The organism is Raoultella sp. T31, from assembly GCF_002806725.1.
GTDB classification, from domain to species: domain Bacteria; phylum Pseudomonadota; class Gammaproteobacteria; order Enterobacterales; family Enterobacteriaceae; genus Klebsiella; species Klebsiella electrica.
The window spans coordinates 1-57,671 of record NZ_PIBO01000013.1 but is presented as its reverse complement, the minus strand read 5'-3'; the positions used below and the strand labels follow the sequence as shown (position 1 = coordinate 57,671).

At 51.1% G+C, this 57,671-nt stretch carries 47 protein-coding genes, 2 pseudogenes and 1 riboswitch (1 of these 50 running past the window's edge); of the genes and pseudogenes, 27 read left to right on the top strand and 22 right to left on the bottom strand.

From position 1 onward, the window contains the following. Positions 1-1,403, top strand: partial view of a penicillin-binding protein 2 gene (gene mrdA / locus CWM52_RS11505; RefSeq protein ID WP_165785382.1) — the 3' portion only. It extends 520 nt beyond the left edge of the window; only the last 1,403 of its 1,923 coding nucleotides appear in the window; its start codon lies off the left edge, out of view; its stop codon occupies positions 1,401-1,403. A gap of 166 nt (positions 1,404-1,569) precedes the next feature. After that, on the top strand, positions 1,570-2,310 hold the full coding sequence (locus CWM52_RS11500; protein WP_100684229.1) for a glutamine amidotransferase: 741 nt from the start codon (positions 1,570-1,572) through the stop codon (positions 2,308-2,310). Between the two features lie 163 nt (positions 2,311-2,473). Here the strand turns inward: CWM52_RS11500 and CWM52_RS11495 are convergent, their stop codons facing one another. The 6 genes from CWM52_RS11495 to CWM52_RS11470 form a co-directional block, all read right to left on the bottom strand. Then, entirely contained in the window at positions 2,474-3,955 is a 1,482-nt protein-coding gene (locus CWM52_RS11495; RefSeq protein WP_165785381.1) for a pyridoxal phosphate-dependent decarboxylase family protein, read from the bottom strand. Between the two features lie 9 nt (positions 3,956-3,964). After that, on the bottom strand, positions 3,965-5,350 hold the full coding sequence (locus CWM52_RS11490) for a diaminobutyrate--2-oxoglutarate transaminase (RefSeq protein WP_100684227.1): 1,386 nt from the start codon (positions 5,348-5,350) through the stop codon (positions 3,965-3,967). A 306-nt stretch (positions 5,351-5,656) separates the two neighbouring features. Beyond that, positions 5,657-6,592: an ABC transporter substrate-binding protein gene (locus tag CWM52_RS11485; RefSeq protein WP_100684226.1), complete on the bottom strand. Its 936-nt coding sequence runs from the start codon at positions 6,590-6,592 to the stop codon at positions 5,657-5,659. A gap of 9 nt (positions 6,593-6,601) precedes the next feature. Continuing rightward, entirely contained in the window at positions 6,602-7,342 is a 741-nt protein-coding gene (locus CWM52_RS11480; protein ID WP_100684225.1) for an ABC transporter permease, read from the bottom strand. Beyond that, a complete protein-coding gene (locus CWM52_RS11475; protein WP_165457169.1) occupies positions 7,339-8,067 on the bottom strand; it encodes an ABC transporter ATP-binding protein in 729 nt (242 codons plus the stop codon). The genes CWM52_RS11480 and CWM52_RS11475 overlap by 4 nt, the downstream gene beginning before the upstream one ends. After that, the gene (locus tag CWM52_RS11470; RefSeq protein WP_100684223.1) at positions 8,064-8,756 is read right to left on the bottom strand and encodes a TenA family protein; all 693 of its coding nucleotides are present in this window, start codon (positions 8,754-8,756) and stop codon (positions 8,064-8,066) included. The genes CWM52_RS11475 and CWM52_RS11470 overlap by 4 nt, the downstream gene beginning before the upstream one ends. Positions 8,757-8,821: 65 nt before the next feature. Beyond that, positions 8,822-8,923, bottom strand: a riboswitch (TPP riboswitch). Between the two features lie 383 nt (positions 8,924-9,306). On the opposite strand from CWM52_RS11470, the gene CWM52_RS11465 reads away from it, so the two are divergent. From CWM52_RS11465 to CWM52_RS11445, 5 genes are all read left to right on the top strand, one after another. Next, positions 9,307-10,548, top strand: coding sequence for a sensor domain-containing diguanylate cyclase (locus CWM52_RS11465; RefSeq protein WP_100684222.1), 1,242 nt, complete (start codon positions 9,307-9,309; stop codon positions 10,546-10,548). A 128-nt stretch (positions 10,549-10,676) separates the two neighbouring features. After that, positions 10,677-11,093 (top strand): hypothetical protein, encoded by a 417-nt coding sequence (locus CWM52_RS11460; RefSeq protein ID WP_100684221.1) that lies wholly within the window; start codon positions 10,677-10,679, stop codon positions 11,091-11,093. A 5-nt stretch (positions 11,094-11,098) separates the two neighbouring features. Next, positions 11,099-11,653 carry an RNA polymerase sigma factor gene (locus tag CWM52_RS11455; protein ID WP_100684220.1) on the top strand — a complete coding sequence of 185 codons (555 nt, stop codon included), beginning with the start codon at positions 11,099-11,101 and terminating at the stop codon, positions 11,651-11,653. 205 nt (positions 11,654-11,858) lie between these two features. Next, positions 11,859-12,131, top strand: a complete 273-nt coding sequence (gene hipB, locus CWM52_RS11450; protein ID WP_100684219.1) for a type II toxin-antitoxin system antitoxin HipB — start codon at positions 11,859-11,861, stop codon at positions 12,129-12,131. Continuing rightward, a complete protein-coding gene (locus tag CWM52_RS11445) occupies positions 12,131-13,462 on the top strand; it encodes a type II toxin-antitoxin system HipA family toxin (RefSeq protein WP_100684218.1) in 1,332 nt (443 codons plus the stop codon). Before hipB ends, CWM52_RS11445 begins: the two co-directional genes overlap by 1 nt. Here the strand turns inward: CWM52_RS11445 and CWM52_RS11440 are convergent. Then, positions 13,395-14,801 (bottom strand): glycoside hydrolase family 10 protein, encoded by a 1,407-nt coding sequence (locus CWM52_RS11440; RefSeq protein WP_100684217.1) that lies wholly within the window; start codon positions 14,799-14,801, stop codon positions 13,395-13,397. The genes CWM52_RS11445 and CWM52_RS11440 overlap by 68 nt on opposite strands. Before the next feature lie 704 nt (positions 14,802-15,505). Here CWM52_RS11440 and CWM52_RS11435 point away from each other — a divergent pair. The 6 genes from CWM52_RS11435 to CWM52_RS11410 all read left to right on the top strand — a co-directional run bounded on the left by CWM52_RS11435 (position 15,506) and on the right by CWM52_RS11410 (position 21,573). Next, complete coding sequence (locus tag CWM52_RS11435; RefSeq protein WP_206057711.1) at positions 15,506-16,564, top strand: branched-chain amino acid ABC transporter substrate-binding protein; 1,059 nt, start codon at positions 15,506-15,508, stop codon at positions 16,562-16,564. A 90-nt stretch (positions 16,565-16,654) separates the two neighbouring features. Continuing rightward, complete coding sequence (locus CWM52_RS11430) at positions 16,655-17,569, top strand: ABC transporter permease subunit (RefSeq protein WP_100684215.1); 915 nt, start codon at positions 16,655-16,657, stop codon at positions 17,567-17,569. Positions 17,570-17,579: 10 nt separating this feature from the next. After that, positions 17,580-18,866, top strand: a complete 1,287-nt coding sequence (livM, locus tag CWM52_RS11425; RefSeq protein ID WP_100684214.1) for a high-affinity branched-chain amino acid ABC transporter permease LivM — start codon at positions 17,580-17,582, stop codon at positions 18,864-18,866. Further along, the gene (locus tag CWM52_RS11420) at positions 18,863-19,738 is read left to right on the top strand and encodes an ABC transporter ATP-binding protein (protein WP_100684213.1); all 876 of its coding nucleotides are present in this window, start codon (positions 18,863-18,865) and stop codon (positions 19,736-19,738) included. Before livM ends, CWM52_RS11420 begins: the two co-directional genes overlap by 4 nt. Further along, positions 19,735-20,451, top strand: coding sequence for an ABC transporter ATP-binding protein (locus tag CWM52_RS11415; RefSeq protein WP_100684212.1), 717 nt, complete (start codon positions 19,735-19,737; stop codon positions 20,449-20,451). The genes CWM52_RS11420 and CWM52_RS11415 overlap by 4 nt, the downstream gene beginning before the upstream one ends. A 210-nt stretch (positions 20,452-20,661) precedes the next feature. After that, positions 20,662-21,573 (top strand): NAD(P)-dependent oxidoreductase, encoded by a 912-nt coding sequence (locus CWM52_RS11410; protein WP_165785384.1) that lies wholly within the window; start codon positions 20,662-20,664, stop codon positions 21,571-21,573. 254 nt (positions 21,574-21,827) lie between these two features. Here the strand turns inward: CWM52_RS11410 and CWM52_RS11405 are convergent, their stop codons facing one another. Further along, positions 21,828-24,554, bottom strand: coding sequence for a glycoside hydrolase family 3 protein (locus CWM52_RS11405; RefSeq protein WP_100684210.1), 2,727 nt, complete (start codon positions 24,552-24,554; stop codon positions 21,828-21,830). Between the two features lie 534 nt (positions 24,555-25,088). On the opposite strand from CWM52_RS11405, the gene CWM52_RS11400 reads away from it, so the two are divergent. Further along, positions 25,089-27,428: a glycoside hydrolase family 9 protein gene (locus CWM52_RS11400; protein ID WP_100684209.1), complete on the top strand. Its 2,340-nt coding sequence runs from the start codon at positions 25,089-25,091 to the stop codon at positions 27,426-27,428. Between the two features lie 678 nt (positions 27,429-28,106). Here CWM52_RS11400 and CWM52_RS11395 read toward each other — a convergent pair. From CWM52_RS11395 to CWM52_RS11385, 3 genes are all read right to left on the bottom strand, one after another. Further along, the gene (locus tag CWM52_RS11395; protein WP_227521288.1) at positions 28,107-29,120 is read right to left on the bottom strand and encodes a LacI family DNA-binding transcriptional regulator; all 1,014 of its coding nucleotides are present in this window, start codon (positions 29,118-29,120) and stop codon (positions 28,107-28,109) included. A 109-nt stretch (positions 29,121-29,229) separates the two neighbouring features. Next, positions 29,230-30,129 (bottom strand): MalM family protein, encoded by a 900-nt coding sequence (locus CWM52_RS11390; protein WP_227521287.1) that lies wholly within the window; start codon positions 30,127-30,129, stop codon positions 29,230-29,232. Positions 30,130-30,280: 151 nt separating this feature from the next. After that, positions 30,281-31,570: a carbohydrate porin gene (locus tag CWM52_RS11385; protein ID WP_100684207.1), complete on the bottom strand. Its 1,290-nt coding sequence runs from the start codon at positions 31,568-31,570 to the stop codon at positions 30,281-30,283. A gap of 1,206 nt (positions 31,571-32,776) precedes the next feature. Here CWM52_RS11385 and CWM52_RS11380 point away from each other — a divergent pair. The 5 genes from CWM52_RS11380 to CWM52_RS11360 all read left to right on the top strand — a co-directional run bounded on the left by CWM52_RS11380 (position 32,777) and on the right by CWM52_RS11360 (position 37,421). Further along, a complete protein-coding gene (locus CWM52_RS11380) occupies positions 32,777-33,082 on the top strand; it encodes a PTS sugar transporter subunit IIB (RefSeq protein ID WP_100684206.1) in 306 nt (101 codons plus the stop codon). Positions 33,083-33,101: 19 nt separating this feature from the next. After that, the gene (locus tag CWM52_RS11375) at positions 33,102-34,436 is read left to right on the top strand and encodes a PTS sugar transporter subunit IIC (RefSeq protein ID WP_100684205.1); all 1,335 of its coding nucleotides are present in this window, start codon (positions 33,102-33,104) and stop codon (positions 34,434-34,436) included. A 38-nt stretch (positions 34,437-34,474) separates the two neighbouring features. Next, on the top strand, positions 34,475-35,854 hold the full coding sequence (locus CWM52_RS11370; RefSeq protein ID WP_100684204.1) for a glycoside hydrolase family 1 protein: 1,380 nt from the start codon (positions 34,475-34,477) through the stop codon (positions 35,852-35,854). A gap of 10 nt (positions 35,855-35,864) precedes the next feature. After that, positions 35,865-36,176, top strand: coding sequence for a PTS lactose/cellobiose transporter subunit IIA (locus CWM52_RS11365; RefSeq protein WP_142255891.1), 312 nt, complete (start codon positions 35,865-35,867; stop codon positions 36,174-36,176). Between the two features lie 354 nt (positions 36,177-36,530). Further along, complete coding sequence (locus tag CWM52_RS11360) at positions 36,531-37,421, top strand: GNAT family N-acetyltransferase (RefSeq protein WP_100684202.1); 891 nt, start codon at positions 36,531-36,533, stop codon at positions 37,419-37,421. A 54-nt stretch (positions 37,422-37,475) separates the two neighbouring features. On the opposite strand, the gene CWM52_RS27120 is transcribed toward CWM52_RS11360, so the two are convergent. Then, positions 37,476-37,970, bottom strand: a complete 495-nt coding sequence (locus tag CWM52_RS27120) for an EAL domain-containing protein (protein ID WP_416308805.1) — start codon at positions 37,968-37,970, stop codon at positions 37,476-37,478. Beyond that, positions 37,855-38,925, bottom strand: coding sequence for a CSS-motif domain-containing protein (locus CWM52_RS11355; RefSeq protein WP_416308804.1), 1,071 nt, complete (start codon positions 38,923-38,925; stop codon positions 37,855-37,857). Before CWM52_RS11355 ends, CWM52_RS27120 begins: the two co-directional genes overlap by 116 nt. Positions 38,926-39,620: 695 nt before the next feature. Here CWM52_RS11355 and CWM52_RS11350 point away from each other — a divergent pair. Beyond that, positions 39,621-40,277 carry a TetR/AcrR family transcriptional regulator gene (locus tag CWM52_RS11350; RefSeq protein WP_100684201.1) on the top strand — a complete coding sequence of 219 codons (657 nt, stop codon included), beginning with the start codon at positions 39,621-39,623 and terminating at the stop codon, positions 40,275-40,277. 58 nt (positions 40,278-40,335) lie between these two features. On the opposite strand, the gene CWM52_RS11345 is transcribed toward CWM52_RS11350, so the two are convergent. The 3 genes from CWM52_RS11345 to CWM52_RS11335 all read right to left on the bottom strand — a co-directional run bounded on the left by CWM52_RS11345 (position 40,336) and on the right by CWM52_RS11335 (position 43,287). Continuing rightward, on the bottom strand, positions 40,336-41,319 hold the full coding sequence (locus CWM52_RS11345) for an MDR family oxidoreductase (RefSeq protein WP_100684200.1): 984 nt from the start codon (positions 41,317-41,319) through the stop codon (positions 40,336-40,338). Between the two features lie 386 nt (positions 41,320-41,705). Next, the gene (locus CWM52_RS11340) at positions 41,706-42,662 is read right to left on the bottom strand and encodes an alpha/beta hydrolase (protein ID WP_100684199.1); all 957 of its coding nucleotides are present in this window, start codon (positions 42,660-42,662) and stop codon (positions 41,706-41,708) included. A 190-nt stretch (positions 42,663-42,852) separates the two neighbouring features. Then, positions 42,853-43,287, bottom strand: coding sequence for a winged helix-turn-helix transcriptional regulator (locus tag CWM52_RS11335; protein ID WP_206057710.1), 435 nt, complete (start codon positions 43,285-43,287; stop codon positions 42,853-42,855). 69 nt (positions 43,288-43,356) lie between these two features. Between CWM52_RS11335 and CWM52_RS11330 the strand changes: the two genes are divergently transcribed. After that, positions 43,357-44,310, top strand: coding sequence for an aromatic alcohol reductase (locus tag CWM52_RS11330; protein ID WP_100684198.1), 954 nt, complete (start codon positions 43,357-43,359; stop codon positions 44,308-44,310). 138 nt (positions 44,311-44,448) lie between these two features. Here CWM52_RS11330 and CWM52_RS11325 read toward each other — a convergent pair whose 3' ends face one another. The 3 genes from CWM52_RS11325 to CWM52_RS11315 form a co-directional block, all read right to left on the bottom strand. Further along, positions 44,449-45,309: an SMP-30/gluconolactonase/LRE family protein gene (locus tag CWM52_RS11325; RefSeq protein ID WP_100684197.1), complete on the bottom strand. Its 861-nt coding sequence runs from the start codon at positions 45,307-45,309 to the stop codon at positions 44,449-44,451. A 98-nt stretch (positions 45,310-45,407) separates the two neighbouring features. Beyond that, the gene (locus CWM52_RS11320; protein WP_100684196.1) at positions 45,408-45,881 is read right to left on the bottom strand and encodes a DMT family transporter; all 474 of its coding nucleotides are present in this window, start codon (positions 45,879-45,881) and stop codon (positions 45,408-45,410) included. A 14-nt stretch (positions 45,882-45,895) separates the two neighbouring features. Then, positions 45,896-47,293, bottom strand: coding sequence for an amidohydrolase family protein (locus CWM52_RS11315; protein WP_100684195.1), 1,398 nt, complete (start codon positions 47,291-47,293; stop codon positions 45,896-45,898). A gap of 147 nt (positions 47,294-47,440) precedes the next feature. On the opposite strand from CWM52_RS11315, the gene CWM52_RS11310 reads away from it, so the two are divergent. Continuing rightward, entirely contained in the window at positions 47,441-48,331 is an 891-nt protein-coding gene (locus CWM52_RS11310) for a LysR family transcriptional regulator (RefSeq protein ID WP_100684194.1), read from the top strand. Between the two features lie 127 nt (positions 48,332-48,458). Here CWM52_RS11310 and CWM52_RS11305 read toward each other — a convergent pair whose 3' ends face one another. Together CWM52_RS11305 and CWM52_RS11300 are read right to left on the bottom strand one after the other, a co-directional pair. Then, positions 48,459-49,040 (bottom strand): NAD(P)H-dependent oxidoreductase, encoded by a 582-nt coding sequence (locus tag CWM52_RS11305; protein ID WP_100684193.1) that lies wholly within the window; start codon positions 49,038-49,040, stop codon positions 48,459-48,461. A gap of 74 nt (positions 49,041-49,114) precedes the next feature. Then, positions 49,115-50,305, bottom strand: coding sequence for a CynX/NimT family MFS transporter (locus CWM52_RS11300; RefSeq protein ID WP_100684192.1), 1,191 nt, complete (start codon positions 50,303-50,305; stop codon positions 49,115-49,117). Between the two features lie 86 nt (positions 50,306-50,391). Between CWM52_RS11300 and CWM52_RS27115 the strand changes: the two genes are divergently transcribed. The 4 genes and pseudogenes from CWM52_RS27115 (at position 50,392) to CWM52_RS11280 (ending at position 56,800) form a co-directional block, all read left to right on the top strand. Continuing rightward, positions 50,392-51,186 (top strand): AraC family transcriptional regulator, encoded by a 795-nt coding sequence (locus CWM52_RS27115; protein WP_100684191.1) that lies wholly within the window; start codon positions 50,392-50,394, stop codon positions 51,184-51,186. Next, positions 51,187-51,304: pseudogene (locus tag CWM52_RS11290) on the top strand (transposase); the annotation flags it as partial. It lies immediately after the preceding gene. A gap of 90 nt (positions 51,305-51,394) precedes the next feature. Continuing rightward, on the top strand, positions 51,395-55,522 hold the full coding sequence (locus CWM52_RS11285; RefSeq protein ID WP_100684190.1) for an ATP-binding protein: 4,128 nt from the start codon (positions 51,395-51,397) through the stop codon (positions 55,520-55,522). 135 nt (positions 55,523-55,657) lie between these two features. Further along, positions 55,658-56,800, top strand: a complete 1,143-nt coding sequence (locus CWM52_RS11280; RefSeq protein WP_100684189.1) for a helix-turn-helix domain-containing protein — start codon at positions 55,658-55,660, stop codon at positions 56,798-56,800. Positions 56,801-57,299: 499 nt separating this feature from the next. On the opposite strand, the gene CWM52_RS26485 is transcribed toward CWM52_RS11280, so the two are convergent. Next, positions 57,300-57,497: an SEC-C metal-binding domain-containing protein gene (locus tag CWM52_RS26485; RefSeq protein WP_225851917.1), complete on the bottom strand. Its 198-nt coding sequence runs from the start codon at positions 57,495-57,497 to the stop codon at positions 57,300-57,302. 50 nt (positions 57,498-57,547) lie between these two features. On the opposite strand from CWM52_RS26485, the pseudogene CWM52_RS11270 reads away from it, so the two are divergent. After that, positions 57,548-57,671, top strand: a pseudogene (locus CWM52_RS11270) (IS3 family transposase); the annotation flags it as partial.

Here is a 57,671-nt window from a genome sequence, read left to right as displayed (position 1 = left end):
CGCACGTGGTCGGCTATGTGTCGAAAATCAACGATAGCGATCTGCAACGACTGGCTAAAAACGGCGAGTCGGAGAACTATGCCGCGGACCATAATATCGGCAAGCAGGGTATCGAAGGCTATTACGAAAAAGAGCTCCACGGCATGACCGGTTATCAGGAGGTGGAAGTCGATAACCACGGGCGCGTGGTGCGTCTGCTCAAAGAGGTGCCGCCGGTCGCCGGGAAGAATATCTACCTGACGCTGGATCTGCATTTACAGCAGTATATTGAAGGGGTACTGAAGGGCCAGCGGGCGGCGGTGGTGGTGGTTGATCCGCGCGACGGTGGCGTGCTGGCGATGGTTTCCAGTCCCAGCTATGACCCGAATCCCTTCGTGAAGGGAATTGGCTATAAGGCCTACCGTTCTCTGCTTGATAATCCGGACCGCCCGCTGATTAACCGCGTGACCCAGGGGCTCTATCCGCCGGCATCGACGGTAAAACCCTATATGGCGCTGTCGGCGCTTTCCGCTGGCGTGATTACGCCTACCACCACCTTTTTCGGCGCGCCGACCTGGACGCTGCCCGGTACCCAGCGCCGCTACCGCGACTGGCTGAAAACCGGTCACGGGATGTTGAATGTGACCAAGGCGATTGAGGAGTCGGCGGATACCTTCTTCTATCAGGTGGCCTTTGAAATGGGCATTGACCGCATTCACAGCTGGCTGAGCAAGTTTGGCTACGGGCAGTTGACGGGGATTGATTTGAATGAAGAGTATGCCGGAGTGTTGCCGAGCCGCGAGTGGAAGCAGAAGGTGCACAAAAAACCGTGGTATCAGGGGGATACGATTTCGGTCGGCATCGGCCAGGGCTACTGGATCGCCACACCGGTCCAGATGGTCAAGGCCCTGACGACGCTTATCAACAACGGCAAGGTAAAAAATCCTCATCTGCTCTATTCCATGAAGCGCGGCAATAAAGTTGAACGCTATCAGCCGCCGGATAATACGCCGCAGGTGGGCGACCCGAAATCGCCGTACTGGGGCATCGTGCGCAACGGGATGTATGGTATGGCTAATTTGCCAAACGGCACCGGTTATAAACTGTTCCATACCGCGCCGTATCAGATTGCCGCAAAATCCGGTACCTCACAGGTCTTCAGCCTGAAAGAGAATCAGACCTACAATGCGAAGATGATCCCGGTCAGATTACGCGACCATATTTTCTATACCTTGTTTGCCCCGTATCAGCATCCAAAGGTGGCGATGGCGCTGATTCTGGAAAACGGCGGCGGCGATGGCGTTGTCGCCGGGCCGACGGCGCGTGCTATTCTTGACCACATCTTTGATCCAGCCAACGCCCCGGATGTGGCGCAAGGGGCTGAAACCGGCGTTCCGCAGATAGACAGCGCCGACGCGCAGTAGCGGCGAGTCGTGGCGGAGAGTATCGCCCGGCGCGGGCATGGCTTCACCTTGCCGGCGCCGCGCTTATTCCCGCACGGCGGTCATTCATAGAGATTGGTTATTTGTCGAAACAGCCGCTTTTCTCCATAGTGAAAGAACTGAGGAAAGCATCGAAGGGTAATGGGGTATGGCGTTGAGAAACAAACTTCTTATTGTGCAGACCGGCGCGCCGCCGGCGGAAATTGAGGCTGAACAAGGCGATCTTCCACTGTGGTTTGGTCGGCTGCTTGCGCCCTGGCAGCGGCAGATAGCTACCGTGCGTGTCTATGCGGGGGAAGCGCTGCCGGCTCCGGATAGTCAGACCGTGGCGGTGTTGACCGGCTCATGGGCGATGGTCACCGATCGGCTGGCGTGGAGCGAGAAAACCGCGGCATGGATCCGTTCAGCGATGGCGGTGGAGATGCCATTATTTGGCATCTGCTATGGTCATCAGCTGATGGCCGACGCGCTGGGCGGCGAGGTGGCGTATCATCCGGCAGGGCGCGAAACGGGATGCAAGGCGATTACGCTTTCCGCCGCCGGACGAACGGACCCGCTGTTAAGCGACCGTCCGGCACATTTCCCTGCGCACCTCAGCCATCTGCAAACGGTCGTCAGGCTGCCGCCGGAGGCGACGGTGCTGGGCGCTTCTGAGCACGATCCCCACCAGATAGTGCGCTATGCCCGCCATGCGTTGTCAACGCAGTTCCATCCGGAATTTACCCCTGAGATTGCGCGTTCATTAATCCGCTATCGCGACGACGTGCTGCGGACAGAGGGGATCGACCCGCAGCAACTGCTGGATAAGGTGGAGCCATGTCCGGTTGCCGCAGGAATATTAACCCGCTTCGTGGCCAACTATCTGGAGCCGGATATCTCGCATCCGTAATACGCCGCTGACCGCGCGTCTATGTTTAGGTGACAGTGTCACTTATTTCAGGCGGCAAACCGACGTAAAAAAGCCGATAAGGTGAGTTATCGGCTGTTATCAGGCAACTTTCCCGGCGGGGATTATTGAGCGGGGCGGCCTGTTATTGCCGCCCCGCTTGATGTTACTTCGCCAGCAGTTCCTGCGCGGTGCGTTCCACCAGATTCAGCAGCACCTTCACGTCCTCAAGCGTCACGATCGGGTTCAGCAGCGTCAGCTTCAGGCAGGTCATGCCGTTGTGCTCGGTCACGCCGACGTTGGCTCGCCCGGAGTCGAGCAGCGCATCCCCGACACGTTGGTTGAGCAGGGCGATAGCGGCATCATCGCTGCCGGCCATCTGCGCCGGACGAGAGCGGAACAGCACGCTCGCCAGCTGCGGCTGCATGACCATCTCCAGCGTTGGCTGAGATTTAACATACTCCGCCACGTTTTTCGCCATGGTGACGCCGTGATCGATGATCTCTGCGTACTGCTTCTGCCCCAGCGCTTCCAGACCCATCCACAGCTTCAGCGCATCGAAGCGACGGGTGGTCTGCAGCGATTTGGAAACCAGATTCGGCACGCCGTGTTCTTCATCGAACTCGGAGTTCAGATAGGCCGCCTGATAGCGCATCAGCTCGTAGTGGCGCGCGTCTTTTAACAGGAACGCGCCGCAGCTGATGGTCTGGAAGAACTGCTTGTGGAAGTCCAGGGTAATGGAGTCCACGCACTCAATGCCGTCCAGATAGTCGCGGTAGTGCTCAGAGAGCAGCAGTGCGCCGCCCCATGCCGCATCCACGTGCAGCCAGATCTGATGTTCCGCCGCCACGCCAGCGATAGCACGCAGCGGGTCGATAGCCCCCGCGTCGGTGGTACCAGCGGTGGCGACGATCGCCATAATCTGCTCGCCGTTCGCCTGCGCATCGGCAATTTTCGCTTTCAGGTCGGCCACGTCCATCCGCGCGAATTCGTCGCTTTTCACCGGCGTTACGGCGCGGTAGCCGAGGCCCATCAGCGCCATGTTCTTCTGCACCGAGAAGTGGGCGTTTTCCGAGCACAGCACTTTATACTGACGCACGTCACCCGGCAGACCGTCCTGCTGGATGGAGTGTCCCCGACGAGCGAAGAAGGCATCGCGCGCCAGCATCAGCCCCATCAGGTTGCTTTGGGTACCGCCGCTGGTGAAGACGCCAGCGTCGCCGGCCGGGTAGCCGACCTGCGCGCGCAGCCATTCGATCAGCTTCATCTCAATGATGGTCGCCGACGGGCTTTGGTCCCAGGAGTCCATGCTCTGGTTGGTGGCGTTAATCAGCACTTCCGCCGCCTGGCTTACCACCAGGCTCGGACAATGCAGATGCGCCACGCACTGCGGGTGATGCACCGACAGGCTGTCTTTCAGGAAGTACTCGATAGCCCGTTCAATCGCCGCCTGGTTACCCAGACCCTGCTCGGTGAACTCAAGAGTAATGCGCTCGCGCAGTTCGCTGACGCTCTTACCCTGATACATCTCAGGCTGCTGCAGCCATTGCGCGACGGCCTGGCTAGTCTGGGCGATCGCCTGCTGATAAGCCTCAATACTTTGCGGCGAACCAGCAAGAATCGGATTCAATTTGGACATTGCGGTCACTCGCTCCACTCAGACCGGTTGCACACCGGCGGCCAGCATGGCCTGTTCAAATTTGTCGAGGAAAATTTCCAGCTCGGCGTTGCTGATCAGCAGCGACGGCAGCAGGCGCAGGACGCAGCCGCCACGACCGCCGCGTTCGAGGATCAGACCCGCTTCGAAACATTTCTTCTGCAGCAGGGCGGACAGCGCGCCGTCAGCCGGGTAGCAGCCCATATGATCCTGCTCGCCGTTCGGGTTGACTATTTCGATACCGATCATCAGACCCAGACCGCGAATGTGACCCATGACCGGGAAGCGTTTCTGCATGTCGGCCAGTTTGCCTTTCAGCCACTCGCCCTGGGCGGCCACTTTGTCAGCAATGCCGTTATCTTTCAGATGACGCAGAGTGGTCAACCCGGTGGCCATTGCCAGCTGGTTACCGCGGAAGGTACCGGTATGGTGACCCGGTTCCCAGGCGTCAAACTGCTTTTTGATACCCAGTACGGCCAGCGGCAGACCGCCGCCTACAGCTTTCGACATCACGATGATGTCCGGCTCAATACCGGCGTGTTCGAAGGCAAACAGTTTACCGGTACGGGCAAAGCCAGCCTGAACTTCGTCGATGATCAGCAGAATGCCGTGTTCCTGAGTCACTTTGCGGATGCGCTGCAGCCACTCGACCGGAGCCGGGTTCACGCCGCCTTCGCCCTGAACGGCTTCGAGAATCACCGCCGCCGGTTTACGCACACCGCTTTCCACGTCGTTGATCAGGTTTTCGAAGTAGTAAGTCAGCGCTTTCACGCCCGCTTCACCGCCGATACCCAGCGGGCAGCGGTACTGATGCGGATACGGCATAAACTGTACTTCCGGCATCATGCCGTTGACCGCTTCTTTCGGCGACAGGTTGCCGGTCACCGACAGCGCGCCGTGGGTCATCCCGTGGTAGCCGCCGGAGAAGCTGATGACCGAAGAACGGCCGGTGTATTTTTTCGCCAGTTTCAGGGCCGCTTCCACGGCGTCAGCGCCGGACGGGCCGGTGAACTGCAGGCAGTATTCTTTACCTTCACCCGGTAACAGGGAGAGCAGGTATTCGGAGAAGCGATCTTTTAACGGGGTAGTCAGATCGAGCGTATGTAACGGCAAGCCGCTGGTAATGACACTTTGGATGCTTTGCAGCACATCAGGGTGGTTATGGCCAAGAGCGAGGGTACCAGCACCGGCAAGGCAATCCAGATACTGTTTGTTATCCGCATCGGTTAACCACACGCCTTCCGCTTTTGTGATAGCCAGCGGCAGCTTGCGCGGGTAACTCCTGACGTTCGATTCGAATTCAGCCTGACGGGCCAAAAAGGTTTCGTTGTTAGCGTCCAATAAATTTGCACTTAAAGTATCAATACGGACTTTATCCGTCATCATATCACTCCCACAACCAGCGTTACGGTTGAACTCTGGTTGAATAATTGGTTTAAGAAAATGAATCGCCATTCATAAAGCGCGCACAATATATGGCTTTTTAAATCGTCATTCAATGTTTTATTTATTGAGGTATTTTTACGTTATTTTTACACCGCGAAAATCAATGCTAATGCATTGATTTTAATGGTTTATACGAAGTGTTATAAAACCATTAAAAGTGTAATTCTTAGTGAGGGAAAGCGCCGGGGTTTATTACCGCTTCGCTAAATGAGCTGACGGAAATTCTTCCGTCAGCAGTAAAGTTACTCAATCCAGTTCGACCGCATATTGTGTTAAAGGTGTGATTTTTTTAACCAACTTGTTGTTATATAAAAACTGTTCATAAGCCTCGTAGCGGGCCTTATCCAGCGCCGCAGGCCTGGTGGCAAACAGGGGGGCCGTCTGCTGCCAGGCCTGCTTGTTCAGATCGGTATTCAGCTCCGGATGGGCGGCGGCAAACGCCTGCCAGGTTTCCTGCGGATGGGCACGCAGATAGGCGACACCTTCCTGCAGCGCGGCGAGGAATTTTTTGATTTTGGCCGCATGAATTTCATCGCGCCGCGCGACAATCACCAGCTCATCGTAGGCCGGCACGCCGAAATCTTCGACGTTCATCACCTGCGGGTCTTTACCCTGCAGTTTAAGTTCCAGCGCTTCAATATTACGATAGCCGCCAATCACCGCATCAACCTGGCCGGCCAGCAGGGCGCTGGTCAGCTGGAAATTGACGTTAATCAGCTTGATGCTTTGCGGATCGATATGGGCATGTTGCGCCATCGTCGCCAGCGTAGCCTGCTCGATACCGCTGACCGAGTAGCCGACTTTTTTCCCTTTTAGATCGGCGGGGGTTTTGATGCGTTTATCCAGGGCGATCACCGTGTTCAACGGCGAGTTAATCAATGTACCGACCCGCACCAGCGGCAGCCCCTCATCAGCAAAAAAGTGCACCTGCGGCTGATAGGTGATAGCCAGATCCGCCTGACCGGCGGCCACCAGACGCGGCGGCAGGGCCGGGTCAGACGGCGGTACTATCTTAACGTCCAGCCCTTGCGCTTTAAAGGCTCCAATCTGTTCCGCCACCAGTATCGGCGCGTGGTCCGGGTTAATGTACCAGTCCAGCACCAGGGTCAGCTTTTCGTTGGCCATCGCCTGTCCGCTGATAAACGCGGTTAATGCGACGGCGGTGAAAACGGGTTTACGCATGATTATTCCTTATTCCGGCGTCCAGTTGATCAGCCGGTGTAACAGAGCATCCACTGCCAGCCATAGCACAATGGTCAGCAGCACTAAAATAAACAGCGCCGCAAAGCAGACATCGGTTTGCATGCGCGCATTGGCATTGAGCATCACATAGCCCAGTCCTTCGGCGGACCCGACCCATTCGCCGATGATCGCGCCGATTGGCGCGACGGCCGCGGCCATGCGCAGACCGGAGCCCAGCGCCGGCAGGGCGGCCATCAGGCGGACATGGCGGAGCTGCGCCCCTGAGGAGGCGCCCATTGTTCGAGCCAGATCGAGGTAGTCGTGATTAACCCGCCGCAGGCCGTCAAAAAATGCCGACGTCACGGGGAAGAAAATCACCAGAACCGCCATCATCACTTTGGCGCTCATCCCGAAGCCAAACCACAGCACCAGCAGCGGGGCGAGGGCGAACACCGGAATCGCCTGACTGGTCAGCACCAGCGGCATCAGCCAGCGCTGTAGGCGCGGTGATATCATCATGCACAGGGCCAATACCACCCCGAGCAGCACCCCGAGTGCCAGACCACTGAGGATCTCGCTCAAGGTAACCAGCGCGTGCCAGCCCAGCCAGCTGCGGTTGTTCCACAGGGCGGCAGCCACCGCCGATGGCGACGGCAGCAGGAACGCCGGGATGCCGCTGCGACTGAGCAGCCACCAGAACACCAGCAGGCCGCAGAACACCACGCCGCCGCGACAGAGTTTCCCTCTCATCCGTTGGCCCTCATCAACTGTTGCAGCAGCTCTGCCTGGCCCAGCAACAGCGCCGGATCGTCAGGCGCCCGCGGCGGTATCCCCGCCAGGTGATGGGAATCATCGATGCCGCCGGGCGGTGGTGCGAGCACCAGCAGGCGATGGCTGAGCCGGCAGGCTTCCATCGGGTCGTGGGTAATCAACACCACGGTACGCTGAGTCAGCAGTTCCGCCGCCAGCGTCTGGATACGCGTGCGGGTAAGGGTGTCCAGCGCCGAAAAAGGCTCATCCATTAACACGATCGGCCGATCTTCATACAGCGTGCGCGCCAGCGCCGCCCGCTGACGCATGCCGCCGGAGAGCGAGGCCGGACGATCGTTGGCGCAGTGGCTGAGCCCCACCTGCTCTAATAAGGTTGCGACCCGCTGGCGATCGACGCGCTCCCCGCGCAGGCGGGCGCCAAGCGCAACGTTGTCGCGCACGCTCAGCCACGGATAGAGCAGATCTTTTTGCCCCATCCAGGCCAGACGAGGGCCCAGCGGCCGCCCGTCGCTGGCCTGAACCTGACCGTGGGTGGGGGCGGCCAGTCCGGCGATAATTCGCAGCAGACTGGTTTTGCCGGCGCCGCTGGCACCCAGCAGCGAAACCCACTGTCCAGCGGGAATATCGAACGACAGTTTGTCAAAAATGACCCGCGAGCCGAAGCGCAGGCTTAATTCCCGCACGGCAATGGTCGGAGCCATCACCGGGCAACCGCCGCGGCATTCAGCCCCATCTGCCAGAAGTTGGCTTCCAGACGGGTGGCGGTGGTGAAGATGACGCTCAGCTCTGCGAGGCGCGACTCGCCGCCGCGCTGCTGCCAGACGCTTTCCAGCAGGCCGATGGCCGCGGTGACGCCGTCGAGATAGCCCGCATCGCCGTAGTTGCGGATCCAGGAAGCATAGGGGTTGTCGGTGAGTCGGGTGGCCGGGTCGTGGAGCAAACCAAGGCCGATTTCCGCATAGCCAGCCACGCAGGGCATCAGCGCCGCCAGCAGATCGAGCGCATCGCCGGCATGACCGATATCCAGCACGTAGCGGGTGTAGTTCACCGTTTCCGGCGCTTCGCTTTCGGCGGCCATTGTGGCTTCATCCAGCCCCCAGCTCGCGCAATAGCCGACGTGCAGCGGCAGTTCGCCAAGGATCGCGTTCATTGAGGCGGCCGCGGCGCGCATCTCCGGGAGCGTGCGCAGTTTGCTGACCAACAGGGCATAGCACCGGGCAAAGTGGATCAGGAACAGGTAGTCCTGCGTCAGATAGCGTCGGAAAGCGCGTTCGGGCAGGGTTCCCTCGGCAAGCTGGCGGAGAAAGGGATGGGCGACGTATTGTTCCCAGTCACATCCCGCCTGCTGGCGCAGACGACCATAAATACCCTGGGTAAAGATCGGCAGAATCACAGGACCTCCTGATAGCGGGGAGATCCGGGTGTGCGGAAGTATGAACAGGCAATGGCGGTAAACTGGCAAAATTGCCGACCCGTCCCTTCGCTGGCATGACCCAGATCAGGTTCAAAGGGTTCGGCTTACGCCATCTCAGCCCTCACGGGACACCCCTCGGTTGCGCCATGTTATACGGCATTCACTTTTTGATTACAATCCCGGCCGCGGGTGATTTTGCGCCGGTTATGTGACATTGTCACGTTTAATGGTACTTAAATGCTCAGCGGCGGCTGGCTTTGGGTGCGTTTTTAGCTGGCTGTTTGTGCGAAATTAAGCCTATCGGCAAATCACTCAGCAACGGCGGACACCATGCCGGGCCCGGCTTCTGTCATCGACAGCGCCGTTTTGCTTTCCCGATATCCTTCACGTAAGCAAAAAGGAACTATACTTCCGGCGTCTGCATCTCGGTTCTGAACTTTCGACATCATTTCATTAGCTTACGCCGTTGGACTATATTGACGATAAGCGCGTCGTTCAGGGACGTGATGCCTGCTTGCTGGAGGGCTGCATGTTATTAAAAGAGTTAATGATTTTTGATTTACTCACTACGCCTGTCTGGGTGGTTCATCCTTTCAAAGAAGCCGTCGTCTATTGTAATCAGGCCTCCAGAACTCTTAGCGGAGAGATGTCGCTGGATGACATGCGCAAAGGCCCGCTCTCCACCTGTCCAGAGCGCAGCCTGCAGAATTATCTGTACTACTTCAAAAACATTGCTGAAGTATTCGAAGTATGGACCATTCAAACGACGGAGGGTCCGCGTCCGGTTTATTGTAAAACCACCCTGATTAAATCAGCAGAATATGACACTTTAATTCTTTTCGAAGCCGTCAAAATCCTGCAGCAAAATGACGCGGTTAAGGCACACCCCGCACATCATTACAAACGGCGCAGTAATAGTTTCTTCGCGCGATTTTTTATGACCAGTTCCGCCCCGATGCTGCTTATCGACCCTGAACAGGACGGCCGAATTGTTGATGCCAATATCGCCGCGCTGCGGTTTTATAACTACACCGCCGATGAGATGCGCACCCGCCATACCTGGCAAATCAATATCCTGGGAAAGGACGTGCTTCCCGTTATGCACGGCGTGGCAAGCTTGCCCGGTGGCCACAAGCCGCTTAACTTTACCCATATTCTGTCCGATGGCTCTATCCGCTATGTTCAGACTTATGCCGGGCCGGTGGTGCTGAATCATACCCGGTTGATGCTGTGTATTATTCATGACGTTACGGAAGAGGTGCATCTGAAGGCAGAACTTGAATTTGCGGCCACTCACGATCCTTTAACCGGATTACTCAATCGACGTGAGTTTTATCGCATTGTGGATTCCTCGTTATCTCACGCTGAAGGTTTTTGTCTGCTGCTGGTTGATGTCGATAATTTTAAAGCGATTAATGATAACTACGGACATCAAAAAGGCGATGAGGTGCTGCAGGCGATTTCCCGAATTCTTGAGTCCACCGCCAGAATTGAGGACAAAATCTATCGCTGGGGCGGAGAGGAGTTTTTATTATTTCTCCCCGGAGCGTCAATCGCGCCGGCGCTGGCGATGGCGGAAGCGATTCGCCACGCGGTCAGCTGTTACCATACCCCTGAGTACACCGGTACGGTGACGGTCAGCATTGGCGTCGCTGAACATCAAGAGGGGGAAGAGATCAATCAGCTGTTTAATCGCGTCGATAAAGCGCTGTATGCGGCGAAGAAAGAAGGGCGCAATCAAGTGAAGCTGTATCTGGTCGAAAAATATTAAAAACCGGGAGCAAGACAGGTCTGCCGAACATCTTTTTTATTTTTTTAGCAATTTTAGCAATATTTCCGCCGCTCATTCGTCTACCTCAGCACAAGGTTACTTTTCACTACGTTAATGAGGTCATACTGATGAGAGGTTTTGGAATGCACGGATATGAGCGCGATCGCCGCTTCGGTCATCATCGCATGGCTAAGCCGCTGATTATCGGCGTGGTACTGATCGCAATTCTTGGGCTGCTGGTGATGTCGCTGTGGAATGCGCTGCTGCCGGCCATTCTTGGCGTCAAGAGCATTGGTTTCTGGCAGGCGTTAGGTCTCCTGGCGCTGTCGCGTATTCTGTTTGGCGGTCTGGGCTTGCGTCCCGGTATGTTCGGGATGCGGCGCCGGATGCACGAACGCTGGATGAAGATGAGCCCGGAACAGCGCGAAGAGTTTGTTCAGCGCTTCCACCATCGCGACCCGCGTGGGCACTGCGGCTGGCGCGAACGCCGGGAGGAAAAAGCCCCGCCGCAGAACGATGCGGTCAAAACGACGCCAGACGAGTGAGTCAGATGAAAACAGGGGGCGCCGGGGAGTCGCTGTTGCTATCGGCAATCAACGCCTGTCGCTCACGGCTGAGCGCGTTTATTCGCGGCCGGACGCCGGTACGCGACGATGCGGATGATATCCTGCAGGAAGTCACCTGTCAGCTGATGACCGTGGAACAGCCGGTGGAGAACGTGGCGGCATGGCTGTTTCGCGCGGCGCGCAACGAGATGACCGACCGGGCGCGCAAAAAACGCGAGCTGCCCTTAGCGGGCTATGTGAACCCGGATGACTTTCTGCCGGAGGATGAGCTTGCAGAGACGCTGTTTGGCGTACCGCAGACGCCGGAAGAGGAGTATCTGAAAGCGCTGCTGTGGGAGGCGTTGAATCAGGCGCTGTCCGAACTGCCTCCAGCCCAGCGCGAGGTCTTTGAGAAGACCGAACTGCAGGGATACAGCTATAAGGCGCTGGCTGAAGAGTGCGGTGCCAGCGAGCAGGCGCTGCTCTCGCGCAAACATAAAGCCGTGCTCTATCTTCGTACCCGTTTGCGAACCTTCTACGATGAGCTGGTCGGCGGCTGAGTCCGCCGCCCGGCCCGCGCTTTCCCCTTGCGCTGCGCGCCTGACAAAATCCTGAATACCACCACAATATCCCCACCAGGGGATATTTTTATATTTATCCCCTGGTGGGGATATTAAGGGGAGTGGTGCGGAACCGCTCCGGTTGACATTATCCCCGGTAGGGTATAAATAGTGCTTTATCCGCAGAAGAGGATAAGGAGACACGATGAGCCCTCCACCAACGATATACAGCCCGGTTCAGCTGGCAAACTATCTCAAGCTGGTACGCCAGAAAAACCAGTGGACGCAGAGCGACCTCGCGCAGCGAATGGGGATTAAACAGGCCACCGTCTCTAACTTTGAAAATCATCCCGAGAAAACGACGTTAACTACGGTGTTTAAAATTTTACAGTCGCTGGAACTGTCGATGGCGATTTGCGAAAAAAATGCGCCGGATAGCGGCGATAACCGTGATAACCCACAGGATCTGGACTGGTAATGGCCACTCTCGTGACATGGATGAACAATGAGCGAGTCGGCGAGCTTATCAAGCAGGCCAACGGCGCGCATCTTTTCCGCTATGAAGAGGCGTGGATGCGCAATCCTCGCGCCAGGCCGCTCTCACTGTCGCTCCCGCTGCAGTACGGTAACATTACCGACGAGGCGGTGTTTAACTACTTTGACAATCTGCTGCCAGACAGTCCGCGGGTACGGGACCGCATTGTTAAGCGCTATCGGGCGCGTTCAAAGCAGCCGTTTGATCTGCTGGCCGAGATCGGTCGGGACAGCGTCGGCGCGGTGACATTACTCCCGCCAGGAGAAAATGCGCCCCGGGGAGCGTTAAGCTGGGAGCCGCTGGATAACCACGCCCTGGACGCACTGCTGACGGCCTACCGGTCGGATATACCGCTCGGGATGGTCAACGAACATGATGATTTCAGGATCTCGGTGGCCGGAGCCCAGGAGAAAACCGCGCTGCTGAAAATCGGCGAGCAGTGGTGTATCCCGACGGGTACCACGCCGACCACCCACATCATTAAGCTGCCCATTGGCGAAATCAAACAGCCGGATGCGGTGCTGGATCTCAGCGAAAGCGTCGATAACGAATATTTGTGTTTAGCTCTGGCTCGCGCGCTGGGTTTTGCCGTTCCGCAGGCCAGCATTATTCAGACCGCCAGCACCAGGGCGCTGGCGGTTGAACGTTTCGATCGCCGCTGGGCGCAGGAGAAGACGGTGCTGCTGCGTTTGCCGCAGGAAGACCTGTGTCAGGCCTTCGGTATTCCGTCATCGATTAAGTATGAGTCCGACGGCGGGCCGGGCATTCGGGCAATTATGGCTTTCCTGGTTGGATCCAGCGAGGCGCTCCAGGATCGCTACCATTTTATGAAGTTTATCGTGTTTCAGTGGCTGATTGGCGCAACCGATGGCCACGCGAAAAACTTCTCGATTTACCTCCAGCCGGGCGGCGGCTACCGCTTAACCCCGTTCTACGACATTATCTCCGCGTTTCCGCTGCTTGGCGGGAAGGGGCTGCACCTGAGCGATCTCAAGCTGTCAATGAGTCTGAAGGCCAGTAAAGGGCGCAAAACGGAGATCCAGACGCTCTATCCGCGTCACTTTCTCGCCACGGCTAAAGAGGTCGGGTTTGCCCGGCAGCAGATGCTGGAGATTCTGCGCTATTTTGTCGATAACGTTCCCCGCGCGGTTGATGCGGTAAAGGGGACTTTACCGCCTGACTTTTCACAACCGGTGTATGAGGCGATCACCGATCGCTTACTGTGGGTCCATTCACGCTTGCAGAACGCAATGGCGGCGTCGCCGGCGGGCTGAGTGCAGGCCCGGCGTAACTTCCCCAGCGGCTTTTCAGGTAGTTCACCGCCTGCTGGGTCTGCGGCTGGTTGAGATAGTTTTCCCGGAACAGGATAGTCCCCTGGATTTGCGGCATCGACTCGTTCAAATCCAGCTGTTTCTTCAGCTCCGGCACGCCGCCGTTGACCATCCAGTCGGGCTCATTCTTCGACGGTTCGCCGATTTTATACAGCGCCACGCCGATATACAGCCGGGTACCGGTCGGTTTCACCACGTCGGCCCACCATTTCGCCAGCACATCATAGCGGGCCGCGTCACGGGCAAAGGGCCAGTACAGCTGGGGGGCAATGTAGTCGAGCAGACCCTGCTGAACCCAGCTGCGGGTATCGGCGTAAGACTCATCATACGCCGCCGCGCCGCGGGTATCAGAGCCCGCCGGATCGTGGGAGCGGTTACGCCAGACACCCGCCGGACTGACGCCAAACTCCACATCGGGATTGAGCTGCTTGATGGTGCGTGATACCTGGGCTATCAGCTGCTGGGTATTGTGTCGCCGCCAGTCCGCTTTGGAAGCATATCCCTGCCCGTACTGCTGGTAGGTCTGCGAGTCGTTCAGCGCTGAACCCGGCGACTCGGTGTAGAAGTAATCGTCAAACTGCACGCCGTCAACCGGGTAGTGTTCCACCACTTCGGCAACGATGCTGGTTATCCAGTCGCGCACTTGCGGAATCCCCGGGTCGAGGACAAAGCGGTCGCCGGCGGTACGAATCCAGTCGCGATGCAGCACGAAGACGCTGGAGGGGACTTGCGACAGCGTCCCGTTGAGTTCGCTGACGGTTTTTGGCCGGGTGTTCACGGAGACGCGATAGGGGTTAAACCAGGCATGGACCCGCATACCGCGTTTGTGGGCTTCATCGAGCATAAACTGCAGCGGGTCGTAGCCCGGATCCTGGCCGATGTGGCCGGTCAGCATATCGGACCACGGCAAAATTTTTGACGGCCATAGCGCGGTGCCATCCGGTTTGACCTGAAAGAAGACGGTATTGATACCGAGGCTTTGCAGCTTATCCAGTTTATCGGTCAACGCTTTCTGCTGCTGGCGGATACGCAGCGCAGGGTCGCCAGTCGTCACCGAGGCGACCGGCGGCCAGTCAAGACGAGACACCGTTGTCAGCCAGACGCCGCGTACCGGCTCATGGGTTTTGGGGGCATGGGGCTGCTTCTGCGCCGGGGGGAGCGGAGTCACCAGAGAGCCGGGCGGTTTGCCGGAACAGCTCACCAACAGCAGCGCGGCGGCCACAGCCGCGGCGGACAGAGTCACTTTAGAGAGAACAGGGACGCTACGAGAGCAGAAAATCATATTCGTCATCGTTATAGGTCGTTGCGTTGAAGAGGCATTTTCCTACGATTCGAATCCAAGTCAATCAGTGTGTGTATTCTCCCGCTGTTTCCTGGGCAGGACGGGCCCCGGCGGTTGCTTGCGTCGCCACAGCGGCGGGTTGTTATCGCCCCTTTTCCTGTCAGAGGAGGTCCGCTTTCACGATAGGAATAATAAGAGTGAGTTATGAGTGCGTAGCGTGGAATCCGCTGTTAACGCGCCGCTTGTCATGCGTCTTGTTATATTGTTCACAATACCGCAACAAAATTATTCACACTCATGATCATTTTCGCACTTTTGCACCAGGGCAGTGCGCAACGAGTGAAAAGAGCAACTATGTTTAGCTCGCTGGTCGATATGGACGCCGCAGTTCCCGACTCGCCACGTGATGGCAACCGACCTCCTGACTGGTGCTGAAATGCGCGTCAGCCGCAGGCGATAACGGTGTTATCACGCGTTATTGCCATCCATTACCCGGCTGTATGACGCGCCATCTCTCCCTGGCGGGATTTTTGCTTCTTCCACTCTGGCCGTGACGGCACATTGTCAGCCTTCGGCAAACCAAACAGTAATTGATATTTTCCGCGCCATAACCGGGCGCCAGGCTATAAATCGCTGAGGAATATCGAATGTCTCTGAAACTGAAAAAGTTGATGCTTCATGTTGCGATTGCGGGTTGTATGAGCGTGGCATTTTACGCGCAGGCGGATGTGAAGATTGGTGTTGCCGGACCGTTTACCGGGCCGAATGCGACTTACGGCGCCCAGTACTGGAAAGGGGCCTCGCAGGCGGCGGCGGATATTAATGCGGCGGGAGGAATTAAAGGCGAAAAAATTGTGCTGGTTCAGGGTGACGATGCCTGCGAACCCAAACAGGCGGTAGCGGTGGCGAACCGCCTGGTCGATGAGTCCGGCGTCTCTGCCGTGGTGGGGCATTTCTGTTCGTCATCCACCATGCCGGCCTCCGAGGTCTATGACGAGGCCGGTATTCTGACCATCACCCCGGGCTCGACGAACCCGCAAATCACCGAACGCGGTATGAAAGATATGTTCCGTATGTGCGGTCGCGACGACCAGCAAGGGGCGATTGCGGCGAACTATATACTGGATGTGCTGAAGGCGAAAAAAATCGCCGTGATCCACGATAAAGATACCTATGGTCAGGGACTGGCGGATGCCACCCGCGCCGCGCTGGCGAAACGCGGGACGAAAGAGGTGCTGTACGAGGGGCTGTCCCGTGGTGAGAAGGATTTCAATGCGCTGGTCACCAAAATTGGCGCGCTGAAGCCTGACGTCGTCTATTTCGGCGGCTGTCATCCGGAAGCCGGTCCGCTGGTTCGGCAGATGAGAGAACAGGGGGTACAGGCGAAATTCTTCTCCGGCGATTGCATCGTGACGCAGGAGCTGGTGACCGCCGCCGGTGGCCCACAGTTCACTGACGGCGTGCTGATGACCTTCGGTCAGGATCCGCGAACCATTGCGGAAGGGAAAGCGGTGATTGAAAAATTCCGCGCCAGCGGTTTCGAACCGGAAGGTTATACCCTGTATGCCTACGCGTCGATCCAGGCGATCGCCGCCGCCTATAATGCCGTCGGAACCGATAACACCAAAGCCAGCGAATGGCTGAAAAACCACAGCGTCGATACCGTCATGGGCAAAAAGGCCTGGGATGGCAAGGGCGACCTGAAGGTATCGGATTACGTGGTTTATAAGTGGGATGATAAAGGCAAATATCACCAGCTTTAACCGCCATAACTCTCCGCCCCTGAGCAAGGGGCTATTCGCGAAAAGGCAGGCCAGGCTGTTTGCTGCCCGTTTACCGGCAGGATGGTGTCTATGGAAGCGTTCTTTTTACAACAATTGATCAATGGGCTGACGCTGGGCGCCGTATATGGATTAATCGCCATCGGCTATACCATGGTGTACGGCATCATCGGCATGATTAACTTCGCTCACGGCGAGGTGTATATGATTTCGGCCTATCTGTGCGCTATCGGGCTGGCGTTGCTCTCCGGGTTTGGGATTCACTCTTTTCCTTTGCTGATCTTTGCCACGCTGATCTTCACTATTGTGGTGACCGGCGTCTACGGCTGGACTATCGAACGTATCGCCTACCGGCCGTTGCGCAACTCCACCCGCCTGGCACCGCTGATCTCAGCTATCGGCATGTCGCTTATCCTGCAGAACTATGTCCAAATCAGCCAGGGACCCAATCAACAGGGGATCCCGACGCTGCTCTCCGGGGTACTGCGTTTCGAGGTTGGCGACGGCATCGTGCAAATCACCTGGACCAAAATATTTATCCTCGTCGCGGCGCTGGTGGGCATGATTGTCCTGACGTGGATAATCCAGCATACCCGGCTCGGGCGTATCTGTCGGGCGACGCAGCAGGATCGGCGCATGGCCGCCATCCTTGGGATTAATACCGACAGGGTTATCTCATTGGTTTTTGTCATTGGCGCGGCGATGGCCGGTCTGGCTGGCGTGCTGGTGACCATGAACTACGGCACCTTTGATTTCTATATCGGTTTTATTATCGGTATCAAAGCCTTTACCGCCGCCGTGCTGGGGGGGATTGGCTCGCTACCTGGCGCGATGCTCGGCGGTTTACTGCTGGGAGTGGCCGAAGCGCAGTTCGCCGGGCTGGTGAACTCGGATTACAAAGATGTTTTTTCCTTCGCGCTGCTGGTGGCGATCCTGATTTTCCGCCCGCAAGGGTTGCTGGGTCGTCCGATGGTTGCCAAGGTTTAAGGGGGCGAACATGGCTGAAGTGTCCCGTAAGCCGGGGCTGGATATCAGGCGCTGCCTGATCGACAGCATCCTGGCCGGATTGTGCGCGCTGATCGTATTTGGCCCGATCGTGGGCATTGTGCTTAAAGGGTACAGTTACCAACTGTCAACGCAGCGGGTGTTGATACTGGTTGGCATCGTGATGCTCGGGCGGCTGCTGCTCAGTCTGCTGTTGCAAAGTCGCAGCGGTCGCCAGTTCCTCGCCCGCTTTGAAGGAACGCATGATGGCGTATATGTGAGACCCGCGGGCTATCGTTCGCGGCTGCGCTGGGTGATTCCGCTGCTGGTGGTCCTCGCCATCCTGTTCCCGATTATCGCCACGAAATATCTGCTGACGGTGGCCATTCTCGGGCTGATTTATGTCCTGCTGGGACTGGGGCTGAATATTGTAGTCGGGCTGGCGGGTCTGCTCGACCTGGGCTATGTGGCCTTTTATGCCATTGGTGCCTACGGGCTGGCGCTGGGTTATCAGTATCTGGGGCTGGGTTTCTGGGCAATGCTGCCGACAGGCGCCATTATGGCGGCGCTGGCCGGCGCGCTGCTGGGATTTCCGGTGCTGCGCATGCATGGCGATTATCTGGCGATTGTTACCCTTGGGTTTGGTGAAATTATCCGCCTGGTGCTGAACAACTGGGTCAGTTTTACCGGCGGACCGAATGGGGTTTCCGTCCCGGCGCCGACGCTGTTCGGTCTCGAGTTTGGCCGGCGGGCCAAAGACGGCGGGGTGCCCATCCACGAGTTTTTGCACATCAGCTATAATCCCAACCTCAAATTTATCTTTATCTACGCCGTGCTTTGCCTGGTGGTCCTGCTGGTGCTGTTTATTAAGCACCGATTGACGCGGATGCCTGTCGGACGCGCATGGGAGGCGCTGCGTGAAGATGAGATAGCCTGTCGGGCCATGGGACTGAATCATGTGCTGGTGAAACTCTCGGCGTTTATGCTGGGGGCGTCTACGGCGGGGATTGCCGGGGTCTTTTTTGCCACCTATCAGGGGTTTGTTAACCCGACCTCGTTTACCTTTTTTGAGTCGGCGCTGATTCTGGCCATCGTTGTACTGGGCGGTATGGGCTCGACGCTGGGCGTGGTGCTGGCCGCATTTGTCCTGACGGTGGCCCCGGAACTGCTCCGCGGGTTCGACGAATATCGGGTGCTGCTGTTTGGTGTTTTGATGGTGCTGATGATGATCTGGCGGCCGCGTGGGCTGGTACGTACCAGTCGTACCGGGGTGGCGGTACGCAAGGGAGTGGCGCCATGAATGACCATATTTTGCAGGTCGAGCATCTGATGATGCATTTTGGCGGTATTAAAGCGCTCAATGATGTCAATCTTGAGGTCAAAAGGGGGTCGATTACCGCGCTGATTGGCCCTAATGGCGCGGGAAAAACCACGGTATTTAACTGTCTGACCGGGTTTTATCGCGCGACCGGCGGGACGATCAGGCTGCATGCCCGCTCGCGGATGACCGACGTGATTCAGGTACTGGGACAAAAGCTTAATCCGACGGATTTTCTCCATCCTGCCGCGCTGGGATCGCGGCTGTATTACAAAATGTTCGGTGGGGCCCATCTGGTTAACCGGGCGGGGCTGGCGCGGACCTTCCAGAATATCCGGCTGTTTCGTGAGATGTCGGTGATTGAAAATCTGCTGGTGGCCCAGCATATGCAGGTAAATCGTCATTTACTCGCCGGGATCTTCAATACCCGCGGATATCGCAATGCCGAAAGCCGGGCGCTGGATCGGGCCTTCTACTGGCTGGAGGTGGTCGGGATGGCGGATTGCGCTAATCTGCTGGCGGGAACGCTCTCCTACGGGCAGCAGCGGCGGCTGGAGATTGCCCGCGCGATGTGTACCGGGCCCGAGATTATCTGTCTCGATGAACCGGCGGCGGGGCTGAATCCCGTTGAGACTCAGGCGCTAAGTCAGATTATCCGCTTCCTGCGCCAGTATCACGGCGTGACGGTATTATTGATTGAACATGATATGGGGATGGTGATGGCGATTTCCGATCACGTGATCGTGCTCGATCATGGCGATGTTATCGCCCGTGGCGAACCGAAGGAGATTCAGTCGAATATCAGCGTGATCGCGGCCTATCTGGGAACCGATGAAGAGGAGCTTGCCGAATGAGCCAACCGTTGCTGGAATTTCGTCAGGTTGATGTGTTCTATGGTCAGATTCAGGCGTTGAAGCAGGTCTCCTTAACGGTGAAGGAAGGAGAGACGGTGGCGCTAATCGGCGCCAACGGTGCCGGGAAATCGACGCTGTTAATGTCTATTTTTGGTCAGCCGCGCATCGCCGAAGGAGAGATTCGCTATCGCGGCGAGGATATCAGCCGACGGTCCACCCATTTTATTGCCAGTAACGGTATCGCCCAGGCGCCGGAAGGGCGGCGGATTTTTGCCGATATGACGGTGGAAGAAAACCTGCTGATGGGGACAATTCCCGTGGGCAACCGCTATCAGAATGAAGACAAGGCGCGGATGTATCAGCTTTTTCCTCGCCTGGAAGAGCGACGGGCGCAGCGCGCCATGACGCTATCGGGAGGTGAGCAGCAGATGCTGGCGATTGCCAGGGCATTGATGAGCCGGCCAAAACTGCTACTGCTGGATGAGCCCAGTCTTGGCCTGGCGCCGCTGGTGGTCAAACAGATATTCCAGATCCTGCGTGAGCTGACGCAGCAGGGCATGACGCTGTTTCTGGTGGAACAGAATGCGCATCATGCGCTGAAGCTTTCCGACCGCGCCTACGTTATGGTGAATGGTCAGATTCAATTAACCGGAACGGGCAGGGAGCTGTTGAATAATCCGCAGGTGAGGAATGCCTATCTCGGCGTGACCTGATAAGTGACGGTGTCACTATTTCGCGCAATTCAAGCGTACAACTATCCCCCTCCGCCGACGATTTTCCGCCGGCGTTTGCCTTTCTCGCCAGGGCAAGCTGCTGATTTGCGCAGGATAAAGGCGATAAACGTGCTGGCCTTTATTCCGCGGATGCGGGCATACTGAATGACCTTTATCTGCTCAGCGCGCTACCGACGTCAGCGGGACGCAATGCAGGTGCGAAATTCACGCGGGAGAAATGGAATGAACTTACCGGTTGTTGCCGTTATTGGGCTCGGTGCCATGGGGCATGCTTTTGCCAGCAATCTGTTAAAAAAAGGTTTCACCGTTCATGGCTGGAACCGTACCCCTGAGCGGGGTGAGGATTTGATAGCCAGCGGATTAACTCTTCATGCGACGCCGCAACAGGCCGCGGCAGCGGCGGAGGTGATTCTGTCGGTTCTGACCGATGGCGAAGCGACCCTGAATACGATCCGCGAAATAGCTCCGGTTTGCCAGCCAGATGCCGTTTTTTGCCAGATGGGGACGATTGGCGTGGAAGAAACGCAGGAGGCTGTGGATCTGCTGGCGTCGCTTCGCCCATCGATGGTCTACCTCGATGCGCCGGTGTCGGGAACCAAAAAACCGGCGGAGAATGCGCAAATTCTGGTGCTGGCCAGCGGGGATCGTCAGCGAGGGGCGAAGGCCGAGAGCGTCTTTGCCGCAATAGCGCGCGGTACACAATGGTTTGGCGACGCCGGCAACAGTCAGAAAATGAAGCTGGTACTGAACGCCTGGCTGATCACCATGATGGAAGGGGTGGCTGAAAGTACGTTACTGGCGGCGAAATTAGGTTTTACTCCCGAAGCGTTGTGGGGCGCGCTTGACGGCGGCCCGCTGGCGGCACCGTATGTGAAAGCCAAGCTGGAGATGATCGCGGCGAATGATTTTGCTCCGCAGATGCAGCTCAGCCATGCGCTGAAAGATGCGCGGCTGGCGCTTGACGCGGCGGAAGATACCCAGCTGCCGATTCTGGCCGCCATTGCCGACTGCTGGGATGAAGCCGCCGCCGAGGGATTTGCCGGGCGTGACCTGGCGTCGGTCTATGCCTGGCTGGCGGGAAGACCGACTGGCGGACAGTAATGCCAAAAAGAGCAGGGTGCCTGCGTGAATTGTTGTGCATTCCCGGAGTGCTAAAAGCCTGGAATTCACGTAGCGCACGCATTTTTCATTAAATCTTTATAAATCATAATGTCATGCGTAGCGATTCCCGTTTTGGGCACCGCTACGCCGACAAAGCCTGGCGGGCTGACTATTTCACCAGGCTTAACACCCTATCCGACAGCCATAGACTGAAACTGTCGGATAGGGTTAGCCATAGAGACTTACATCAGGATTTACCTTGGGGTTCCATCACAATTGACCCGGACGATGTTATCCATCTCCGGCTTCATGCTCGCAGGCGTCCAGTTAATTAATCCCAAATCGAGTTGGGCATTCGCCGTGGTCGTCAGAATAAATGGCGTATTGGTTTTAGAAAAATCCATATTTTCTTTGAAACAGGTTAACGGAATGCTTAGCGTGACCCATTTATTTAGCGGGAGAGTATTTAAGGTATCATTGATGGCAATGGAGGAGGCGCATGGCCAACCGCACTGCATACCGATTTCCATTTTGCGGTCGGGGTTTTTCTTAAGGCGCAAAGTTACCATCAAGTTACTGTTCGCCTTGAGGTAATTATTCCGGTTGATCCCTTTAACATTGGTTGTCTGTAATTGAACAGAGGCCCCGGTACTCTCGCTGGTCCCCATAAATGTGACCTCACGTGCATCCTGCTGCCTTTTATAATCGACAGGGCGCACGCTAATATACTGCATTGCGGATTTACCGTTTACCGATACCTCAGTACCGGTCCAGTTACTCTCATCTCCCATTCTTAAACGATGCTCTTCGGAAGCCTTTTCACCGAACAGCTCAAGTCGGGTGGTGGCGACTGGCGATTTCTCCATGCTTAACTCCCGGCACCCCAGACGACGCTTATCAAGCGGTAAGCGATCCAGATCTTGATAATTCGCTGCCGGTCGTGAAGGCGAGTTGTAGGTCAATCCGTAACCGAAATTAAATAATACATTCTCTTTGTCCGGCTTTTGCTCAAATTCCGGGCGCTGCCATTCAGCGATATTGGTTGGCGCTCTGTTGATGGTGGTCGCACATTTTTGTGCTGGCCATGAGAACGACAACGTTCCCTGGAAATCATGATTTATCGTGTTGTTAGCATCACGGAAAATAACATCGGTAATGCCTTGCGCTTCGGTCCCGGGTAGCCAGGCGGCAACGAATGCATCGGCAAGATTGAGCTCTTCGTTGACATAGAGCGGTCTGCCAGAGAGCAAAATAACAACCGTCGGGATGCCGGCTTTATTGAGTTGCCTTAATAGTTTGACATCACCGGAATAACCAGCCTTCAGCTCTGAGTAAGATAGCGTTTTATTATCAGGAATATCACCTAACCACTCTGCATAGGAGTCTTCACCCATGGCAACAATCGCCACGTTGGGCCTTTCTTTAAGATCCAACTCGCTTGAGGAGAGGGTCATAACGTTGTGTTTGCCAATGGATTTCTCCACTGCCCCCACGATAGTAACGGCGTCAGGAAAATCCGATAAGTTATTCTCCGTCCCTTGCCAGGTGAGGCTCCAGCCGCCAATTTGCTTGCTAATATTATTCGCGGCGCTACCCGCCACCAGGACTTTAAGATCCCGGCTAAGGGGCAGGATATTATTCTTGTTCTTTAGTAAAACTAATGATTTACGTACCGCTTCCCGTGCCAGGGCGCGGTGGTCAGGATTCCCAAGAATGCTCTGACTTCCTGCAAGACTGCGCTGAGACGGCATCGGTTTATCCCACATACCGGCCCGCATTTTGACCCTCAGGATGCGACTGACAGCATCGTCAATTCTGGAAACTGGAATAGTTTTGTTATTTACACTATCAAGTAAGCTGGTCCGAAATGACATCCAGTCCTTTCTTGCCGTGACCATGAAAATATCTATTCCAGCCATGACTGCTGCTTCGCAGGCCCCCATACTACAACCTGATATTTCACTATGGCCGTTCCAGTCGGATATGACTACGCCATCAAAACCCATTTTGTCCTTAAGTACCTGGGTGAGCATATAATAGCTGCCGTGCAGTTTACCGTTATACTCGCTCCCGGCCTTCATTCCCTGCGCGGAATTTTTATCGTTTTTCCAGCTATTAAACGAGGCCATCACGGCCTGCGCGCCGGCATCCAGGCCTGAAAAATATCCTACCGCGTGTATATTACGCAGGTCATCCTCTGAATAATGGGTATCGCCGCGATCAACACCGTACAGGGTACCGCCATCGCCAACAAAATGCTTGACGGTGGAAATAACGTGATGTTGTCCCTTCAGGTCAGATGCAGAACCTTGTAGACCCCTGACCATCTCTTTTGCATAGGCATAAACGATCGACGGGTCCTCAGAATAGCCTTCGTAAGTGCGTCCCCAGCGATCGTCACGTGGTACAGCGACAGTGGGAGCAAAGGTCCAGTCAAGACCTGTGGCCGCAACTTCGAGCGCCGTTGCCTGACCAATTCTATAAATTAAATCCGGATCGCGGGCGGCCCCTAAGCCAATATTATGTGGTAAGAGTGTGGCCTGGAAGACGTTGTTATGACCATGAACAGCATCGGTAGCCCACATAAAGGGGATTCTGAAACCACGGCCAGCAAAAGCCTTATCCGTTGCTTTCCAGTATTTATCGGCTTCAGTGACCCAGCTACGGGCCAGGGAATGTTTATTGTTATCCGGCCAACCTCCACCGCCGTTAAGAACGGAGCCAATTTTATATTGAACCACTTCCTCAGGCGTGATTTCCCGAAAGTCGGGCTGCAGCATTTGACCAATTTTTTCTTCAAGGGTCATCTTTGCAAGAATGTCTTTGACTTTATTCTCAAGTATTTCATCTTTGGCAATGGCGCTATGTATCGTAGGCCAGTCGGAAAAGTAAGGCGCAACGGCAACTTCATTCGATGCCAACGCGACATTGGCGGTCAATAAGGCAGCCAGCGCGCAGTTAGCCCCCAGCATGATTTTCATACACTAACCCCAGAGTAAGTTTTATAGAAATCGATTTCACATACGTGTCTATGCCGTGTTCATGTCTTATGCATGACGCATTCGTGAGCTATAAGAGCATGAACAACCTTTGCAATCTATGCTTTGCTGGAGGAACTGCAAGGCTCATCTTCTAAACAGAGATGGCAATCACAAAAATCGATCGGATATCTAGAAATCGATTTCAGGTGAGTGGTGATGTGGCTATGATGGCAATGGAGTCGTACATGACACAAGGTGCTTTACATGTAGTTTCTTATGGAAATCATATGGTCAGCTATATTTACTGAGGTTGCTTAATGACTGCCGACTGGCGTTGATAGTAATTCCGGGATGGGCTGTGTATATGAATTTGTAAATCAACACAAACTACAAAATATTTAGCACGTAAACAATTCCATTCATCAGAAGGCGGCGAAAGGAGTTGCATCAATCTATTTAATTGCTGATTGATTTTTCTGTGATCTATTTTGTTGAATCATTAGGTTTAGGGTGCCTCAATTCGGAGAGTTTACAATGAAAATACGCAGAACAGTTAAGTTCTCACTCATTTTCTCAAGTCTTTTTGCTTTACAGGGGTGTGTCAACGGTGATGGCAGCGCGAATGATCCGAGTGCCAACCCGGCAGAGGAATTAGTGAATAATGGTAGCTTCGCCTCTGGGATGGATGGTTGGTGGGGCGCAGGCGGCCAGCTGGAGCGGATAGACAGTATGGGATGTTTCACCTTCACGAATGGCGGGGCGAACCCCTGGGATGTCATTTTTGCGCAGTCCGGGATCCCGCTGGCCGAAGGTCAGTCTTATCATCTTAGCTTTACAGCAGTCACGAAGAAGCCGATTAGCGCCAAGATTTTGGTTCAACAAGATGGCGCGCCATATACCAACTATTTCGTGCAAGACGTGGAATTAAACGAAACGCGAAAAGATTTTAATTTTAAATTCACGCCGAAATCAGCAGATGAGAAGGCCCAGTTCCAGCTACAGCTGGGTACCCAGTCTCCGACAACGGTTTGTCTTAGCAACGTTTCCTTGAAAGGGCCCCGACTGAAGTTAGCAACGAACTTTGCGCCGATTAGGGTAAACCAGGTCGGGTACTTGCCGCATGCCTTGAAACGAGCAACCATGGTGAGTGATTCGACGCAGCCATTGAACTGGACTCTGCTCAATAGTGTGGGGACGAAAGTCGCAGAAGGCCAGACTAAACCTTTCGGTATTAATCGCGCCTCGAATGAGAACGTGCATATTATCGATTTTAGCCAGTACACTGAAGAAGCAGACAAATTAACTTTGGTTGTTGATGGTAAAAAGAGCCATCCATTTAATATCAGTAGCAAACTGTATCATCAGCTGAAGTACGATGCGCTCTCTTTCTTCTACCAGCAGCGTAGCGGTATTGCTATTGAGAAAGAGTATGTTCAACGCCCCGATCTTGCTCGTCCGGCGGGGCATCCATCAGAGCGAGTAACTTGCTTTAATAAGACCGACGCCAAAGGTAATAAATGGCCTGGCTGTGATTATAAACTGGATGTTACCGGTGGCTGGTATGATGCGGGGGACCAGGGTAAATACGTGGTAAACGGGGGTATTTCCACATGGACCTTAATGAATTTCTTTGAGCACGAGAAATACTCTCGCAATATTAAGGAAAGTGCATTTCGCGATGGTAAGGTAAAAATCCCAGAAAATCATAATAGCAAGAACGATCTTCTGGATGAAGCGCGCTGGATGATGGACTTCATGCTGGCAATGCAGGTCCCTGATGGCAAGAAGGCGTGGGTGCCCGTCGGAGATCAATCCGCGCATCTTGAGGCGCTCAAGCTGACAGAGATCGATGCTTCAGGGATGGCGTTCCATAAAGTGGCCGATGAGGCCTGGACCGGCATGCCGCTTCCTCCACATAAAGATCCTCAACCGCGTTATTTAAGTCAGCCGAGTACTGCAGCGACCTTAAATCTGGCGGCGACGGCGGCGCAATGTGCACGTGTCTGGAAAGATACGGACGCGGCCTATGCGAAACGCTGTCTCACTGCGGCAGAGAAAGCATGGAAATCGGCTAATAAACATCCGAATATTTATGCCTACGATAACTTTGTTGGTTCTGGCCCGTATGATGACACCAAAGTGGATGATGAGTTCTATTGGGCTGCGGCTGAGCTGTTTACCACAACAGGTAAAGCGGAATATCTCGATGCGATAAAACATTCGCGCTACTACCTCGCCAGTCCTAAGGGCGATAAAGAGGCGACGGGCGATCTCTTCTGGCAGGATGTCTCTGCTGCCGGTACCATTACCCTGGCGATGGTGCCTAACAATCTTCCAGCTGAAGAAGTTAGCAAAGCCAGACAGACCATTATTAATACTGCGAATGCCTACGCGCAAAGCGTTCAGACCGAAGGATATCTGATCCCTTATTCTGCTGAGCAGTATCCATGGGGTTCTAACTCGAATCTGATGAACCGGAGTATTTTCCTTGGTCTGGCGCATGATTTCACCGGAGAGCGCAAATATGTCCAGGCGATGTCTGACGCCATGGATTATATTCTCGGTCGCAACCCGCTTGATCAATCCTATGTATCCGGTTACGGTAGCCGGCCGCTCAAGAATCCACACCATCGATTTTGGGCACAGCAGATCGATCCATCATCACCGCTTGTGCCGCCAGGCGTAATGTCCGGCGGGCCAAACTCGATAAATTTCAGCGACCCTATCGCTGCCAGTCTCAAAGGACATTGTGTCGGGCAAACGTGCTGGAAAGATGAAATTGGCGCATGGACTCTGAATGAAGTGACGATTAACTGGAATGCTCCTTTCTTCTGGACAACCAGCTATATTGATGAAGGCTATCTGAATAAGTAAAATTGAAAATATAATATGAGGTGCGGCATGATGATATGCCGCACCTTTTTTTATGGCTGCTAATGAGCGTGAGTTCAACGGGTCATGGAATGGGGATGCGTGAGGGCGCTTATTCGCCGTTGGCGGGTAACAAGGGGTATGTACTCTCTATTTTGTTGGTAAGCCGTGTCAGTCACAATGGCCAGGGGTTCTGGCCCATCCGCTACTGAAGGCTCCTGGGGTGCCTCACTGGGGAAACCTCGCAACCACCTCGACAACGGCACTTCTGGTTCCGTAGTATCTCTGAGCAGCACAGAGTCTGCTTTCTCTGGCCTTAAATGCCACTCATTCGGACTCAAACGACCAGCCAGCTAAGGCTATCAATGATTAAAACAACATCCGTTGTCTGAATATTGTGAGGCTGTTTTCATAGAGAAAAAATAATCTCTGTAGAGAAAACAGAATAAATACATGGCGTTATTTGATTGATATTTTTCAATGGATTCAGACCGGGTGTGGGAGGGAAGGCCCGCATTAATTTTCAGGCCGGAAGGAGAGTAGACTGGCAGCATAAGATGAAACCTTCCTGGCTCACAAGGAAAGGTTTTTCTCGATATGGTTGATGATTAGAGAATGTAAAACATCCATGAACTTTCGCTAAAATTGAGTTGACCAAAAAGCTCACTCATCGATGGTCACTTATTTGAATTCCAGAGCGGTTTTCCGGTTGACAATCTGTAGCTCAGGAAGCAGGGATTCATTTTCGTTTTTTACATCATCACCACCGTTAATTAAGCTAAGCAGCGTCTGCGCTAACTTAACCCCGGTTTCATAAATTGGCTGTTTAATGGTGGTGAGGGGAGGGTTACTGTATGTTGAAAAGGGCAAATCATCGAAGCCAATGATGGAAATATCATCAGGCACATCTAAATCAGCCTCTTTGAGGCCAAGTATTGCGCCATATGCAGTTTGATCATTGGCACAGAATATGGCGCTGAAATCAATATTACTGGCGACCAGATTCTTGATCGCCTGACGACCACCTTCTTCGCTAAAGTCACCTTGCACAACGAGGTCTGGATTATACTCAATACCGGCAATGCTCAGCGCCTGACGGTAGCCATTGAGACGATCAATCGCATCCTTTTGATCCGTCTTGCCAACAATATGCGCAATCTTTCGATGCCCGAGATCTAATAAGTATTGCGTTGCCATATAACCGCCGAGGCTATTATTGACATTAAACGAACGGACCTGCGCTGTATTAATATCATGGCCTGCTGCTACGATAGGGACCTGAAGAGATAATTCAATAAGACTCTGTTGGCTAACGTGCCCGGTTAATATAATTATGCCATCCACGCGTCGATCTATTAATAACTGCATACGTTCGAGTTCTTGCTGCGATTTCCAGTGACCGCTCACAACAACAGGAACGTAACCGGTTCCTTCAAGGGTTTTTTCCACACCACGTAACATTTCATTAGAAAATGGACTATCAAGATGCTGTGTCAGCACGCCAAGCGTCATTGACTGGCCGCTCTTTAATGATTGCGCCATGAGATTGGGCCGGAAATCTAACTCCTTTATAGCCTGCTCAACCGCAATACGCTTCTCTTCAGCAACTTTAGCCGATCCTGTCAATATACGAGAAACGGTACTTGCAGAGACACCTGCGACACGAGCAATATCATAAACTGTCGTGCTTTTCATCCTGGCTTTCTTCACGTTCTTCACGTTGCTCTCTATTACATTTAATGGTTCAATAGAATCGTCATGGTTACTCATAGAGCAGGGTACGATAGATGTGGTGAGTACTCAACTATAAATTTTTCCTTTCATTATCCTCAATCACAGAAAAGAAAACATCTCTGGCTTTTGTAAATCCGGAACATTCAGCTTCACGAACATAGCCGATCGCCTGTTCATAGTCTTTGAAAGATAAAGATTTTCGTATCATTTCATAATATTGTTGCGCGCTAATACCAGCAACAGGCCTGGGTGTATTTTGCAGACAAACAGGCGTCCTTGCCGGGATTTCGTCAGGAGCATAACGCTCATCAGCACTTTTTATAAGTTCAAGCTTTATCCGGCCCGTGGTTGAATGGGGGACAGCGAGCTTAGAAAATTTACCAACATCTGAAACCCGATCGTAACGCATGCTATTTTGTAACAATTCATTGTTGACAACAGTACTTCCGGAAGCGTCTTTCGTGGTTGTAAAAATTAACAAATACAGTTTTGTATAACCATCCGGTAATGAGAATGAGCCTTTGTAGAGGTTGGCGCCGAATGAATCCTCGCTATAGGGGAAATGGCTACTTTTTATTACATTAATAACGTTAAAGTTTTCATCTAAAATCATCACCGATGGAATGAACACGCTAAAATCTAATGGCGAGCTTAGTTTTACAGAGCGACCTGCCTGTTTGCCTTCGACAGAATAGGCCGCAACATAACTTTTCTCTGAGTTAAAAGAAAAAACCTGGCTGTTTTCATTGATTTGGGCTATAGCACTATCGCCCTGGATAGGGATGTAATTGATATTGCTGAGTTTATCGATAGCAGTCTTTGCCTCAAGAGCATTCCGGTCGAGGGCGACCTGTTCCTGAAATGAATGAGCATTCATACCTGATGTCGATGCTACAAATGAATTACAACCAGTCACCATCAGGCTGATGAGTAATAGAGACAGATTTAGCGAAGATTTTTTATTTTTCATACTTAATAAAGCCCCTGTGATTGTAATTTTTTAAAATCGAGTAAGTATTAGCGAGAGCTGTTTATTATAAAATTAATTCTGCTAGTGCGGTGAGCGTCACATCAGATGTAAAGCGGATCTTTAGATCCGCTTTACTATCGACCTGCCGTCATTACCACCACATATCGGCCTGGACACCGACGAGGAAGTCGCCGCGACTGTCCATCCAGCTCACATCGTATTTACGGTCAACATAAGTCGCGAGCAGTCGAATTTCCGGGGATGGCCCCATTCCCGTATTAACGGTGAATGTCGGAACAAAACTAATTTTACTGGATCGGCTGCCTTGGTCCATATTGTTCACGACTAGTTTATTATCGGCATAACCAACTTCTGTCTGTATTGAGAAGAACTCATTGAATGGGAAAACAGAGCGTAATGATGCTGCATACCATGAGTCATGGTGGCCCGCTTCATAATCATTATATTGATAGGTGAAGGTTGGTAAAATATGGACATTCGCGCCATACCATCCCCCCCATACAAACATGCGATACGATTGGTCGCCCTCCTGGACCTTTGTTTGATATGGTTTGTAGCCACTATTTACGTCTTGCAATGTTTTCTGGTAGAGAGAGCCTTTACGATACATCGATGTATTCGTTAAGGTCGCTCCCAATAGATCTCCGGAACCTAGTCCACGACCTGCCTGAAAAATAACTTTTGAAAAACCACCCGTAGCTGTAAAGAAATCATCCCGCGAATAGATGACTGTTCCTTCTATGCCTTTAGTTGCATACTTTTTATCATCACCAATGAATGAGTTATCTGGCATCTGTTTAGCGGCGATCTCAAAATCCCATGCGCCATATTTTGCGCTGGAGTGCACAGTGTGCATGATCGCCGAACTACCGTCCGGGCGTTCAGTATGGTCAGTATCATTACTGACGATGTAAGCCAGATCCCATTTTCCACCACCCAATTCAAGGTCTTTAACCCCAATACCCGTGCCTGAGTAATCGGTATAGAAATAATCGGTTGTGAATACATAGTTTTCGCGATCGTAGTATCTCAGTCCACCCCATACTTTCCCCGTTGGGGTGATGCCGCCGAGTTCTACATAGCTTTCAGAAATACCCGTTTCGCGCGGCGCCGCACGGGTTTGTAATCCATCACCTTTAGATTCGATTGTCAGATGAATATCGACAGATTTACCATCATTTAAATTCCATAGTTTATTCAGTCGCCCCTCCCAGCTGTTGTCAACTTCAGCCCCAAGACGGCCCATGTTTTTATCAATTTCATCAGCATAACCCGCTTTGCTAAAGTTATCTCTGGCATCAAAAAGGGACCCGGCTCTTATATATCCGTGAAAGCCGATGGCTTCACTCGCCGTTACCTGCGAGGAAAGCATGATCCCAAAGCAGAGCATGATTGAACGTGCGAGGTAGTTCTTTTTCATAATAATCCCTTTTCAAAGTATATTGATATGTTAAAAGTCTTTAAGTAAAAACAATGGTCGATAGGGTAGTGCTATTTAAACAATGGATGATTAATCCCTTGCTCTTGTTTATTGTTAGTGCAAGCCCGGTCCTTTCTTTATTAAATAAAATTAAAACCTGGGCGCAGTTAATCAATAATGAGATTAACTGTTTTTGTGTTAATTGTTTTGAAAAAAATAATGGCTGTACTTATACCGATTATGAGATCTGTATTAACGATAACCGTTCTGCAGCAATGTACTTCACATTTTATAATCTCAATCTCACAAGCTAATGCCATGCGATGGGGAAATCTCAATACATTACTTCAGCGTTCATTTCAGGACTTGATACTCCTGATAATTTCCACTGTTGTCACATTAAAGATATCCCGGCATGAATATTACCCAGTATTAATCAATTTCATAAGTCATATCCTCATAGAGGTTTTACATAATTAACAAAGTCACAATGAGATAAGAGGGGGGTATTCACGTGACCCTGCTTCGCCTATGCCACCTTAGAACCGGTTTGTGGATTTTACGCAGTCTTAAACCAGCATTAGACATCGATTGGTATTTAATCTCCAAGAAATCGGTTTCATGATCAACTGTATTTTAACCTTTTGTTATGAATTGTGCGATTCGTCACATTTGTTAATATTTAATAACATTATGAATTTATTGTGTTTTTTGCTTAAATCCAATCAATATACGATTCAGTGAAATTTATTTTTGGTTGATGATTTTTTAGATATCGGTTTCATTATGTCTCTGGCGATACTCATGCACATATCAAGTTGTAGCGCTCAGCCTCTGAAGGTCTTGCCGGGGCAAACAGCGAGGAACTGGGTATGAAAAGTGCGATTTCATAGCGTTTCCCAGGTAGTTACGCAGATGATAGCCCCTGTCATTTCTGCCGGTTTTACGACGAACGATGGGCTGGCACAGTAGGTTATGCCTGTTACGTATGAGACAGAACAAGGTTTGATACCGGTATCTATCCAGATCGAGAAGAGGGATGATGATTAAGCGAAAAGCGCGTTTTTATAACGCATTGTTATTTATTGAATTTTTTAATTTGCGTAGTGATCACCATCACGATTATAGCATTTATCCTTGAAATCGATTTCCTAGAAAAGAATATGGATTTATATTGCATCGAACTATCAATATGGAGATTTAAAAATGAAGAAGATCATGCTTTGTTGCTCTGCAGGTATGTCCACCAGTTTGCTTGTTAAAAAAATGGAAGCAGCTGCAGCAGCGAAGAACCTGGATGTCGAAATCAAGGCTTTTGGGGTTGCTGAATTTGATGAGAATATGCCCAACTACCATGTTGTACTGCTTGGACCACAAATCAAGTATATGCAGGATAATTTATCCTCCAAAGCGGCCGTTCATGGAATTAAAGTCCATCCTATTGAAATGCTGGATTATGGGATGCTGCGCGGAGATCGGGTGCTGGATATTGCATTAGAACTGGCTAAATGAATGTAGGGTGGAACAGCAGATGAGCTCATTTTATAATTTTTTGGTTGGCATAATTGAAAAACGGCTTGCGCCGATGGCCGGCGTTATTGCACAGCAACGGTATGTCCTGGCAATACGTGATGGATTCATCGCCGCGCTGCCGTTTATGATTGTCGGCAGTTTTATGCTTGTTTTTATCTTCCCCCCCATATCGAGTAATACCAGCTTTCAATTTGCGAAAGCATGGCTAAATTTTTCGGCAAACTATCGCGAACAGTTAATGTTGCCGTTTAATATGAGTATGGGTTTAATGACCATATTTATTTCAGTCGGGGTAGGGGCCAGCTTAGGAAAACAATATTCTTTAGATCCTATCACTACGGGTCTTCTTTCGTTGATGTCGTTTATGCTGGTTGCAGCCGATCTTAAGAACGGCGCCCTGTCAATGCAGTATTTTTCCGGGCAAGGTATCTTCACTGCGTTACTTTGTTCAATATATGCGACAGAAGTCTATCGTTGGTTGAAAAAACGCAATATCACCATTAAGTTGCCGGAGCAGGTACCACCTGGCGTTTCCAGGTCGTTTGAAGTCCTTATTCCCGTCATTGTCATTATGATGACCTTGCATCCTCTGAACCTTTTTGTTCACCATGCTACAGGGATGATTTTACCTGAGGCTATTATGGCGATGCTTAAACCCTTAGTGGCTGCATCAGATAGTCTTTTAGCTGTTATTCTGGCTGTGCTGTTGTGCCAAATCCTGTGGTTCGCAGGTATACACGGGACGATGATTGTTACCGGGATTATGAATCCTTTCTGGATGGCGAATCTTGCGTCTAACCAGGCTGCATTGGCTGCCGGGGAAGCAATTCCACATACTTTTGTACAAGGATTCTGGGATCATTACTTATTTATAGGAGGAGTGGGTTCAACCTTACCACTGGCCATCCTGTTGATTAGAAGCAGGGCGGCTCATCTTCGGACTATCGGACGTATGGGGTTTGTGCCCGGTCTTTTCAACATTAACGAACCTATCTTGTTCGGCGCGCCGATCATCATGAACCCGATTTTATTCATTCCGTTTGTATTTATTCCGGTGATTAACGCAATTCTTGCATGGTACGCAATTGATCTGGGATTAGTCGAAAAGGTTGTGATGTTGACCGCATGGACTACTCCCGCACCCATTGGCGCATCATGGGCGACTAACTGGGCTATTGCCCCTGTAGTCCTGTGCTTTATCTGTATGGCAATAGCTGCGTTAATGTATTATCCGTTCGTAAAAGCATATGAGAAAACGTTGCTAGCGGCAGATAATTCAAACTTAGAAAGTAATAATGAAGGAAGCTTTGAATTAAAGTCTGAAAAAGTCTGATACGTAAAATTTAAATATTTAAAGTCATGAGGTTATGTATGGAATACAAATTCCCGGATGGGTTTTGGTGGGGGAGCGCTTCATCTGCGACGCAATCCGAAGGTTCGGTTGATGGCGATGGAAAAGCAAAAAACATATGGGATCATTGGTATAATATTGAGCCAAACAGATTTCATGACCAGGTTGGACCTGCTGAAACATCAACGTTCTATAAGAATTATCATCAAGATATTCTTTTAATGAAGCGTATTGGACACAATAGTTTTCGGACCTCTATCTCCTGGGCACGATTGATGCCGGATGGCGAGAAAATTAACATCGAAGCCGTCAAATTTTATAATAATGTCATTGATGATCTAATCGCAAATGGCATTGAACCTATTTTCGGGCTATTCCATTTCGATATGCCGCTATACTGGCAGGAGTTGGGTGGCTGGCAAAGCAGGGAAACTGTTGCAGCCTATGAAACGTATGCCAAAGTTTGTTTCGAACTGTTTGGCGACAGGGTTAAGCACTGGGTTACTTTTAATGAGCCGGTAGTCGTTGTTGAAGGGGGATATTTATACGATTTCCACTATCCCAATAATGTAAACTTCCGCAGCGCTGCGCAAGTTGCGTTTCATATCATGCTGGCACACAGTAAAGCGGTAAGAGCTTATAAAAGTATGGCGTTGCCCGGTAAGATTGGCATAGTGCTCAACCTGACGCCTTCTTACCCACGTTCAAATAACGAAGAAGATTTGAAAGCATCTTTTATTGCTGACCTGTTCTTCAACCGTTCGTTCCTCGAGCCAGCAATAAATGGTATATATCCGGTCGAACTGGTAGAGATTTTAAAGACCTACGATCAACTACCAGAATTTGAAAGTGAAGACTTAGAAATCATCAAACAAGGTAAGGTTGATTTCCTCGGGGTCAACTATTATCAACCACGAAGAGTCAAAGCCAGAGCAACGATGATCAATCCTGATTCACCGTTTATGCCTGATTGGTTCTTTGAAAACTATGAAATGCCTGGCCGAAAAATGAACGTCTATCGTGGCTGGGAAATTTATGCAGAAGGCATTTATGATATCTTAATCAACCTGCGCGATAACTATGGGAATATCCCTTGCTATATTTCAGAAAATGGCATGGGTGTTGAAAATGAGACAAGATTTATTGCTGATGATGGGCAGGTAAAAGATCATTATCGGATTGATTTTATCCGAGAACACCTGAAGTGGGTACACCGTGCTATTAGTGAAGGGTCTCAATGTCATGGCTATCATTTATGGACCTTTATTGACAACTGGTCGTGGATGAATGCTTACAAAAACCGTTATGGTTTCATTAGCCTCGATCTGGATTCTCAGGTTCGTACCGTCAAACAGAGCGGTGAATGGTTTGCAGAAGTTTCCGTGAATAATGGATTTTGATGAGGAAAGTATGTTAGATACTGAAGAAGTCGTAATGGGCATTATCGTTAATGCCGGCCACTCCAGAAGTTTATGCTATGAAGCATTACATCATGCGAAGGCGGGTGATTTTGATCATGCCACTGAATTACTTGCGATGGCTGCTGAAGCTGGCAAAGAAGCACATGCCATACAAACTAAGCTGATAGAAGAAGATGAAGGGATGGGGAAAACCACGATGACTCTTGTGATGGTACATGCGCAAGATCATCTGATGACATCTATTCTTTGTCGCGAAATTATCACTGAGCTGGTTCAAATTTATAAAAATAAATTGAATTAGAATTGATAATAAAGGCGCCCATAATTTGGTATCACGCTAGCTCAGCAACTATAGCGTAGCCATATTATCCGGGCGCCATTCTAACGTCGTCTACATCATGACTTTTATAGCGCCGACCTTATCCACGAAGGGTGAGGATGCCAGAATAATAAAGCCAGCCCTGGTCAGTAAAAACGACATAAACGCCATATTCTGGAATTAGCGTTCTGATTCAACTGTTGCAGTCGCTGCCGGAAGTGCCAGTCTGCATCGCCTTTATCGTCCCGGACAGTGTGAATAAAGACGGACCAGATGCCATCTGATTATTTCTGACAACAATACCGGTATTTACCTCGGAATAAAGGGTGATTAAATATGACATTAAAACATGCGCTGTGCGGATGGGTACCTTCGGATTTTGACCTCTATCAGGAAACCTACCTGAAGTACGGAGGCAGCGTGAATATGCACCCGGACGTTGTACGCTTTTTTATGGATGAAAAAAAATTAACATTCGATTTCTGGCATACCGAGCATAACGGGGATATCACCGCCGCGTATTTCGTGACGGATAAAAAATATCCCGGTCTGAATGTCTGTCAGGATTACCCGGTATCGTATGACGAAATCATTCTGCCCGCAGCCCCCGATCAGAAGGTTATCCTCCCGACGAAAACCAACCGACTGTCGTCGGTCCTGCGAGGGTGTGTCCGTAATTCCATCCCGGCCTTTGGCCAGGCGCCCGAGGTGTACCGAATTAAAGAGACGTTTTCGACGAAAACGACCCGGAAGCGGAATGGTGAACTGAAACGCTTTATTAATGCGGGCGGGGAAATCCGCTCCCTGGCTGAGATGGCAGCCGGCGAGATTGCTGACCTGTACGTCACGCTGTTCAGGTCCCGGTTTGTGGATTCGGTCAGGTGTTATGACAAATTCAGGATTGAAGCGCTCCTTAGCGCGCTACCGCAGATGGTTTCCGGGAATGCGCTCTTTTTTCACGGGGCGCCGTGTGCTCTCGACCTGATGCTCTGTGCGGACAACCGTAGCTTTTTGTATGTCGATGTGCCGAACGGGGGATTCGATCCGCAGCTGTCCGCGTTCAGTCCGGGCAGCCTGGTGATGTGGACAAATATCCAGGCGGCGCAGGAGCGGTGCCGGCGAGACAATAAGACGCTGTATTTCTCGATTGGCCGGAATGGTAAGGGGTGGGGCTATAAACAACAATGGGCTGACCTCTTTCCCGTGAGGAAAGTCCTGATGTTATAACCGTCCATGGCTATTTCCTGTTACAGGGATGAAAAAGATCATGAATACAGTTTGTCAGGCTTCGTTTCTGCCATTCTGTTGGCAGTACCAGTGATAAAAATCGGATGCAGGCATGGGTCTGCCATAATGATATCCCTGAACGTAAGGTACCTGGTTTTTTGTCAGCCAGTCGACCTGGTGCGCGGCGGTAACACCTTCTGCAATGGTGGTAAGGCCCAGGCGCTTACTGAGGCCGACAATGGTGTCCAGTACCGGCGTATCGGCTCCGGCTGAGGTCAGGCTGTCGATGAATATTTTATCGATTTTCAGATAATCTACCGGCAGGCTCTGAAGTAAACTCAGCGAGCAGTAACCCGTTCCAAAATCATCCACGGCCACCTGGCAGCCTTTCTTGCGCAGCTCATAAAGTTTCTCTGCGGCCACACCGGTATCTTCAACCAGACTCCGCTCGGTAATCTCCAGCACCAGACGGAAAGATGTGTCGAGGGACACCCATAGCCTCAGCACATCGGTAGTGAATGACCGCTCCATCAGGTGGGCTGCAGCAATATTCACGCCCAGATGGAAGGGGTCTGTCACCTGCCAGCTCCTGACATCTTTCCCAATCAGACCGCGTCAGACTGACAATCAGGCCTTCCTCTTCAGCCGCGCGGATGAACACTAACGGCGAGATGGTTCTGCCGTCGGGGCGCAGCCAGCGCATCAGAGCCTCCGCACCGGAACACGCTCCCGTAGCAGTTTCACAGACCGGCTGGTAGTGCACGGTAAATTCACCGTCCGCCATCCCTTTCCTGATTTCATCTGCCAGAGACATCTTTCTGGATTCCCAGCGGCGCCACATGTACAGCATGGCAAAGGTCAGTAACAAAGACAGGGGGCCGAGGAAAAGCAGGTTACGCAGCATGTAATAGCGAAGCGACAGCAGGGGGGTAAGAACCAGAAGATGCGCCTGACTGACGTCAGAACGAAACTCAGATCTTAACATTGTCTTATGAGGAATTAATTTCTCCTCGCCCGAGATAACGGGCCCGTCACTAAACCGGAGTTGCTGAACCGCATGATTCCCTTCATCAAGGGAATCCATCAGATCGGTGAAGTACCGGGTGTCCACCATGCTGAACGCAGTCATTCCGTTTCCGGCGCCGTATGCGTAGATAACTGCCGCATGCCCTGGCACGCTGCTGGTACCTTCTGTCGCGGTTATTTTCAGAGTGCCTGTGGGAGCTGAAACGGGAACGCCGAAAACCGCGGAGACACTTTGCTGCCTGGCTCCGGTCACCGACGAACAGACCAGAATATCCTCCTTGACCAGTCCGGTACTGCGGATGTAGGGGGTGAGGGAGCCGGTCGCCGTCATTTGCTGTAGGACACTTTCGCAGGGCATGGAAGCAAGTCTGGCGGTAACCTGGTTGGCATGGCGGGCAATGGATGTCACGTGATCGACATGGCTCAACAGAATGTCCGCCGTCACGGCCGTATCTCTGTTCAGTTGACGAAAAGCCATTCCGGACGACAGCAGTACAAGCAGGATCGCGGGAGCAAGAATACTGACAGCCAGCGCCCAAACCAGCGACAAAGCGTGAGCTGGTCAGCTATCTGACCGCGCAATTTGCCATGAGCTTACGCCTGGTCTGCAGGACACTGTTGCTGAACAGGGCGGTATCCGTTATCAGCCGGATAACAGCGAGCACCACATGAATCCCTGAGTGACCTGACGCCGGAAGAATTGATCAGAATCCTGAAAAAGGGCCGGAATCTGATTTAGCCTGGCATTGATATTGGGAGGGGTCATAATCTCTCGTGTGCGCGGTTTTAATTTAACTTATGTTGATCGTAAATGTTGTTCATAGGGAGTATGTTTTATAATGAATTGTTTTTTAATGATATTTATAAACCTTGTCCATTTTGCCAAAAAATTTACTTCATGAACCAAACCCAAATAAAAGCATTGCGACTGTTTTGATGAATTTCGATTCACCGAACCTCGTCTCTGACCAAGCGATCTTGCTCTACGTCCACTCAGTGCCAAAAGCAGACGTTGCTAATTCTGCACTTTGCAGCGATGGCGCTGTAGCGACAGGCTCTACCACTGTCCAATCGGCAAAAGCGACCACTTTGCCAATGCAGGCGATAAAGTGATTGAAGCTCTCGCGCAAAATCACTTATTCTTTTGCGTTAATAAAATGTAGGAGATGAGTCATGGCAGGCGAAAATCGTGGAAGGGGAAGGCCGCGAAAGACAGAAAGTACCTATGCAGATACTCGTAATGACCTGATCCGCAGCGGACTTGAACTTTTGACGCAAAATGGTTTTCTTGCGACGGGAGTCGATGCTATTGTTAAAAATGCCAATGTTCCTAAAGGCTCATTTTATTACTACTTTAAAAGTAAAGAGGATTATGCTCAGACCGTTCTGAATGCGTATGATAGTTTCTTCGAGCATAAACTCAAAAAACATCTACATGAATCATCCAGCACACCAATGGTACGTCTGGAAAATTTCATCAATGATGCCTGTGAGGGGATTAAAAAATACGATTTCACTCGCGGCTGCCTGGTCGGAAATATGATGCAGGAGAGTCCGGGGCTTCCGCAATCCTTTATTAAATTGCTACAGAATATTCTTGAGAGCTGGCAGGCACTAGTTGCGGCCTGCCTGTCCGATGCGTTATCTTCAGGCGAAATAAGTTCAAATATGAGTAATACACAACTGGCGGCTATTTTCTGGAGTGGCTGGGAAGGAGCGGTAATGCGTTCCAAACTATATTGTTCTACTCAGCCTGTGTATGACTTCTGGAGCTATTTTAAAACTTCAGTACACTATCAGCCCTCTCAAAGAGCGACAGCTGAACAGTAAAAGGGGCCGCGGCCCCTTAAAAGGTAATAAACCCAAGCTAAGCCTGGTATCTAACTGATTAGCTACATTGAATTACTGCCCGGCCACGAATTCCGCCACTCAGTAGTTTTTCGGCCACATTGATGGCTTCACTCAGCGGGTATACTGTAGTGAGGCTATCCAGTCTGGACTCTGGTAAATACTTTACTGCTTGCTGCCAGATCGCCGCTCTTTTTTCTTTCGTAAACATGACACTGTCAATCCCTTTCAGCGTGATGCCACGTAGGATAAACGGAGCTACATTACCCATCAGCTCCATACCCTGTGCCATACCGCAGGCCGCAACAATACTGCCATACCGCACCCCAGCGCAGGCATTACAAAGCGTGTGGCTACCTACTGTATCAATGGCGGCAGCCCATCGTTCTTTCTGTAACGGTTTTCCAGGGGAGGAAAGCTCTGAACGGTTAATAATTTCCTCTACACCGACCGTCTTATAGAGCCAGGCGGCTTCTTCCGGACGACCAGTAGACGCGGTCACGCGGTAACCCATCGACGCAAGGATCATGGCTGCAATACTCCCGACGCCTCCGCTGGCCCCAGTAACAAGTACCGGACCATCTTCAGGCTTAATACCATGATTCAATAATGCGTCGACACACAGCATCGCGGTAAAACCAGCTGTTCCGATTGCCATTACATGTTTGCTGTTTGCGCCAGCTGGGAGCGGCGTCAGCCAGTCTCCTTTTACCCGCGCTTTTTCGGAAAGCCCACCCCAGTGTTTTTCTCCTACACCCCAGCCGGTCAGGAGGACCTTATCTCCAGTCTGATATTCAGGGTATGAGCTGGCGGACACCGTACCGGCCAAATCAATGCCTGGCACCATTGGAAAGTGCCGCACGATAGGCCCGCGGCTCGTAATAGCCAGTGCGTCTTTGTAGTTGATAGATGAATAGTCGACACTGACCTCCACATCCCCCTGCGGCAGTTCACTTTCAGCAATTTCAGCAATTTGTGTACTGTAATGATCATCTATTTTGTTGATTAATAATGATTTAAACACTCTTACCTCGTCTTTCTGGCCGTATGCCAGTTGGCTATAAAGTAGGAATAAATAATATTGACCGATCGTCTAATAATCAACACTACTATCTCAGAGTTTTGTCATAACACAAGAATTGTTATTCTTTTCATCAAGTTAAATCTGTCTTTTTTGATTAATATCAAGCAAATTCGGTTTTAATTATGTAGGCAGCAATGTTAGCGCTCCTGCAAGATACACAGTCTATGCTTCAGGACATACTGATGATGAGATAAAACAAGTAGGCTTAGATTAGTTTGTCTGCTATCTCGCTCATAGCAGATCTTCATCCTAGCCATCATGACCGCTTCGTGCCACATGTGCACGTAGCTAACAACAGTCTGAGTTACTAATCGGAGGACAGGTCATCATGTATTTTCAGAACAAAGATGCCGGCGGAACCAGTCAACAACCACATTGATGACCACGGGTTGATACCAGTGATAATCCCCATGTTCTGCGCCTTCGATAAGTACGTAGTCCGCTTTATTTCCTTCGTCCAAAAGACCTTTGTAAAGCGTTGCGCTCTGCTTTGGTGATACTAATGTATCTTTAGTGCCATGCATTATCAGGAATGGAGGTTTGCGCCCTCTAATATGTCCTATGGGGCTTGCATTTATCGCTTTCTCAGGTGTAGAAGCGATGGATGCGCCTGGAAAATTCCTGAAAGCAACACCATTAATTAGCAGTGATTCCGTGACCGCTGGAGACTGATGCACTTTTTGACGGTCATCCGGAAAACCATCACCTATGTTACGCAGGTCTGATATTCCGTAAAGCGTGGCCACAGCCTGCACATCAGCGGACTGGCTGAGAAAATCGCCGTATTCGAATGATTTATCGCCATTTGTGGTCCCCAGCATCTGAGCCAGCCATCCTCCAGCAGAATCGCCAAATACACCAATTCGTGAGGGGTCAATGCCATAATCGGTGGCATGTTGACGAAGGTATCTTACTGCTGCTTTAGCATCTACTATTGGCGCGGGGAAGGTATCCGGGATTGTCCTATATTCTGCTGCAGCAACAACAAACCCAGCCTCCGCCAGGGCCATACGCATTTCCATAAATTTGTTGTGCTCAGCCGTCATAAATCCTCCTCCAGGAAAATAGATGATGGCTGGTTTCAAAAAACTGGTACGAGGCACCAGAAAAGACATGTGCAAATGCCTGACCGAGCGAGTGCTTTTAACTGTCTCATAAACAACATCGCTGATGTTATCTATCGGGTTACGCTTCATAGCGACCTGAATAATCTCAACTCCATGAACATAACCGGGAAGATTGTGATGTTCAGAAGAAACTGCGCCAATTTGTTTAGAAATCATAAAATGCTTCCATTGAAAATAGATCCCCGCAGAACCGAAACCTCTGTAACTATATCATCCCGGACGAGTCAAATGAGATCGGTTCTTTCCCTGAATAACTAATATAAATATTCATTCTCAAGACTTATCCATGCAAGGAGAGTATTTGTGACGAATCACTGGGAAATGATGTTTTTTCATTCAGAAACAGTTAGGTCATTGGATTGCTGTTATTTTTGTCATATTTCAGCCTGTCTTCACGAAAGCGAACCGCATTTTCGACGATCCAGGTCCATAGCGGGATCATGCGAACAAGCAGTTCCATACCAGTATCAGACAGCTCGTATTCGACTCGTGGTGGAACTTCATTGAAATCATGGCGGATAACAAGGCCGTCCCGCTCAAGTTGTCGTAATGTGCGCGTCAGCATGCGCTGAGTCACTCCGTGCATACGCCTGCCAATCTCAGCATGGCGTAGTCTTCCATACACACCAAGAGTGTTGATAACACCCAATGACCAGCGACTTCCTGCATGGGACAGCACTTCCCGCCGCAAGCCATCATCATCGTCTCTCAGACCCTTACAAACAGCCTGCGAATACTGAAGAATCTCGTCCCGATCCATTTCACTGACTCCCGGTATCATACATGTACCTTCTTTTTTAGCCTGTTATGAATTGCTAGAGTGGCGCAACAATTCATGTAAGGCCAGATTATGAGCAAAATTGATCTTAACACTACGTCTGAAAATATCCTCGTGCTCGGTGCCGGTGAGCTGGGCCTCCCCGTTCTGCGAAATCTTGCCCTTCGGGCAAAAGATGTGAAGAGAACAAAAATCAGCGTACTGTTGCGCGAAAGTACCTTAACTTCAGATGAACCTGGAAAAAAATTAGTTATCAAGGAAATCAGAAACCTCGGTATTAATATTGTCACGGGCGATCTCGTTAAGAGTTCTGTCGACGATTTGGCCAGCCTTTTTGCGCAATTTGACACAGTCGTTGGCTGCACGGGGTACGCGGCCGGAATAAATACACCGATGAAATTGGCGCAGGCGGCTCTGCAGGCGCGGATTCCACGATATTTTCCATGGCAGTTTGGTGCCGATTTTGATGCCATCGGACGTGGCAGTCCACAAGACATCTTCGACGCGCAGATTGACGTGCGTGATTTACTACGCAGCCAGCATGAAACTGAGTGGGTCATCATTTCGACCGGCATCTTCATGAGCTATTTGTTCGAACCAGACTTCGGTGTGGTCGATCTACAGAACGATACTGTTCACGCACTCGGCAGTATTGACAACACCATGACGCTGACAACACCGGATGATATCGGGACGCTGACGGCAGCGATCGTATTTAACACTCCTCGCATCCGGAACGAAATTGTGTATATCGCCGGTGATACACTGACCTACGCAGATGTAGCAGATAAGCTGCAATCAGCGCTTGGCCGTCCTTTCAGCTGCACGGAATGGAGCGAACAATATCTGATGGATAAACTGGCGCTCAACCCGCAAGACATGATGTCCAAGTATCGTGCCGTTTTTGCACAGGGGCGGGGAGTTGCCTGGGATAAAAAGCAGACATTCAATGAACGCCATAACATTCCGGTTACCGACGTGGCAGCATGGATTAATGCAAACCTGACCCCGGGCAGCTCGTTATAGACGTATTCCTGACCCCGGGCAGCTCGTTATAGACGTATTTAAGCTGCTGTAATAAATACCAGAGTCTTTCTCCTGCCATACCCGAAAATGGTGATGAGAAAGACCCTGTTCCCCCTGTTGGCACTGATAGCTAAGCGGTTACGCTGTATGAACTGAAAACCGGCTCTCCGGTAAACCCGGGAATACGGCTGATTTCGCTCTTAGCAGCGCTCCATCATGCCTTGATGGCACAGAAAGACCTAAGCTGGCACTGGTACAATACAGCGTTGTGAGTGCTTCTCCTGCGAGTGTAGGGCAAGTGCTCTGAATTCCTGGAGAGGGCAGGATACGGTCCGTCGTTCCGTCCGGACGATAACGTACAACACGGCTTCCTCCCCATTCGGCATTCCAGATATAGCCCATTGCATCCACGCAGGAGCCGTCAGGCGCCCCTTTTCCTTCTGTTGCGGTGAACACGCGCTGGTTATTCATAGAGGGATAATCACAGCACAATATACGGCCCTGCATCGAGTCACAGTAATACATCGTGCTGCCGTCCGGACTGAAGCAGATACTGTTCGGGATGGACACCTCAGGCAGGGGTAGCGTCTCAATGCTGAGTGTCGCTGCGTTTAGCCTGTGAAATTTTCCGATGACTTTCGCGGGGTACCCGTCATCCATGGTCCCGAAGACGAAATTACCCTCACGGTCGCACCGACCATCCCCTGTCCGTGTTCCCGGTCCTCCCGGTGATGCCACTACCGGTGTAAAGATACCCGTATTCAGATCGCAGAAGGCGAATCTGGACGCCAGCCCCATCAGTAAAACGTCAGAATTTTCAGTAAGTGCAAACGATCCGAGGCGCTCAGGCAGGGACCAGCGCATCACAACACTGGTGTCTTCTTCAAGGGCAAGCAGCTCGCTGCCTTCAATGTCAGTCCAGTAAATCCTGCGTGTTCTCTCGCACCAGATTGGGCACTCTCCCAGCAAATTTCTGGCATCAGCAGCCACTGAAAACATGTTATTTCTCCAGCATATAAAAGTTTCGCATCGCCTGACCAAAAGCTTACGACCATCGGCACTATGGCAGAGCGCCGTAAGGAGCAATTTCCACCCTGTCAGGGCAAAAAACGCGCTGAAAGTTTGTCACCAAAAAGCATGATGGCGAGTCCTGCCAGCATGACCAGCATGCCCCCCAGTTTGAGCAGCGAAACCGGTCGCCTAACAGCACCCAGCAGACCGAAATGGTCAATCATTTGCGACGAGAGTAACTGCCCAACGATTGCCAGCCCTAGCAGAGCTGATAAACCGATTTTCGGTGCCATCACCACGTAGCTGAATAACGCACAGGCACCGATCAGGCCGCCAACCAGACTCCACGCTGGCTGCGAAGGAATAGAAGCGAGAGAGGTAAATAACCCTCCACGTAGCAGCGAGTAAATCCCGAGACTCAACGCCCCAGCCGTAAATGAAAAGAATGCGGCGGTGACCGGGTCGCCCCCGAGTCCTTTTGCGAGCTGACTGTTCAGGGTCGTCTGCAGGGTAATACCAAGACCCGCTGCAAAAGCTATTACGTAATAAATCGCGCTCATGCTGTTATTCCCTGTCAGTTTCCCTGTACCAGCGGCAGAAATTTCTCCGCAAAGATGTCCGGCTCATACCCGGCGGCGGAAAAAAGGTGTTCGCGTGATTCATCGATGGCAGCACGGAGACGCTCACTGTCTACGCCCAGAACTTTACCGTTCTGCTTGACGATGCGCCCGCCAATGATAACGGTATCGATGTTGCTGCGTTCAGTTGCATGCACCACCGTCCCGAAGGCATTCCCGTTCGGGTAGAGATTGAGATCAGCAGCATTAATCAGGATCAGGTCGGCCTGTTTGCCTGGCGTCAGGCTACCCACTTTATCCTGTAGCCCGGCACAGGTCGCACCATCGACGGTTGCCGACTTCAGCAGTTGCGCTGCCGGGAGCGTTGTTAGTGAATGCCCTGAATCACAGTAGTGCTGCTTATGCATACCCATTACTCGCTGCAGATAGAACGCCACGCGCATTTCCATAAACATATCTGTGCTGTAAGACGTTTCGTTATCCACGCTCAGGCCAGGATTGATGCCATGGCGCTGTGCGGCCTCAATGGCAAACATCCCGCTTTCAATTCCATAGTGTGAATCTGAGCGCGGACAGACGTTCACCCGTACGCCAGCTTCACGCAGGATTTCCCAGCCCTCATCAGGCAGTGCGGTACAGTGGTTGAAGATATTGTCCGGGCCCAGCAGGCCCTGCTGATGCAGTGATTTAAGCTCTGAAGCCATTTCAGCGCCAAAGAATTCGGTCACGATTGGCAGCCCAAGCCGGCGGGCCTCGGCCCATAACTCCGGCTCCAACTGGGCCATGACGCCCAGAGAAACCATTCCCTCAGGATTGCCTTTGAAATATTTTTCCTGCAGACGCTGCCAGTTACCCGGCCAGTGCGCTCTGTCCCAGTCACCTGACACCGGCGCACCTGAGGCGTGTATGGCGCGAATGCCTGCGTCAAGCAATGCCTCTACTGCTGCGTCCGAATGTGCAGCGGTGCGGCTGTTATGGGAGTTATCAATGATGGTCGTGATACCTGCGTCTATAGCGCCCAGTGCGGTCAGCAGGTTACCGACATAGATATCGGAGGGGCGATAGTATTTAGCAAACGAGAAGTGCGTGGCATTGCTATAGTCGTCCAGACAGGTGGCATTCGGGTTGATGCGGCGCAGCTGCCCTTCCCAGGCGTGACGATGAGAATCGACCATTCCCGGCATGGCAATCATGTTCGTGGCATCAACGATATGCGCACCCTCTGCGTTTAGATTCTGCCCCACGGCGGTAATGGTTGCGCCCGTGATAAGAATATCACCTCGCTCAAAGTTGCCGACATTCTCATCCATGCTCAGTATGGTCGCGCCACGGAACAGCGTCGCCGATGGGGTTACGGTCTGATTGTTAATGATATTTCTGATGTAATCGGTCATTTAAATAGCCTTTTTCCTGGTCAACAGGAAAACAATACGTTACGAAATTAATCCAAAAAAGATGCTTAACGTGTTTTCATAATTCAATATTTACGAATAATAATAGTGTCTACAACAGACAGCCCAGAGATGCTCGGGAGCAATAAAATGGATCGTATTCAGGCAATGCAGATCTTTATGCGGGTGGCTGAGGCCGGCAGTTTTGTGCGGGCGGCGGAAACAATGTCACTGCCGTCCTCAACGGTAACGAGTTCGATCAAGGGTCTCGAGAAATACCTGCAGGTACGCCTGCTTAACCGTACGACGAGGCGGGTAAGCCTCACCCCTGAGGGACTTCAGTATCTGGCGCAATGCCGGGAAATACTCTCATTAATTGAGCATGCTGAATCCAGCCTGACGGATTCTGTCAAGCGGCCGCAGGGAAGGTTACGTGTGGATATGCCTGGCGGCATCGCCAATTTCATCATCATGCCCATGCTGAAAGACTTTTACCGTCGTTATCCGGATATCTATCTGATGATTGGGGTGAGCGACCGTCAGGTCGATCTCGTTCAGGAGGGGGTTGACTGTGTAATAAGAACGGGTGAGCTAATTAACTCCACGCTTGTTGCCCGCCCGCTGGGGCGGTTACGCTGGGTAACATGTGCCTCTCCGGACTATCTGAGGGAATACGGCATCCCCAGGTCTCCTGAAGACTTATCTCAGCATCGTGCAATCCACTATTTTTCTGGTCAGCACCGTCGTAATGACGAATTGCGTTTCATGAAGGGGGCAGAGACTATTTCCGTATCTGTCAGCGGACAAGGGGCCGTTAACGAAACAGGACTGTATATTAAAATGTGCCTGGAGGGGTTCGGGCTGGCTCAGTTGGCCGGGAATATTGTTTCTGAGCATCTGCAGCAAGGCACGCTGGTTGAAGTGATGTCCGACTGGCAACCACCGTCAGTTCCGGTCGCTTTGCTTTATCCTCATCAGCGTTTTCTATCTCCTACAGTGCGCGCGTTTGCTGACTGGGTAGCCGAGCTTTTCCGGGAGTGATGGCACGCCGTATCTGAAAGAAGCATTTTGCTGAATGAGATATGGTACGAACTGTCGGATAGAATTAAACATGACCGGCCCAGTATGACTTTAGCCCGGCACTAAAAACACCGGGCTATATTATTGTTCAGGAAAAGGTTGCTATCAGATGATCGCTGAAACGACGGATTTCATTTTCCACATCCGGCGATTTGACCACATCATTTGTGATGAAAGTGGGTAGTGGCGTCATACCCAGGAACTGATTGGCCTTATGGAGATGCAGGTATAATCCGTCCACGCCAACGCCCTCAAAGAACTGCTCAGGATCGTTAAAGGCTTCCAGTGGGGCATTCCAGGTCAGGGACAGCATGTACTTTTTGTTCTGAAGAAGCCCACCCGAACCGTATTTTTTTGAGCCATCAGAACGAGTACGGCCATCACTTTCATACAGAGAACCATGACCTTCGGTAAAGACTTCATCGATCCATTTTTTTACCGTCCACGGCTCGCCCATCCACCATCCCGGCATCTGATATATCAGGACATCACTGTTAAGAATCCTGGTGATTTCGTTCTGTGGGTCATAATCGCTGTCAGCCTTGGTAACGGATACCTTATGTCCGAGTTGGCTCAACACCTCATTTGCTGTGTTGACATAAAGTTCGTTTAGCTCACCTCTGGCAAAGTTAAAACTTTTAGCGCCATTAATAATAAGAATGTTACTCATATAATTACTGCCTTTTCTTCATGTTTGAACCTGTACTAATAGAACAGTCAATTTTGTTTAAAATAAGATAAGAATTAGCCCGCTGATGTCGCTGGTTGCAGGTAGACGTTTCGACCTGCTGCCAGCCCAGATAAGGCACCGGCTACCGTAATTACAGCAGTCATCAGCAGGGGAACGGTCCAGCCACCGTACCAGTCATGGACCTTACCCAGCAAAAGGGGACCCATTGCAGCCATAAGATAGCCCACGCACTGCGCCATGCCGGACAGTGCAGCAGCATCACCTGCATTTGTTGTACGTAACCCGACAAAGGTCAGGCCCAGCATCATGCTGGCACCGCAGCCGAATCCCAGAATTGCAGCCCACAACATCGACAGGCTCGGCGCGTACAGTATTCCTATAAGAGAAATTCCCGAAAGCAAACTGACAACAACAGCCGCCATTTTCTGGTCCTTCAGACGACGCAGCGTAGCCGCCAGCATGAGTCCAGGGATTGCGGTAGTAAACTGCAGCATCCCGTGTACGGCTCCGGCTTTTTCAGGTGAAATCCCATTATCCGTAAGAATGGCTGGCAGCCAGCCTACCGCAACATAAAACGGCATTGCATTCAGTCCCATAAACAGCGTGACCTGCCATGCGAGAGGAGATTTCCATACGGAGACACTGGTGTGCTGATTAGGATCTGAGAGCTTGTGCTTATGGTGATTGCTCAATTGTGGAAACCAAAAAACCAGTGCAAGTACAGGCGCTATCACTAACAGAGCAAGCGCACTGTCCCAGCCCCATTGCTGGGACAATGGGATGATAATTGCGGAGCCAACGGCACCTGCGGCTCCCATTGTGATGGAATATGCGCCGGTCAATGAGGCGACGTTTCTGGCAAAGTCACGCTTGATAAGGCCAGGCAACAGGACATTCCCCAGCGCGATACCGGTGCCTATGAGCATCGTTCCGGTGTATAGCGCCCATACACTACCTGCTGAACGTAGTAGAATACCTGCAGAAATCACTATCAGTGCGCCGAACAGTGTACGTTCCAGACCAAATTTTCGGGCAATAATCGCACTCACAGGTGAAAACGCAGCAAAGGCAAATAACGGTAATGAGTTAAGCCATCCTACGGACGTTATACTCAGTTGATAGTGTTCCTGAACGAGCTTCAAAACCGGTGCTATCGAAGTAAAGGGAACGCGCAGGTTTACGGCGATGAAAAGAATTCCCATCACAAGGGCCGCAGTGCGCCACTTGTTAGTGATATATGACATATTTCTGACTTTCTCTGAAAAAAGAGAGACTTTAAGATACAAACCGTTTACAAGATATAGATAATCAGACAACATATTTCTAAAATATGCCAAAACATAAAAAAGTAGTTTCGTCGCCCGATGAATTTGACGCTGACATCTTTCTGCAGCCAGCGGTAGCCCTCTACGCTGCACCGGCGCAAGAATATTCCGGTATAACGCCGCATGCGCACCGGAAAGGTCAGCTTATCCTGTCCTTGCATGGTGCAGTGAGTTGTGAAGTTCAAAATGCTCTGTGGCTTGTCCCTCCCCGACATGCCGTCTGGATACCCGGAAATACGCCTCACCGTTGTCGTGTAACAAATAATGCCCGAACCTGTTTTCTGTTTATAGAGCCCGGGGCGGCTGTCATGCCCGAAACATGTTGTACTATTGCCGTTACGTCTCTAGTTCGGGAACTTATTCTTTATCTTGCCGAGCAGGAACCCTCTTATTCCGCTGGTAGTAAGACGGCCAGGCTGGCTGCTGTGCTCCTGGAACAAGTGCCAGACGCACCGGTTGACGCACTCCACCTGGCAATATCAGACCATCCTAAAATTAGGCAGATGGCTGAGGCACTTTTTGCGGTTCCGGGGGACAGGACGACCTTACAGCAGTGGGCTTCCCGCCTTGCAACCAGTGAACGGTCGTTGGCCAGAATGGTGCTATCAGAGACGGGAATGAGCTTCGGACGCTGGCGGCAACAGTTACATTTGATGATTGCCCTGAATGAGTTGGCCGAAGGAAAATCAGTGCAGGGCGTCGCTGGCACTTTGGGCTATGACTCTGTGAGTGCCTTTATCACCATGTTCAGAAAAGCGTTAGGTAAATCGCCCACACAGTATTTTGCTTCGCTAAATTAAGTGGTAAGGGACATAACGGAGCACGGTTATTCTGTTGCCGAAGTTATCAGACCGTCTGGGCGTTTCTGCGCACAGCCTCTACAAGTGGCTACGGGCTATCAAGCCTGATAACAGCGAACATCTTACCTCGCTTCAATACCAATGCATTTTTAATGGGTATAATATGTGACTGCTTTTGCCGCATTATTGTCAGGTACAAGGACTGGTGATGAATATTGATTTCCGTTTAATTCGCAGCGCCCCCAAAAGCCGTAACGATAGCTTTGAAGCACTCGCCGTACAGTTATTTAGGAAAACCTGCCGAGTACCGACAAATTCAACATTTATTAGTCTGCGTGGAGATGGTGGAGACGGTGGCGTTGAGGCATATTTCCGCTCACCGGACGGTGCCATATTCGGTGTTCAGGCAAAATACTTTTTCCAGCTTGCTTCCGCAGAGCTTACACAGATTGATAGTTCCCTTAAAGCTGCGCTAAGCAACCATCCCACACTAACCGAATACTGGATTTATATACCGTTTGACCTGACCGGGCGTGTTGCTGCGGGAAAGCGAGGAAAAAGCCAGGCGGAACGCTTTGAAGAATGGAAAAGTAAAGTCGAATCGGAAGCGTCAGCGAAAGGGAAATCACTTTCTATTGTCCTTTGTACCGCTGTTGTTATCTGCAATCAATTACTTGAGATAGACCCTTACGGAGGGATGCGCAGGTATTGGTTTGATGACACGTTGCTGACAACAGCTCAAATTCAACAATGTCTGGATGACGCCATTGCTTTTGCCGGGCCAAGATATACTTCAATGCTGGATGTGGTGACGAATGCTCATGTCGGCCTGGATTTTTTTGGTGGGACTGGTGACTTTTGCGAGTGGTACGAAACATCATTAACACCAATCGTTCGAGAGTTCCATTCACTGAATGGATACGGACGCAAATCGCTGGATATACTCGGCGAAACCCGTGCTACATCTGCCACTGCATTGATTGAAGAAATAATTACCTACTGTGAGAGCATGAGAGATAACAATGTCACGGCCACATCGGTTACAGATCTTTGCTTCACTCTGTCATCCCTATTGACACTTTTCGCTGATGCCCGCCATGCTCAAGAAGATAAATTTTATGAAAAGCATGGCAAGCATAGTGATACAGAATCGTTCCGACAGTTCCACGCAGAGTATATGTGTGCATTTCCTGCCGGAGATATGGATGCGGCGAGAAAATGGGAAGAGCAGGCGCAGCAACTGCAAAATTTGCTGACTTCTCAGGTCATTGGTGCCGCAACAGCACATTCCTTACTGCTGGTTGGGCCAGCGGGTATCGGCAAAACCCACGCGATTGTCAGCGCAGCATTGCGTCGACTGGAACATGGTGGTTTTTCCCTGGTCGTCTTTGGAGACGACTTTGGCAAAGCAGAGCCTTGGGAAGTGCTACGCAGTAAAATAGGGCTGGGTGCCGCCATCGGTCGTTCGACATTATTTGAATGCATACAGGCCTGCGCCGAACATACTGGCTTACCTTTTGTCATTTATATCGATGCCTTGAACGAAAGCCCGCGAGAAGTGCGCTGGAAGAACAAGCTTCCCGAATTGCTCGCTCAATGCAAGTCTTATCCAGACATCAAAATCTGTGTTTCAACCCGAGATACCTATCGCAATCTTGTGGTCGATTCACGCTTTCCAGGGTTTGCTTTCGAACACATCGGTTTTTCAGAACATCAATTCGAAGCGGTACAAGCTTTCGCAGCCTACTATGGGCTGGATGCAGAGATTACACCACTTTTTTCACCCGAACTCAGTAATCCTTTATTTTTACACTTGGCCTGTAAAACGCTAAAGGGCGAAGGCCGTGATAGTCTGGATATTTCTTTGCCGGGTTTTACCTCTCTGTTTCAAGGACATCTCAAACATTGCGATGTTTTAATTCGAGAACGCCTCCACTACGCGAACCCTCGCAATCTGGTAAGGACTGCAATGATGGCACTCGCGAATACCCTGACACATGAGTTGCCGCAGAACCGAACCTGGGAAACCTGTTGCGAAGCACTGAGCAAAATAGTGGGAACTGAGACCGCTCCTGAATCCTTTTTAAATGCATTGGCACATGAAGGCCTCATTATCCTTTCTGTTGTAGATGAGGATACCTTCCTGATCCGTCTGGGTTATCAACGCTACGGTGACATACTCCGTGCTATCAGCCTTGTGGAATCTCTTGATTCGGATACAGCAAAACTAGCGGAGAAAATTGCAGCGTTAACAGAAGAAGATGCTGGATTGCTGGAAGCTCTTGCCGCCGTGCTGCCAGAGAAAACTGCTCTTGAAATTACTGCTGAAGAAGTAGGATTACCATCCGAACAAGCCCATAAGCTGTTCATCCAGTCATTGGTTTGGCGCTCCCGACAAAGTGTAGTGGAAGAAATTGATGAACACATCCATGCAGCACTGCATACACCTAGATTATGGGAGTCGGTTTATGAAGCGCTGTTTTCACTTAGTCTGGTTCCTGACCATCGTCTAAATGCAACTAACTGGCTGGGGCCATTTTTACGGCAGTCATCCTTAGCTGAACGTGACACCTACTTGTCATTAGCTGCGCTCGGATCATTTGATAACAAGACTGCTGTCTATTCACTCATCCATGCAGCACTATTTGCTGACATAACCCATTGGCCTGCTGAAAGCCGGAGGCTGGCCAGTCTAACACTTGCCTGGCTTACTTCGTGTGCTGACCGCCGAATCAGGGATTTATCCTCAAAAGGGCTAAGCAGAATTCTGGCAAACTACCCGGAAAACTGCCAAACAGTAATCAGTGAATTTGCATATTGTGATGATGATTACGTATTAGAGCGTATTAGCCTTGCTATCTACAGTGCATGCTTATTGTCACGCCAACGCAGAAATGCGTTTATGCCAGCGCTCCCTGGTCTAATAAGCATTGCGTCCGATAGCGAGAATATTCTGCTCCGGGATACGGTTCAGCTATTAGTAAACTTGTTGAAAACAGGAGAATTTCCCACAGCCGTCACAAGCCAATTACAGCATTACCAGACAAACGTATCATTACCATCACGATGGCCTGTACTGGCGGATGTCAAACCCCTCCTAGATCTGGAACATTTACCATCAAACATGGTGCTCTGGGGAGAGTCCATGGCCCCGGATTTCTGGCGTTATCAGGTGGAATCGAAGATTTCCGGCTTTGACTTGGAGAGCGCCAATATCAGCCATGAAAACATTGCCTGTTGGTTAATGCGAGAAGCACTTAATTTAGGGTATCCCGGTTATAACCACTGCGCGCTCAATTATGATCGCCATATCGGGAGTCAGTATGGCTCGGGACGGGGTAGAAAAGGGTATGCTGACCGACTCGGTAAAAAATATTACTGGATCGCCTTACATCGACTACTGGGCATTCTGGCCAGTAATGTTCCCGCACTGGAAGACCCATATTCCGACTACGAACCTACAAGTGATCATCTATGGTCAGTCGACGTCCGTAAAGTCGACCTGACCGATGTACGCGACATCACCGCAGAAAGTGTCTATCCAGTACTGATGGAAGAAACAAATTATGCATTCCCTGACCGCAATTCAGATATCAAAGGTTGGGTTCGGGCCGATGATTTGTCACCTTATGAAGCTTGTCTGATTCGAACTGACAAGGAAGGGGAACAGTGGGTAGCGCTTTCACACAGCTATTGGGACGAGGATAAAGCGCCGAATGACAATAGCTGGAATTCACCTTACCTGGCAGTACGTGCTTATTATTCAAGCGCACTCATAAATGAAAGCATCCAGAACTTTAAACAGAAAAGTGCACGCGATATTTTCCAATATAATCAGGGGAATAGCTGTTATCGCGGTTATCTTGCTGAATATCCTGACAGCCCAGTGTACAAAAAACTTCTTAATAATGAGGAAGATAGTGAAGCATTTAATTTTACAGAAGTCAGTTTACTACGCGGAAGCGAATGGGAATATGACTACTCATATACCACGCCCGAGCGCCAGGATAACCTCATTGCTCCATGCCAGGGAATCATTCAAAAACTCGAACTTTTATGGGATTGTCAAAGCGGTTGGGTTGATCGTTCTGGCAAACTTATCGCCTTCCACCATAAAGGTGTAAGGCAAAGCGGACTTTTCATTCATCGTTCGGCGTTGAACGCCTACCTGTCCATAACAGGTGAAGAACTTATATATCGCCGTTTTGCTAACAGGGGATATTTTGATTTAGCTGGCCGTAACGGTTCGCAAATAGACCTGAAAACTTGGATCCAGTACCGGGCAGACAAGGCCCCAGTAGTTTTACGAGAAGAGGAACTGCCGTTTAACTGCTGACAACGATACTTATTAAGTAATCAACTGGCTGCCCTGGCATCGAATGCCAGAAGAACCATTTCACACTACCAATTTAAGTAGACTGAAGGAATACTTGGTATAAACAAACGCACGCCATATCGGATAGAGGGGACTATGAACGAAACCATCGAAAAACTGATTGCCAGTGGAAAGGAAGGGCCATGGTGGGACTTTAAACAAACCTACCACCAAAACAATGCAGCCCTTGTTCACGATATCCTCTGCATGGCAAACGTCCTGCATGACGGTGACCGGTATCTGATTTTTGGCGTGAATGATGAAGGGTTGGTTACCGGCGTGCCGGAAGAAGGTAAGCAACTTAACCAGGCAAATTTAATCGATCTATTAAGAAAAGTCAGTTTTGCAGAGCACCATTGTCCGGATATTCAGCTGCACCACATCACACTCCAGCATAAGGTGCTGGCTATTCTACAAATTCGTAACGTCAGAATGAAACCCTACTATCTGACCCAGGACTATATAAAAGAGGGAAAAACTGTCAGAGCCGGTGTCGTTTACACTCGGCAACAAGATGCCAATACGCCCGTAACTAGCTGTGCCAGCCCTGGAGATATCATGGCAATGTGGAGAGAGCGCTTTAACCTGGACCTGGCACCCGCTGACCGCATAGTCAGACTGCTTCTCGATTACGACAATTGGGAATATGACGGTATCAGCGAGGCCTATTATCGGTTGGACCCGGATTATGCCATTCATATTGGCGACACAGAAAAAGATATAGGAGGACAACACTGGTGGTCAACGATTAGCATTGAGCAACCTTGTCACTATGAATACATCCTCAAATACCGTGGGCGTGTACTTGAACGAGTGCCAATCGTACATTACAGAAATGAGGGTTTACAGTTTCCCTTTCCAGAGATGGATACGCTGGCTTATCCAGGAAAAAGGGATGGATTCGTAACTGATTATTATGCAGACGTTTTTTACTTCGTAAAAAACACCTTACCCTACAATCTGTTGAGTCATATCAGAGGATTACACTCACTGCCTGGCCATAATTCTGGTATAACCATGCCGTTAACCACCCATACCAAACCGCCGATTATCGAGCTGCCATTCATGGTGTTTGAGAACGCAGGGAAAAAAGAAGAAAAGCTAAAGTTTATTCAAAGTCAGCTTGCTGATTTTTGTCCGGATGGTATGCCTGATACAGCATCGATGAAAACTGACCCAGAACTAAGAATGGAAGCAGAGAGACAATTTTCCTGGTGGGTTTTTAACCATATGCGTTGAGCCGAAGCCAGTAACCCTGCCTGGGAGTTGTTCATTTTTGACGTTGCAACTAAAGGTCAGCGCTACGATAGCGTGTTTTAGTGCGCACTCGCGTATTTTCTCCCTCTTAGGCTGAGGAATCCCCAGAAAATTAGAGATAGGGAAAAGGTTGTTTAACGCTCGAAAGTAGTGTGTTAAACGACCAGTTATCGAGAGGTGAGACCTTCATTACTTTCACATCTCGATGGATAGATGAACAATAAACACTCAATTGTTCATCAACTGCCCATTCTAATCCTCTGAAACCACTAATAGAAAATTAGTGGGGATTCCTCAGCCCTCTTGGGTGAATTTGGCCTGCTTTCGCAGGCCATATACTGCACCCACGCACGACGATGTGCTTTAAGAGAGTCAACGGCAATACCAATAAAAAGCGCTCGGTTGCACGATGTGGACAGCATCCTGATATGGCTCCCATGGACTTACCCCCCAGCCGCGTCCAACATAGCGAAGCCAGCACTCAGGCTCCATGACATTTTTTATACTTTACTCCCGACCCGCAGGGACAAGGTTCATTTCTGCCTACCGCCCCGAAAAATCGCGTTACTTCGGATTTAGCCGCCTTGTAAGCAAGCTGCGCGATGTAGTTCGACTGATTTTCAACCTCCTGTCGCTGCTCACCTGTTAACCCTTCAAAAAAAGGGGCTAGCCGACACATCTCCGATTCTGCCTGCTCCTGTTCGCCTGCAAGTGCCAGTATAACGGCGTAAGCGCCTGAAGTCGCTTGAGGAAGAGAACGCCAGACTCAAGAAGCTGCTTGCCGAAGCCATGCTGGATAAGGAGGCACTTCAGGTGGCTCTGGGGCGAAAGTACTGACGACAGACCAGAAGCG

Coding starts and splice junctions, on each gene's coding strand:
- CWM52_RS11500 (WP_100684229.1), top strand. CDS start 1,570: ATGGCGTTGAGAAACAAACTTCTTATTGTGCAGACCGGCGCGCCGCCG.
- CWM52_RS11490 (WP_100684227.1), bottom strand. CDS start 5,350: ATGATGACGGATAAAGTCCGTATTGATACTTTAAGTGCAAATTTATTG.
- CWM52_RS11485 (WP_100684226.1), bottom strand. CDS start 6,592: ATGCGTAAACCCGTTTTCACCGCCGTCGCATTAACCGCGTTTATCAGC.
- CWM52_RS11480 (WP_100684225.1), bottom strand. CDS start 7,342: ATGAGAGGGAAACTCTGTCGCGGCGGCGTGGTGTTCTGCGGCCTGCTG.
- CWM52_RS11465 (WP_100684222.1), top strand. CDS start 9,307: ATGTTATTAAAAGAGTTAATGATTTTTGATTTACTCACTACGCCTGTC.
- CWM52_RS11460 (WP_100684221.1), top strand. CDS start 10,677: ATGAGAGGTTTTGGAATGCACGGATATGAGCGCGATCGCCGCTTCGGT.
- CWM52_RS11455 (WP_100684220.1), top strand. CDS start 11,099: ATGAAAACAGGGGGCGCCGGGGAGTCGCTGTTGCTATCGGCAATCAAC.
- hipB (WP_100684219.1), top strand. CDS start 11,859: ATGAGCCCTCCACCAACGATATACAGCCCGGTTCAGCTGGCAAACTAT.
- CWM52_RS11445 (WP_100684218.1), top strand. CDS start 12,131: ATGGCCACTCTCGTGACATGGATGAACAATGAGCGAGTCGGCGAGCTT.
- CWM52_RS11440 (WP_100684217.1), bottom strand. CDS start 14,801: ATGATTTTCTGCTCTCGTAGCGTCCCTGTTCTCTCTAAAGTGACTCTG.
- CWM52_RS11430 (WP_100684215.1), top strand. CDS start 16,655: ATGGAAGCGTTCTTTTTACAACAATTGATCAATGGGCTGACGCTGGGC.
- livM (WP_100684214.1), top strand. CDS start 17,580: ATGGCTGAAGTGTCCCGTAAGCCGGGGCTGGATATCAGGCGCTGCCTG.
- CWM52_RS11420 (WP_100684213.1), top strand. CDS start 18,863: ATGAATGACCATATTTTGCAGGTCGAGCATCTGATGATGCATTTTGGC.
- CWM52_RS11415 (WP_100684212.1), top strand. CDS start 19,735: ATGAGCCAACCGTTGCTGGAATTTCGTCAGGTTGATGTGTTCTATGGT.
- CWM52_RS11410 (WP_165785384.1), top strand. CDS start 20,662: ATGCAGGTGCGAAATTCACGCGGGAGAAATGGAATGAACTTACCGGTT.
- CWM52_RS11405 (WP_100684210.1), bottom strand. CDS start 24,554: ATGAAAATCATGCTGGGGGCTAACTGCGCGCTGGCTGCCTTATTGACC.
- CWM52_RS11400 (WP_100684209.1), top strand. CDS start 25,089: ATGAAAATACGCAGAACAGTTAAGTTCTCACTCATTTTCTCAAGTCTT.
- CWM52_RS11395 (WP_227521288.1), bottom strand. CDS start 29,120: ATGAAAAGCACGACAGTTTATGATATTGCTCGTGTCGCAGGTGTCTCT.
- CWM52_RS11390 (WP_227521287.1), bottom strand. CDS start 30,129: ATGAAAAATAAAAAATCTTCGCTAAATCTGTCTCTATTACTCATCAGC.
- CWM52_RS11385 (WP_100684207.1), bottom strand. CDS start 31,570: ATGAAAAAGAACTACCTCGCACGTTCAATCATGCTCTGCTTTGGGATC.
- CWM52_RS11380 (WP_100684206.1), top strand. CDS start 32,777: ATGAAGAAGATCATGCTTTGTTGCTCTGCAGGTATGTCCACCAGTTTG.
- CWM52_RS11375 (WP_100684205.1), top strand. CDS start 33,102: ATGAGCTCATTTTATAATTTTTTGGTTGGCATAATTGAAAAACGGCTT.
- CWM52_RS11370 (WP_100684204.1), top strand. CDS start 34,475: ATGGAATACAAATTCCCGGATGGGTTTTGGTGGGGGAGCGCTTCATCT.
- CWM52_RS11365 (WP_142255891.1), top strand. CDS start 35,865: ATGTTAGATACTGAAGAAGTCGTAATGGGCATTATCGTTAATGCCGGC.
- CWM52_RS11360 (WP_100684202.1), top strand. CDS start 36,531: ATGACATTAAAACATGCGCTGTGCGGATGGGTACCTTCGGATTTTGAC.
- CWM52_RS11355 (WP_416308804.1), bottom strand. CDS start 38,925: ATGGCTTTTCGTCAACTGAACAGAGATACGGCCGTGACGGCGGACATT.
- CWM52_RS11350 (WP_100684201.1), top strand. CDS start 39,621: ATGGCAGGCGAAAATCGTGGAAGGGGAAGGCCGCGAAAGACAGAAAGT.
- CWM52_RS11340 (WP_100684199.1), bottom strand. CDS start 42,662: ATGATTTCTAAACAAATTGGCGCAGTTTCTTCTGAACATCACAATCTT.
- CWM52_RS11335 (WP_206057710.1), bottom strand. CDS start 43,287: ATGATACCGGGAGTCAGTGAAATGGATCGGGACGAGATTCTTCAGTAT.
- CWM52_RS11330 (WP_100684198.1), top strand. CDS start 43,357: ATGAGCAAAATTGATCTTAACACTACGTCTGAAAATATCCTCGTGCTC.
- CWM52_RS11325 (WP_100684197.1), bottom strand. CDS start 45,309: ATGTTTTCAGTGGCTGCTGATGCCAGAAATTTGCTGGGAGAGTGCCCA.
- CWM52_RS11320 (WP_100684196.1), bottom strand. CDS start 45,881: ATGAGCGCGATTTATTACGTAATAGCTTTTGCAGCGGGTCTTGGTATT.
- CWM52_RS11315 (WP_100684195.1), bottom strand. CDS start 47,293: ATGACCGATTACATCAGAAATATCATTAACAATCAGACCGTAACCCCA.
- CWM52_RS11310 (WP_100684194.1), top strand. CDS start 47,441: ATGGATCGTATTCAGGCAATGCAGATCTTTATGCGGGTGGCTGAGGCC.
- CWM52_RS11305 (WP_100684193.1), bottom strand. CDS start 49,040: ATGAGTAACATTCTTATTATTAATGGCGCTAAAAGTTTTAACTTTGCC.
- CWM52_RS11300 (WP_100684192.1), bottom strand. CDS start 50,305: ATGTCATATATCACTAACAAGTGGCGCACTGCGGCCCTTGTGATGGGA.
- CWM52_RS27115 (WP_100684191.1), top strand. CDS start 50,392: ATGCCAAAACATAAAAAAGTAGTTTCGTCGCCCGATGAATTTGACGCT.
- CWM52_RS11285 (WP_100684190.1), top strand. CDS start 51,395: ATGAATATTGATTTCCGTTTAATTCGCAGCGCCCCCAAAAGCCGTAAC.
- CWM52_RS11280 (WP_100684189.1), top strand. CDS start 55,658: ATGAACGAAACCATCGAAAAACTGATTGCCAGTGGAAAGGAAGGGCCA.
- CWM52_RS26485 (WP_225851917.1), bottom strand. CDS start 57,497: ATGTGTCGGCTAGCCCCTTTTTTTGAAGGGTTAACAGGTGAGCAGCGA.